At 72.5% G+C, this 55,956-nt stretch carries 53 protein-coding genes and 1 pseudogene (1 of these 54 only partly in view); 29 read left to right on the top strand and 25 right to left on the bottom strand.

Features of this window, described 5'->3' with window-relative positions; all coding sequences use genetic code 11:
- Positions 1–105: 105 nt before the first annotated feature.
- From ACWD0Y_RS19150 to ACWD0Y_RS19160, 3 genes are all read right to left on the bottom strand, one after another.
- Positions 106–681: a TerD family protein gene (locus ACWD0Y_RS19150; protein ID WP_450261513.1), complete on the bottom strand. Its 576-nt coding sequence runs from the start codon at positions 679–681 to the stop codon at positions 106–108.
- Positions 682–806: 125 nt separating this feature from the next.
- Positions 807–1,301 (bottom strand): peroxiredoxin, encoded by a 495-nt coding sequence (locus ACWD0Y_RS19155; protein WP_450261514.1) that lies wholly within the window; start codon positions 1,299–1,301, stop codon positions 807–809.
- 138 nt (positions 1,302–1,439) lie between these two features.
- A complete protein-coding gene (locus ACWD0Y_RS19160; protein WP_093801018.1) occupies positions 1,440–1,880 on the bottom strand; it encodes a DUF3052 domain-containing protein in 441 nt (146 codons plus the stop codon).
- 408 nt (positions 1,881–2,288) lie between these two features.
- Here ACWD0Y_RS19160 and aceE point away from each other — a divergent pair, with 408 nt between their 5' ends.
- Together aceE and ACWD0Y_RS19170 are read left to right on the top strand one after the other, a co-directional pair.
- Entirely contained in the window at positions 2,289–5,021 is a 2,733-nt protein-coding gene (aceE, locus tag ACWD0Y_RS19165) for a pyruvate dehydrogenase (acetyl-transferring), homodimeric type (protein WP_450261515.1), read from the top strand.
- A 74-nt stretch (positions 5,022–5,095) separates the two neighbouring features.
- Positions 5,096–5,911, top strand: coding sequence for a potassium channel family protein (locus ACWD0Y_RS19170; RefSeq protein WP_450261516.1), 816 nt, complete (start codon positions 5,096–5,098; stop codon positions 5,909–5,911).
- A 4-nt stretch (positions 5,912–5,915) separates the two neighbouring features.
- Here the strand turns inward: ACWD0Y_RS19170 and ACWD0Y_RS19175 are convergent, their stop codons facing one another.
- The 3 genes from ACWD0Y_RS19175 to ACWD0Y_RS19185 form a co-directional block, all read right to left on the bottom strand.
- On the bottom strand, positions 5,916–6,179 hold the full coding sequence (locus ACWD0Y_RS19175; RefSeq protein WP_141662876.1) for a small hydrophobic protein: 264 nt from the start codon (positions 6,177–6,179) through the stop codon (positions 5,916–5,918).
- Between the two features lie 82 nt (positions 6,180–6,261).
- A complete protein-coding gene (locus tag ACWD0Y_RS19180) occupies positions 6,262–6,624 on the bottom strand; it encodes a peptidase inhibitor family I36 protein (RefSeq protein WP_450261517.1) in 363 nt (120 codons plus the stop codon).
- Between the two features lie 170 nt (positions 6,625–6,794).
- Positions 6,795–8,402: an MFS transporter gene (locus tag ACWD0Y_RS19185; RefSeq protein WP_450261518.1), complete on the bottom strand. Its 1,608-nt coding sequence runs from the start codon at positions 8,400–8,402 to the stop codon at positions 6,795–6,797.
- A 115-nt stretch (positions 8,403–8,517) separates the two neighbouring features.
- Between ACWD0Y_RS19185 and ACWD0Y_RS19190 the strand changes: the two genes are divergently transcribed.
- The 7 genes from ACWD0Y_RS19190 (at position 8,518) to ACWD0Y_RS19220 (ending at position 15,970) form a co-directional block, all read left to right on the top strand.
- Positions 8,518–9,201 (top strand): TetR family transcriptional regulator, encoded by a 684-nt coding sequence (locus tag ACWD0Y_RS19190; protein WP_450261519.1) that lies wholly within the window; start codon positions 8,518–8,520, stop codon positions 9,199–9,201.
- A gap of 86 nt (positions 9,202–9,287) precedes the next feature.
- Positions 9,288–10,499 carry an alpha/beta hydrolase gene (locus tag ACWD0Y_RS19195; protein ID WP_450261520.1) on the top strand — a complete coding sequence of 404 codons (1,212 nt, stop codon included), beginning with the start codon at positions 9,288–9,290 and terminating at the stop codon, positions 10,497–10,499.
- Positions 10,500–10,595: 96 nt separating this feature from the next.
- Positions 10,596–11,489 (top strand): DUF4429 domain-containing protein, encoded by an 894-nt coding sequence (locus ACWD0Y_RS19200; RefSeq protein WP_450261521.1) that lies wholly within the window; start codon positions 10,596–10,598, stop codon positions 11,487–11,489.
- An 86-nt stretch (positions 11,490–11,575) separates the two neighbouring features.
- A complete protein-coding gene (locus ACWD0Y_RS19205) occupies positions 11,576–12,907 on the top strand; it encodes a sensor histidine kinase (RefSeq protein WP_450261522.1) in 1,332 nt (443 codons plus the stop codon).
- Entirely contained in the window at positions 12,904–13,578 is a 675-nt protein-coding gene (locus ACWD0Y_RS19210; RefSeq protein WP_450261523.1) for a response regulator, read from the top strand. The genes ACWD0Y_RS19205 and ACWD0Y_RS19210 overlap by 4 nt, the downstream gene beginning before the upstream one ends.
- A gap of 176 nt (positions 13,579–13,754) precedes the next feature.
- Positions 13,755–14,777, top strand: a complete 1,023-nt coding sequence (locus ACWD0Y_RS19215; protein ID WP_450261524.1) for an alpha/beta hydrolase — start codon at positions 13,755–13,757, stop codon at positions 14,775–14,777.
- Positions 14,777–15,970 (top strand): acyltransferase family protein, encoded by a 1,194-nt coding sequence (locus ACWD0Y_RS19220; protein WP_450261525.1) that lies wholly within the window; start codon positions 14,777–14,779, stop codon positions 15,968–15,970. The genes ACWD0Y_RS19215 and ACWD0Y_RS19220 overlap by 1 nt, the downstream gene beginning before the upstream one ends.
- A 75-nt stretch (positions 15,971–16,045) precedes the next feature.
- Here the strand turns inward: ACWD0Y_RS19220 and ACWD0Y_RS19225 are convergent, their stop codons facing one another.
- Positions 16,046–17,062: an aldo/keto reductase gene (locus tag ACWD0Y_RS19225; protein ID WP_450261526.1), complete on the bottom strand. Its 1,017-nt coding sequence runs from the start codon at positions 17,060–17,062 to the stop codon at positions 16,046–16,048.
- Positions 17,063–17,069: 7 nt separating this feature from the next.
- On the bottom strand, positions 17,070–17,525 hold the full coding sequence (locus ACWD0Y_RS19230) for a MerR family transcriptional regulator (protein WP_450261527.1): 456 nt from the start codon (positions 17,523–17,525) through the stop codon (positions 17,070–17,072).
- A gap of 86 nt (positions 17,526–17,611) precedes the next feature.
- Here ACWD0Y_RS19230 and ACWD0Y_RS19235 point away from each other — a divergent pair, with 86 nt between their 5' ends.
- On the top strand, positions 17,612–18,121 hold the full coding sequence (locus ACWD0Y_RS19235) for a GNAT family N-acetyltransferase (RefSeq protein WP_450261528.1): 510 nt from the start codon (positions 17,612–17,614) through the stop codon (positions 18,119–18,121).
- A 19-nt stretch (positions 18,122–18,140) separates the two neighbouring features.
- Positions 18,141–18,965 carry a serine hydrolase domain-containing protein gene (locus ACWD0Y_RS19240; RefSeq protein WP_450261529.1) on the top strand — a complete coding sequence of 275 codons (825 nt, stop codon included), beginning with the start codon at positions 18,141–18,143 and terminating at the stop codon, positions 18,963–18,965.
- On the opposite strand, the gene ACWD0Y_RS19245 is transcribed toward ACWD0Y_RS19240, so the two are convergent.
- The 5 genes from ACWD0Y_RS19245 to ACWD0Y_RS19265 are packed head-to-tail and all read right to left on the bottom strand — an operon-like array spanning position 18,962 to position 24,574.
- A complete protein-coding gene (locus ACWD0Y_RS19245; RefSeq protein WP_450261530.1) occupies positions 18,962–19,480 on the bottom strand; it encodes a hypothetical protein in 519 nt (172 codons plus the stop codon). The genes ACWD0Y_RS19240 and ACWD0Y_RS19245 overlap by 4 nt on opposite strands.
- Positions 19,477–21,003 (bottom strand): ATP-binding protein, encoded by a 1,527-nt coding sequence (locus tag ACWD0Y_RS19250; RefSeq protein WP_450261531.1) that lies wholly within the window; start codon positions 21,001–21,003, stop codon positions 19,477–19,479. The genes ACWD0Y_RS19245 and ACWD0Y_RS19250 overlap by 4 nt, the downstream gene beginning before the upstream one ends.
- On the bottom strand, positions 20,997–21,683 hold the full coding sequence (locus ACWD0Y_RS19255; protein WP_450261532.1) for a response regulator: 687 nt from the start codon (positions 21,681–21,683) through the stop codon (positions 20,997–20,999). The genes ACWD0Y_RS19250 and ACWD0Y_RS19255 overlap by 7 nt, the downstream gene beginning before the upstream one ends.
- 57 nt (positions 21,684–21,740) lie before the next feature.
- The gene (gene murJ, locus ACWD0Y_RS19260) at positions 21,741–23,372 is read right to left on the bottom strand and encodes a murein biosynthesis integral membrane protein MurJ (protein ID WP_450261533.1); all 1,632 of its coding nucleotides are present in this window, start codon (positions 23,370–23,372) and stop codon (positions 21,741–21,743) included.
- On the bottom strand, positions 23,369–24,574 hold the full coding sequence (locus tag ACWD0Y_RS19265; protein ID WP_450261534.1) for a lipid II:glycine glycyltransferase FemX: 1,206 nt from the start codon (positions 24,572–24,574) through the stop codon (positions 23,369–23,371). Before ACWD0Y_RS19265 ends, murJ begins: the two co-directional genes overlap by 4 nt.
- 197 nt (positions 24,575–24,771) lie before the next feature.
- Between ACWD0Y_RS19265 and ACWD0Y_RS19270 the strand changes: the two genes are divergently transcribed.
- Entirely contained in the window at positions 24,772–25,965 is a 1,194-nt protein-coding gene (locus ACWD0Y_RS19270) for an Ig-like domain-containing protein (RefSeq protein WP_450261535.1), read from the top strand.
- A gap of 7 nt (positions 25,966–25,972) precedes the next feature.
- On the opposite strand, the gene ACWD0Y_RS19275 is transcribed toward ACWD0Y_RS19270, so the two are convergent.
- On the bottom strand, positions 25,973–26,632 hold the full coding sequence (locus tag ACWD0Y_RS19275) for a pirin family protein (RefSeq protein WP_450261536.1): 660 nt from the start codon (positions 26,630–26,632) through the stop codon (positions 25,973–25,975).
- Between the two features lie 58 nt (positions 26,633–26,690).
- Between ACWD0Y_RS19275 and ACWD0Y_RS19280 the strand changes: the two genes are divergently transcribed.
- The 5 genes from ACWD0Y_RS19280 (at position 26,691) to fabF (ending at position 31,591) form a co-directional block, all read left to right on the top strand.
- Positions 26,691–27,896, top strand: coding sequence for a PucR family transcriptional regulator (locus ACWD0Y_RS19280; RefSeq protein ID WP_450261537.1), 1,206 nt, complete (start codon positions 26,691–26,693; stop codon positions 27,894–27,896).
- An 89-nt stretch (positions 27,897–27,985) separates the two neighbouring features.
- Positions 27,986–28,906 carry an ACP S-malonyltransferase gene (locus tag ACWD0Y_RS19285; protein ID WP_450261538.1) on the top strand — a complete coding sequence of 307 codons (921 nt, stop codon included), beginning with the start codon at positions 27,986–27,988 and terminating at the stop codon, positions 28,904–28,906.
- Positions 28,907–28,918: 12 nt separating this feature from the next.
- On the top strand, positions 28,919–29,923 hold the full coding sequence (locus ACWD0Y_RS19290; protein WP_450261539.1) for a beta-ketoacyl-ACP synthase 3: 1,005 nt from the start codon (positions 28,919–28,921) through the stop codon (positions 29,921–29,923).
- Positions 29,924–29,992: 69 nt separating this feature from the next.
- Positions 29,993–30,250: an acyl carrier protein gene (locus ACWD0Y_RS19295; RefSeq protein WP_093800999.1), complete on the top strand. Its 258-nt coding sequence runs from the start codon at positions 29,993–29,995 to the stop codon at positions 30,248–30,250.
- Between the two features lie 78 nt (positions 30,251–30,328).
- Positions 30,329–31,591, top strand: coding sequence for a beta-ketoacyl-ACP synthase II (gene fabF / locus ACWD0Y_RS19300; protein WP_450261540.1), 1,263 nt, complete (start codon positions 30,329–30,331; stop codon positions 31,589–31,591).
- 97 nt (positions 31,592–31,688) lie between these two features.
- On the opposite strand, the gene ACWD0Y_RS19305 is transcribed toward fabF, so the two are convergent.
- Positions 31,689–32,183 carry a DUF3145 domain-containing protein gene (locus ACWD0Y_RS19305; RefSeq protein ID WP_093800997.1) on the bottom strand — a complete coding sequence of 165 codons (495 nt, stop codon included), beginning with the start codon at positions 32,181–32,183 and terminating at the stop codon, positions 31,689–31,691.
- Between the two features lie 306 nt (positions 32,184–32,489).
- Here ACWD0Y_RS19305 and ACWD0Y_RS19310 point away from each other — a divergent pair, with 306 nt between their 5' ends.
- A complete protein-coding gene (locus tag ACWD0Y_RS19310; RefSeq protein ID WP_450261541.1) occupies positions 32,490–33,407 on the top strand; it encodes an SGNH/GDSL hydrolase family protein in 918 nt (305 codons plus the stop codon).
- 24 nt (positions 33,408–33,431) lie between these two features.
- Positions 33,432–34,385, top strand: a complete 954-nt coding sequence (locus ACWD0Y_RS19315; protein ID WP_450261542.1) for an aldose epimerase family protein — start codon at positions 33,432–33,434, stop codon at positions 34,383–34,385.
- Positions 34,386–34,509: 124 nt separating this feature from the next.
- Here the strand turns inward: ACWD0Y_RS19315 and ACWD0Y_RS19320 are convergent, their stop codons facing one another.
- Positions 34,510–36,936 carry a beta-glucosidase gene (locus tag ACWD0Y_RS19320; protein WP_450261563.1) on the bottom strand — a complete coding sequence of 809 codons (2,427 nt, stop codon included), beginning with the start codon at positions 36,934–36,936 and terminating at the stop codon, positions 34,510–34,512.
- A 179-nt stretch (positions 36,937–37,115) separates the two neighbouring features.
- Here ACWD0Y_RS19320 and ACWD0Y_RS19325 point away from each other — a divergent pair, with 179 nt between their 5' ends.
- Both ACWD0Y_RS19325 and ACWD0Y_RS19330 read left to right on the top strand, forming a co-directional pair.
- Positions 37,116–37,691 (top strand): TetR/AcrR family transcriptional regulator, encoded by a 576-nt coding sequence (locus tag ACWD0Y_RS19325; RefSeq protein WP_450261543.1) that lies wholly within the window; start codon positions 37,116–37,118, stop codon positions 37,689–37,691.
- Between the two features lie 53 nt (positions 37,692–37,744).
- Positions 37,745–39,061: a pyroglutamyl-peptidase I family protein gene (locus ACWD0Y_RS19330; protein ID WP_450261544.1), complete on the top strand. Its 1,317-nt coding sequence runs from the start codon at positions 37,745–37,747 to the stop codon at positions 39,059–39,061.
- 66 nt (positions 39,062–39,127) lie between these two features.
- Here ACWD0Y_RS19330 and ACWD0Y_RS19335 read toward each other — a convergent pair whose 3' ends face one another.
- Positions 39,128–39,736: a LysE family translocator gene (locus ACWD0Y_RS19335; RefSeq protein WP_450261545.1), complete on the bottom strand. Its 609-nt coding sequence runs from the start codon at positions 39,734–39,736 to the stop codon at positions 39,128–39,130.
- 58 nt (positions 39,737–39,794) lie between these two features.
- Between ACWD0Y_RS19335 and ACWD0Y_RS19340 the strand changes: the two genes are divergently transcribed.
- Positions 39,795–40,526, top strand: coding sequence for a carbon-nitrogen hydrolase family protein (locus ACWD0Y_RS19340; RefSeq protein WP_450261546.1), 732 nt, complete (start codon positions 39,795–39,797; stop codon positions 40,524–40,526).
- Positions 40,527–40,530: 4 nt separating this feature from the next.
- On the opposite strand, the gene ACWD0Y_RS19345 is transcribed toward ACWD0Y_RS19340, so the two are convergent.
- Together ACWD0Y_RS19345 and ACWD0Y_RS19350 are read right to left on the bottom strand one after the other, a co-directional pair.
- Positions 40,531–41,325, bottom strand: coding sequence for an EI24 domain-containing protein (locus ACWD0Y_RS19345; protein WP_450261547.1), 795 nt, complete (start codon positions 41,323–41,325; stop codon positions 40,531–40,533).
- Complete coding sequence (locus ACWD0Y_RS19350; protein WP_450261564.1) at positions 41,318–41,821, bottom strand: GNAT family N-acetyltransferase; 504 nt, start codon at positions 41,819–41,821, stop codon at positions 41,318–41,320. The genes ACWD0Y_RS19345 and ACWD0Y_RS19350 overlap by 8 nt, the downstream gene beginning before the upstream one ends.
- A gap of 329 nt (positions 41,822–42,150) precedes the next feature.
- On the opposite strand from ACWD0Y_RS19350, the gene ACWD0Y_RS19355 reads away from it, so the two are divergent.
- Complete coding sequence (locus ACWD0Y_RS19355; protein ID WP_450261548.1) at positions 42,151–44,733, top strand: M14 family zinc carboxypeptidase; 2,583 nt, start codon at positions 42,151–42,153, stop codon at positions 44,731–44,733.
- Positions 44,734–44,822: 89 nt separating this feature from the next.
- A complete protein-coding gene (locus tag ACWD0Y_RS19360) occupies positions 44,823–46,001 on the top strand; it encodes a serine hydrolase domain-containing protein (RefSeq protein ID WP_450261549.1) in 1,179 nt (392 codons plus the stop codon).
- A gap of 113 nt (positions 46,002–46,114) precedes the next feature.
- On the opposite strand, the gene ACWD0Y_RS19365 is transcribed toward ACWD0Y_RS19360, so the two are convergent.
- On the bottom strand, positions 46,115–46,543 hold the full coding sequence (locus tag ACWD0Y_RS19365; RefSeq protein WP_450261550.1) for an organic hydroperoxide resistance protein: 429 nt from the start codon (positions 46,541–46,543) through the stop codon (positions 46,115–46,117).
- 67 nt (positions 46,544–46,610) lie between these two features.
- Positions 46,611–47,630 (bottom strand): NADP-dependent oxidoreductase, encoded by a 1,020-nt coding sequence (locus tag ACWD0Y_RS19370; RefSeq protein WP_450261551.1) that lies wholly within the window; start codon positions 47,628–47,630, stop codon positions 46,611–46,613.
- A 91-nt stretch (positions 47,631–47,721) separates the two neighbouring features.
- On the opposite strand from ACWD0Y_RS19370, the gene ACWD0Y_RS19375 reads away from it, so the two are divergent.
- Positions 47,722–48,144, top strand: a complete 423-nt coding sequence (locus ACWD0Y_RS19375) for a MarR family winged helix-turn-helix transcriptional regulator (RefSeq protein WP_450261552.1) — start codon at positions 47,722–47,724, stop codon at positions 48,142–48,144.
- Between the two features lie 73 nt (positions 48,145–48,217).
- Here the strand turns inward: ACWD0Y_RS19375 and ACWD0Y_RS19380 are convergent, their stop codons facing one another.
- Positions 48,218–49,072 carry an SCO2400 family protein gene (locus ACWD0Y_RS19380; protein WP_450261553.1) on the bottom strand — a complete coding sequence of 285 codons (855 nt, stop codon included), beginning with the start codon at positions 49,070–49,072 and terminating at the stop codon, positions 48,218–48,220.
- A 112-nt stretch (positions 49,073–49,184) separates the two neighbouring features.
- On the opposite strand from ACWD0Y_RS19380, the gene ACWD0Y_RS19385 reads away from it, so the two are divergent.
- From ACWD0Y_RS19385 to ACWD0Y_RS19400, 4 genes are all read left to right on the top strand, one after another.
- Positions 49,185–49,793 (top strand): hypothetical protein, encoded by a 609-nt coding sequence (locus ACWD0Y_RS19385; protein WP_450261554.1) that lies wholly within the window; start codon positions 49,185–49,187, stop codon positions 49,791–49,793.
- Positions 49,794–49,939: 146 nt separating this feature from the next.
- Positions 49,940–50,977 (top strand): rod shape-determining protein, encoded by a 1,038-nt coding sequence (locus ACWD0Y_RS19390; protein ID WP_450261555.1) that lies wholly within the window; start codon positions 49,940–49,942, stop codon positions 50,975–50,977.
- Positions 50,978–51,018: 41 nt separating this feature from the next.
- Complete coding sequence (locus ACWD0Y_RS19395; protein ID WP_450261556.1) at positions 51,019–52,599, top strand: sensor histidine kinase; 1,581 nt, start codon at positions 51,019–51,021, stop codon at positions 52,597–52,599.
- Positions 52,600–52,644: 45 nt separating this feature from the next.
- Positions 52,645–54,075 carry an acyl-CoA synthetase gene (locus tag ACWD0Y_RS19400; RefSeq protein ID WP_450261557.1) on the top strand — a complete coding sequence of 477 codons (1,431 nt, stop codon included), beginning with the start codon at positions 52,645–52,647 and terminating at the stop codon, positions 54,073–54,075.
- Here the strand turns inward: ACWD0Y_RS19400 and ACWD0Y_RS19405 are convergent.
- The 3 genes and pseudogenes from ACWD0Y_RS19405 to ACWD0Y_RS19415 all read right to left on the bottom strand — a co-directional run.
- Entirely contained in the window at positions 54,072–54,986 is a 915-nt protein-coding gene (locus tag ACWD0Y_RS19405; RefSeq protein ID WP_450261558.1) for an amidohydrolase family protein, read from the bottom strand. The genes ACWD0Y_RS19400 and ACWD0Y_RS19405 overlap by 4 nt on opposite strands.
- Before the next feature lie 5 nt (positions 54,987–54,991).
- Positions 54,992–55,120, bottom strand: a pseudogene (locus tag ACWD0Y_RS19410) (L-rhamnose mutarotase); the annotation flags it as partial.
- Between the two features lie 74 nt (positions 55,121–55,194).
- A protein-coding gene (locus ACWD0Y_RS19415) for an aldo/keto reductase (RefSeq protein ID WP_450261559.1) crosses the window boundary here: on the bottom strand, positions 55,195–55,956 show its 3' portion. 258 nt of this gene lie beyond the right edge of the window; the window shows 762 of its 1,020 coding nt (coding positions 259–1,020); its start codon lies beyond the right edge, outside the window — the gene reads right to left on this strand; its stop codon occupies positions 55,195–55,197.

Raw genomic sequence — 55,956 nt, forward strand, 5'->3', positions numbered from 1 at the left:
CGTCCCGCAGCGCGCCCGGGTACGCGCCGGGGTGCACGGCGTCGTGCTCGTCGACGATGCCGGAGACACGTGCACGTGCGACGCCGGACGTGAAGGGGGTCCCGCTCAGACGTTGACGCCGAAGTCCTGCGCGATGCCGCGCAGGCCCGAGGCATACCCCTGACCGATGGCCCGGAACTTCCACTCCGCCCCGTTGCGGTACAGCTCGCCGAAGACCATCGCGGTCTCCGTCGAGGCGTCCTCGCTCAGGTCGTAGCGCGCCAGCTCGGTGTTGTCGGCCTGGTTCACGACGCGGATGTACGCGTTGCGCACCTGGCCGAAGCTCTGCTGCCTGGCCTCGGCCTCGTAGATCGAGACCGGGAAAACGATCTTGGCGACGTCGGCCGGCACGCCGGCCAGGTTCACCTTGATGACCTCGTCGTCGCCCTCGCCCTCACCGGTGGTGTTGTCACCGAGGTGCTCGACCGAGCCGTCGGGGCTCTTGAGGTTGTTGAAGAAGACGAAGTTCGAGTCGTTGGTGACCTTGCCCTCCGCGTTGGTCAGCAGAGCGCTGGCGTCGAGGTCGAAGTCACCCCCGGTGGTGGTACGAGCGTCCCAGCCCAGACCGACGATGACCGCGGTCAGGTTGGGGGCGGCCTTGGTCAGCGAGACGTTGCCGCCCTTGCTGAGGCTGACTCCCACGAGTCCTCCCATATGTGTCGAGGGGCCGAGGGACCCCCGTAATGCGCTGGTATCGGATCAACGAGTCGATCCTAGTGACCGGTTCCCCCGCGCAGCATGCCCGGAACCCCGATTTCTCGGGTACGTCAGAGAGCGTCGAGGGCCTTGAGGTAGTCGTTCAGGTCGCGCGCGTCGGGCAGGCCGTTCACCACGGTCCAGCGCACCACGCCCCGCTTGTCGATGACGAAGGTGCCGCGCACCGCGCAGCCCTTGTCCTCGTCGAAGACGCCGTACGCGCGCGAGACCTCGCCGTGCGGCCAGAAGTCCGACAGGAGCGGGTACTCGATGTCCTCCTGCTCGGCGTAGACCCGCAGGGTGTGGATGGAGTCGGTGGACACGGCGAGCAGCTGTACGTCGTCGTTGACGAACTTCGGCAGCTCGTCGCGGAGCGCGCGCAGCTCGCCCGTGCAGACGCCGGTGAAGGCGAACGGGTAGAAGAGCAGCACCACGTTCCTGGCCCCGCCGTCGTCACCCGGACCGTCCGGGCCGTCCGGGACCCAGAAGCCGGAGAGCCTCACGGTCCGGCCGTGGTTGTCCTTCAGCTCGAAATCCGGGGCCTTGGTGCCCACCTCTGCCGCCATGGAAGCGTCGCCCCCTCAGTCCGTCCCTCAGCCCGTTCCGGGGCTCCACCCTACGCAAAGGGCCCCCGCCGACCGAGGTCGGCGGGGGCCCTGGCTGCGTCCGGTGACGGTGGCCGGTCGTCTGCGTCGGTTCTTCGCTCAGCGCTTGCCGGACTTCGCCGCCTTCGGGGTAACCAGCCTGCTGCCGGTCCAGTCCTTGCCCGCGTTGACGCTCTTGGTCTGAGACAGACCCGCGGTCTGCGCGGCTTCATTGATGTCGCTCGGCTCGACATAGCCTTCGCGGCCTGTCTTCGGCGTCATCAGCCAGACGGGGGCGCCTTCGTCGATCAGCTGCGTAGCGTCGACCAGCGCGTCCGTCAGATCCCCGTCCTCGTCTCGGAACCACAGCACGACGGCGTCAGCCACATCGTCGTAGTCCTCGTCGACGAGTTCGGTGCCAATGAGTTCCTCGATGGCCTCGCGGAGCTCCTGATCGACATCGTCGTCGAAGCCGATCTCCTGGACCACCTGCTCGGGCTGGAAACCCAGCCTCGCGGCAAGGTTGGTCCGCTCCTCCGCGTGGTCCGCGGTCGCGCTCACGGATTGCCTCCTGATCATGTTTTGGAAAATGCTTCGGGCCCGCGCGTGCGCGGGGCATTGGCCGTAGTCCACACGTGCAGGACGAATCTCGCAAGTACCCCGCCCCCGATCCCGCCCAAAGGATGGGCCTGGGGACACCTCCTGAGCCCTCTTCGTGATTCATCCCACACCATTCGACCACGTTTGACGGCTTCCGTGGCTTCGGTAGGCCAATCGGTCCCGAACGGCCTTACGGAATGCATCAACGTGTCGGGCGTAGGGTTGCGATTCGGCCGGATCCGTCCTCGGCCGGTGCCGCACTTCTCGCCGAGCGATGGTTACCCCTCGGTAAAGATGACGTTTGCGATTCCGGGGTACACGATGGATGCGGCGCGACACCTCTCAAGACCCAACCAGCGAAGGAACAGCGTGGCTTCCGGATCCGATCGCAATCCGATCATCATTGGCGGCCTTCCGAGCCAGGTCCCGGACTTCGATCCTGAAGAGACCCAGGAATGGCTGGACTCCCTCGACGCCGCCGTCGACGAGCGGGGCCGTGAGCGCGCCCGCTACCTGATGCTCCGTCTGATCGAGCGCGCGCGGGAGAAGCGCGTGGCGGTCCCCGAGATGCGCAGCACGGACTACGTCAACACCATCGCCACCAAGGACGAGCCGTTCTTCCCCGGCAACGAGGAGATCGAGCGCAAGGTCCTCAACGCGACCCGCTGGAACGCGGCCGTGATGGTGTCCCGTGCGCAGCGCCCCGGTATCGGCGTGGGCGGTCACATCGCCACGTTCGCCTCCTCCGCCTCGCTCTACGACGTGGGCTTCAACCACTTCTTCCGCGGCAAGGACGAGGGCGACGGCGGCGACCAGATCTTCTTCCAGGGGCACGCGTCGCCCGGCATCTACGCCCGCGCGTTCCTGCTCGACCGGCTGAGCGAGGCACAGCTCGACGCCTTCCGCCAGGAGAAGTCGAAGGCCCCGAACGGTCTGTCGTCGTACCCCCACCCGCGGCTCATGCCGGACTTCTGGGAGTTCCCGACCGTGTCGATGGGCCTCGGCCCCCTCGGCGCGATCTACCAGGCGCGGATGAACCGCTACATGGAGGCGCGCGGCATCGCCGACACCTCCAAGTCGCACGTCTGGGCGTACCTCGGCGACGGCGAGATGGACGAGCCCGAGTCGCTCGGCCAGCTGTCCATCGCCGCCCGCGAGGGCCTGGACAACCTGACCTTCGTCGTCAACTGCAACCTCCAGCGCCTCGACGGCCCGGTGCGCGGCAACGGCAAGGTCATCCAGGAGCTGGAGTCGCAGTTCCGGGGCGCCGGCTGGAACGTCATCAAGCTGGTCTGGGACCGGAGCTGGGACCCGCTGCTCGCGCAGGACCGCGACGGCGTGCTGGTCAACAAGCTGAACACGACCCCCGACGGCCAGTTCCAGACGTACGCGACGGAGACCGGCGCGTACATCCGCAACCACTTCTTCGGTGACGACCACCGCCTGCGGGCCATGGTCGAGAACATGACCGACGACCAGATCCTGCACCTGGGACGCGGCGGTCACGACCACAAGAAGGTGTACGCGGCGTACGCGGCGGCCAAGGCCCACAAGGGCCAGCCGACCGTCATCCTCGCCCAGACCGTCAAGGGCTGGACCCTGGGGCCGAACTTCGAGGGCCGCAACGCGACCCACCAGATGAAGAAGCTGACGGTCGAGGACCTGAAGCGCTTCCGCGACCGGCTGCACATCCCGATCACGGACAAGCAGCTGGACGAGGGCTACCCGCCGTACTACCACCCGGGCCGCGACTCGGAGGAGATCCAGTACATGCACGACCGGCGCAACGCGCTGGGCGGGTACGTACCGACCCGTGTCGTCCGGGCCAAGCCGCTGCCGCTGCCGGCCGAGAAGACGTACGCGGCCGCGAAGAAGGGGTCGGGTCAGCAGTCGATCGCCACGACGATGGCGTTCGTGCGCGTCCTGAAGGACCTCATGCGGGACAAGGAGATCGGCAAGCGTTTCGTGCTGATCGCGCCCGACGAGTACCGCACCTTCGGCATGGACGCGTTCTTCCCGAGCGCGAAGATCTACAACCCGCTGGGCCAGCAGTACGAGGCGGTCGACCGTGAGCTGCTGCTCGCGTACAAGGAGTCGCCCACCGGGCAGATGCTGCACGACGGCATCTCCGAGGCCGGCTGCACCGCGTCGCTGATCGCCGCGGGTTCGGCGTACGCCACGCACGGCGAGCCGCTGATCCCGGTCTACGTCTTCTACTCGATGTTCGGTTTCCAGCGGACCGGCGACCAGTTCTGGCAGATGGCCGACCAGCTCGCGCGCGGATTCGTCCTGGGCGCGACCGCCGGTCGTACGACTCTGACCGGTGAGGGCCTCCAGCACGCGGACGGCCACTCGCAGCTGCTCGCCTCGACGAACCCGGCCTGTGTCGCGTACGACCCGGCGTTCGGGTACGAGATCGCGCACATCGTCCAGGACGGCCTGAAGCGGATGTACGGCGAGAACGCCGAGGACGTCTTCTACTACCTGACCGTCTACAACGAGCCGATCCAGCACCCGGCGGAGCCCGAGAACGTCGACACCGACGGCATCCTCAAGGGCATCTACCGCTTCAAGGAGGGCGAGAAGGGCGAGCTTCCGGCCCAGATCATGGCCTCCGGTGTGGCGGTGCCGTGGGCGGTCGAGGCCCAGCGGATCCTCGCCGAGGAGTGGAACGTCAGGGCCGACGTCTGGTCCGCGACCTCCTGGAACGAGCTGCGCCGCGACGCGGTCTCGGTGGAGGAGCACAACCTGCTCCACCCCGAGGAGGAGCAGCGCGTGCCGTACGTGACGGAGAAGCTCTCCGGCGCGCAGGGCCCGTTCGTGGCCGTCTCGGACTGGATGCGTTCGGTTCCGGACCAGATCTCGCGCTGGGTCCCGGGCACGTACTCCTCGCTCGGCGCGGACGGCTTCGGCTTCGCCGACACACGGGGTGCGGCGCGCCGCTACTTCCACATCGACGCGCAGTCGATCGTCCTGGCGGTGCTCACCGAGCTCGCCAAGGAGGGCAGGATCGACCGCTCCGCGCTGAAGCAGGCGGTCGACCGCTACCAGCTGCTCGACGTGACCGCGGCCGACCCCGGTGCGGCCGGCGGCGACGCGTAACGTCCACAGGGCACGAACGGGCGGCGGGGCCTGCGGGCTCCGCCGCCCGTTCGTCGTTCCCTACCATTCGGGGCATGAAGGTGCAGACAGCGCAGACCCGGTGGGAAGAGCGCACACAGGGGCCCCTGCTGGGGCTGGCGGTGGCTTTCGCCCTCGCGTACGCGGTACCGATCGTCGCGCCGGACGCGGGCGACGCGGTGCGCCGGATCTGTCTGGTGACCGAGTGGACGGTCTGGGGCGCGTTCGCCCTGGACTACGTCGTGCGGCTGTCGCTGTCGCCCGGCAAGTGGTCGTTCGTCCGCCGCCACCCGCTGGACCTGCTCGCGGTGGTGCTGCCGCTGCTGCGCCCGCTCCAGTTGCTCCGGCTCGTCTCCACGCTGCTGCTGGTCGGCCGGCGGGCCAGGACGGCTCCCCAGGTCCAGCTCACGACGTACGTCGGGGGCGCGGTGATCGGCCTGCTGATGTTCGGCTCGCTGGCCGTGCTGGAGGTCGAGCGGGACGCCCCCGGCGGGAACATCAAGACACTGGGTGACGCGGTGTGGTGGTCGTTCACGACGATGACGACCGTCGGATACGGCGACCACTCCCCCACGACAGGACTCGGCCGGGTGCTGGCGGTGGGCCTGATGCTCTCGGGCATCGCGCTGCTCGGTGTCGTCACCGCGAACATCGCGGCGTGGTTCATCTCCCGCTTCGACCGGGACGACGCCGAGGAGCGCCGTCAGACGGCCGCGATCGAGCTGCTCACGGAGGAGGTGCGGGCGCTGCGGGCGCAGGTCTCGGAGCTGACGTCGGGGGCCGCGGGGGCGGCAGGGCCGGCGGTCCCGGCCCCCGGCATGCGCGAGGGGCCGTCCGTGGGGACGGCCCCGGCGCCACGGCGTCCGGCGTAGCGCGTCAGATCGACATGCCGTAGACGGCCGCACCGCCTATCAGCGCGATGACCGCGAGGACGGTGATGACCGCACCGAGAATGAAGCCGATCATGGCCGGCACATTGCCGCTGTTGAAGCGCTTGCCCATCGCGATCCAGCCGGTGATCAGCGCGATCGGGCCGAGGATGATGCCGAGGGTGAAGAAGCCGATGATGCCGCAGATGAGCGAGACCCAGCTGAGGGCGCTGGTGTTGGACGGGCTGTGCGTACGGCTGTTGCTCGCCATGGTCACTCCCTGAGTCGTGCCCTGGAATTCGTGTGATCCGGGCTTGACGACCAGTTGCCCCGCTTTCCGGCGGGCATCCCCCTCAGTTCTCCCAGACCTTGAAGGCCCGCACCCGGTACGGCGACTGCGGCACCCAGGTCCCGCCCCCCGGATAGGTCTCGAACTCCCCCGTCTCCTCGCACTCCCCGGACTGGTACGTCGTGACGGGCCGGCCGGTGCGGTTGGCGAGGGCCTGGGCGTCGGTGCCGGCCGGCAGGGGGACGCAGCTCTCGATGTCGATGCCGGACAGTTCGTGGGCCTGGCGCCCGCCCTTGAAGTCCGGCTTCGCCCAGAGGCAGAGCTCCCCGGTCGCACAGGCCCCGAGGCGGGGCGGCGCGGCGTGGGTGGTCTGCGGCAGCAGTGCGGTGGCGGCCAGGACTCCGGCCGCGAGGACGGTCGTACGCATGTGGAACATCGGAATCGGCCCCCCGTGTGGTGTGGATCAGTCGCTCCCACCCTGAGCTGCGGGAACGGGGTGGCGGAAGGTGCCGGGGGCTGTTCCACCCGGATAGGCGACAGCCCCGCCGGACCCGTCCGGCGGGGCTGTCGTACGTACCGGGTTGACGTCGGAGGACGTCAGATGTGGGCGCTGCCCGCGGCCGCGTCCGCGTTCTCGCCGCGCTTGGTCAGGGTGGCGACGAGCGCCGCCACGACCGCGACGACGCCCGCGACGGTGAAGGCGAGGTGCATGCCCGACACGAACGTGTCATGGATGACGGCGCCGATCTTGTCGATGACGGGCGGTTCCAGGCCCGCCTTGGCCAGCTCCTTGGTCGGCACGGAGGCGAACTCGGCCGCTTCCTCCAGCTTGGGGTCGGCCGGAATCGGGATGCCCGCCTCCTTCCAGTTGCCCGCGAAGTCGGCGCTGACCTTCGAGGACATGATCGCGCCGAGGACCGCGGTGCCGAGCGCGCCACCGACCTGCATGGCGGCCTGCTGGAGGCCGCCGGCGACGCCGGAGAGCTCCATCGGGGCGTTGCCGACGATGACCTCGGTGGCTCCGACCATGACCGGCGCGAGACCGAGGCCGAGGAGACCGAACCAGAGGGACATCATGAACGTGCTCGTGTCGGCCGAGAGCGTCGTCATGCCGAACATGGCGGCCGCGGTGGCGACCATGCCTCCGACCAGCGGGACCCGCGGGCCGAACTTGGTGATGAGCACGCCCGCGAGCGGCGAGGAGACGATCATCATGCCGGTCAGCGGCAGCAGGTGCAGACCGCTGTCGACCGGGCTCATGCCGTGCACGCCCTGGAGGAAGAACGTCACGAAGAAGAGGCCGCCCATGAAGGCGATGGCCATGAGGACCATGAGGACGACGCCCGCCGAGAGCGGGACGGACCGGAACATGGCGAGCGGGATGAGCGGTTCGGCGACCTTCGTCTCCCAGACGGCGAAGACCGCGAAGAGGACGACGGAAGCTCCCAGCCAGGCCCAGGTGCTGGGGCTGTCCCAGCCCCACTCGCCGGCCTTGATGATGCCCCAGACGACGGCGAACATCGCGCCCGAGAGCAGCACGATGCCGGGGATGTCGAAGGAGCGCGGGGCGTTGGCCGCGCGGTGGTCCTTGAGGATCACCAGGCCGAAGACCAGCGCGACGATCCCGACGGGGACGTTGATGAAGAAGACGGACTGCCAGTTGACGTGCTCGACGAGCAGGCCGCCGACGATCGGGCCGCCCGCGGTGGAAGCACCGATGACCATGCCCCAGATGCCGATGGCCATGTTCAGCTTCTCGGCGGGGAAGGTGGCGCGGAGCAGGCCGAGCGCGGCCGGCATGAGGAGCGCGCCGAACAGGCCCTGGAGCACCCGGAAGGTGATGACCAGGGCGATCTCGGTGGAAAGACCGATGGCCCCGGAGGCGAGGGCGAAACCGGCGATGCCTATCAGGAAGGTCTGGCGGTGACCGAAGCGGTCGCCGAGCTTGCCCGCGGTGATGAGGGCGACGGCGAGGGCGAGCAGGTAGCCATTGGTGATCCACTGGACGTCGGCGAGCGTGGCGCCGAGGTCCTTCTGAATGGCCGGGTTGGCGATCGCGACGATCGTGCCGTCGAGCGCGACCATCATCACGCCGATCGCCACGGAGAAGAGCGTCAGCCAAGGGTGTCCCCGGAGCCCCTTGGCCGGCCCCGCCGCGGGTTCCTGCGGCGGCGGAGCCTTGTCGATGGTCGTCTGACTAGTCATACCGCCCAAGCTAATGTCAGTCACTGACAGTTGACAAACGAATTCACTCGCCGGTAACTGTCAGGTAGCTCACAGGTATCCTGAGCTGGACAAAGGCGAAAGAGGCTACCTTCGAATGACCGAGCGGCAGGCGACGATCGAGTCGACGACGGGGCTGCGCGAGCGCAAGAAACAGCGCACCCGCGACGCCCTGCTGCGGGTCGCGCTGGAGCTCTTCACCACACAGGGGTACGAGCACACGACCGTCGACGAGATCGCCGACGCCGTCGAGGTCTCCCAGCGCACCTTCTTCCGCTACTTCGCCAGCAAGGAGGAAGTCGCTTTCGCCGTTCAGGAGATGGTGGAGTCGCACTTCGTGGCGGAACTGCTCACGCGCCCCCCGGAGGAGGGCCCGTTCGCCGCCATGCGCAATGCCGTCCTCGGCTCCTGGAACACCATCGGCGAGGCGATCGAGGCCGTCGTCCCGGTCGAGCTGCACATGCGCACCTACCGGATGATCGAATCGACGCCCGCCCTCCTCGCCGCCCATCTGCGCCGCTCCACCGATCTGGAGGAGCGGATAGCCGGGATCGTCGCCGAGCGCGAGGAGCTCGACCTGGACGCCGATCCGCGGCCGCGCGTCGCCGTGGCGGCGTTCACCGGCGTCATGCGGGTGGCGGGGCGGCTGTGGGGGCAGGGCGAGGACGCCAGCATGGAGTCGATCAGGACGCTGACCGAGCTCTACCTGGACCACCTCGGGCCGGCGCTCGCCGCGGAGTGGCGCGCGCCGGCGCGTACGCCGGGCGCACACACAGCGTGATGGCGCCCCCGCCATTTCCGTCTTGAAACGTGATCCGTGTCACTGATTTCCCAGCGGGCCTCGTGCTTCTCCTAGGGTGGCCGGCAGTGACTTCCTTCGACACCTCCCCCACCCTCAACGCATGGCGCGCGCTGCTCGCTCTCGCCGTGGTGTTCGTGCTGCTGGCCACCACGGGGTGGACCGCGATACGCCGTCACCAGGGCGACTCCGACCTCCGTACGGCATCGCTCGCCGCCTGGGCGCGGGACGGCATCGACGGCATCGACCTCCCGGAGGCCGGATCCGCGCCCGGCCTGCTGGCCCGTTTCTTCGCCGGTCTCACCGCCTCCCAGCGCGCCCGGCTGGTCGACCGCTACCCGTTCGTCGTCGGCAACCTGAACGGCGTCCCGCTCACCCTGCGCTACCGGGCCAACCGCCTGGCGCTCGTCCAGGCCCGCGCGGTCGAGCTGGAGCGCATGCGCGACAAGCGGCTCACCCTGGCGGGCCGTCAGACGGCGGACCGCAGGATGCACCGCTTCCAGTCGCTGATGGGCGAGGGGCGGCAGATCCTCGCCTTCGACCCCGACGGTTCCGGCCGGGTCGCCGAGGTCTTCGGTGACCTCGGACGCGCCGAGCGGGTCTCGGTCGTCGTCCCCGGCGTCGACACCAATGTGGTGAATTTCGAGCGGACGCGCCGCAAGTACACCGCGCCCGTCGGCATGGCGAAGTCCTTGTACGCCGCCGAGCGCGCCGCGGCGCCCCGTACCCGTACCGCCGTCATCGCCTGGGCCGACTACACCTCGCCCGTCGGTGTCGGCATGGACGCCGCCATCGGCAAGCACGCCCGGGACGGCTCCAGGCGGCTCGACTCCCTCGTGCGGGCCCTGCCCGGCGACTCGGAGGTGTCGCTCTTCTGCCACAGCTACGGCTCGGTGGTGTGCGGCGTGGCCGCCCCCGCCCTGCCGTCCCGGGTCGCCGACATCGCGGTCGCGGGCAGCCCCGGCATGCGGGCCGAGAGCGCGAAGCAGCTCGGCACCGGGGCCCGCGTGTGGGCCACCCGGGACCGCGACGACTGGATCCAGGACGTGCCGTACCTGGAGGTCGGCGGGCTCGGCCACGGCGCGGACCCGGTGAGGCCGGAGTTCGGGGCGCGGGTCTTCTCCGCGTCCGGCGCGATCGGGCACACCGGCTATTTCGAGCCGGGGACGGAAAGTCTCAGCAACTTCGCCGGGATAGGTGTCGGCTCGTACTCCACCATCAGCTGCGCGGACGGTGACGGGGCCTGCCGGAGCGGAATTTCCGGTGCGGAAGCGAACTGACGCGCGTAGAACCTCGTATCGACCGGAGCACGGCCCCGACATTGCGTCCGGCGCCGAGGGGCGACGCGCGGGCGCGCGCCGCATACGATGAGCCGCATGGGTGATGTGCTGGCCGGAATTCATGCCACCTGGGAGTTCGAGGACGACTCCGTGCTCATCCGCTTCGAACGGGGGATCCGCACGCCGAAGCTGTTCCAGGCGCTGGGCGAACGACGCATCCCGCACGAGGCGCTGGCGTCGGTGACCCTGACGCCGGGCAAGCGCGGCACAGTCGTCCTGCACGCGATCCCGAGACCGGGTGCCGACCCGCTGATGGAGGCCGCCGCCGGACAACTGCGGGACGGCGCCGACCCGTACCGGCTGGTGCTGCCGGCCGAGCGCGAGACCCTCGCCGAGTACTACGCCGACGAACTGCGCGCCCTGCTCGGGTCCGACGCGAAGCTGCCCGCCGAGAAGTTCCTGGTGGCCGCCCCGCAGGCCCCGCTGCACTTCAAGGCGTACGACGGAAAGGCGTCCTTCGACGGGTCGCAGGTGTCGTTCCGCTGGTTCTGGACGGGCGCGTCCTCCGCCAAATGGAAGGCCGGCGACCAGAGCTTCCACGTCCAGGGGCTGAACGGCGTCGAGTGGCGCTCCCCCGACGTCTTCGACGGCTACCTGCGGCTCCTGCGGCGCGCCGGCTCCATGACCACGGCCTCGCCGCAGCCGGCCCAGGCCGACCAGGACCCGGCGGCCGTCGTCTTCGGCCTCGGCTACGGACCGGTGCACGAGTCCCTGCCGTTCGCGGCGGCGGTGCTCGGCGCGGTACGCAGCGGAAGCGCGGCCGCCCTGGACGCGGTACCGGCCGAACCCGTGCCCGCCCACGTCTCCGGGCGGCGCGACCCCGCCGACATCGCCGAGCGGATACGGCACCTCGGCGACCTGCACCAAGCCGGCCTGGTCACCGACGAGGAGTTCACCGCGAAGAAGGCGGAGCTGCTCGCGGAGCTGTAGACGGGCGTCATACCGGGGTACGAGACCGCTTCGCACCCCCCGGTATGACGCCCGTACGCGGGCCGCCTGCCTACGCTGGCCGGGCCATGACCGAACCTTCCCCGCACCGGCCCCCGTCCCCGCCCCCCACCGACGGCCTGATCAGCGCCGGGCGCCGCAACCTGCGCGCCCTCGCCCACGCCGTGTCCCATCCCTCGCACCCGCCGACGCCCCTGTTCGCCGACGCCCCGCGGCGGTGGCAACGGCTGCTGCCGTACGCCGTGGCGCTCGCCCTCGTCGCCACGTTCCTCCCCGTCACCGTCACCGTCCTCACCCACGACTACGCCGTGTCCGGCGGTCTCGCCGGGGCCATCGCCGCCGCCCAGACCGTTCCGCTGCTGATGGTCGCGCACCGGCCGCTCCAGGCGTGGTGGATCATCCTGCCCGCCGATGTCGTCGGCGGGCTGTTCGCCCTGGGCGGTCCGGACGGCAGCGGCATCTGGCCGTGGACGCCGCCCGTCATCGTCGCGTACCTCTTCCTGATGCTCGCGCTGGCGCTGCGCGAGACGCGCCGGACCCTCATCGGTGTCTGGATCGTCACCGGCGCGGCCGGCCTCGTCCTCGGCCAGTTCTTCCCCGAAGAGAGCGACGGCACGAACGTCCTGCTGGTCGTGCTCAGCGCGGTCGTCCTGGTGATCGGCGGCGCGCTGCGCGAGCGCGGGGACGCGCAGCGGCGGCTCGTCGAGCAGGAGACCATCAGCGAGGCGGAGCGGTCCCGGCGCACGCTGCTGGAGGAACGCACCCGTATCGCCCGCGAGTTGCACGACGTCGTGGCCCACCACATGTCGGTGATCACCGTACAGGCGGACTCCGCGCCGTACCGCGTCGGCGGCCTCTCCCCCGAGGCACGGGAGGAGTTCGCCTCGATCGCCGCGAGCGCGCGGGAGTCGCTGACCGAGATGCGGCGGCTCCTGTCGGTGCTGCGCAGCGAGGACACGACGGGCGAGCGGGGGCCGCAGCCCGGCCTCGACCGGCTCCAGCAGCTCGTCGAGGCGACGGTGCGGGCCGGGGTGCCCGCCGAGTTGTCGCTCACCGCGGACCTCGCCGGCACGCGTCGGCTGCCGCAGTCCGTCGACCTTTCGGCGTACCGCATCGTGCAGGAGGCCCTGGCGAACGTCGTACGGCACGCGCCGGGCGCCACGACCCGGGTCTCGGTCTCCTCGGACGGCACGGACCTGACCGTCCTCGTCGTCAACGGGCCGCCCGCCGGGCCGACTTCGCCCGTGGAGGCGGGCGGAGCGGGCGGACACGGCCTCGTCGGGATGCGTGAACGCGTACGGTTGACCGGCGGCACGCTCGACACGGGCCCGCTGCCCGACGGCGGCTTCCGGGTCGCCGCCCGGCTTCCTCTCGGCGCGAAGGATCCCACCGCCCCATGACCATCCGCGTGATCATCGTCGACGACCAGGCCATGGTGCGGGCGGGGTTCGCCGCGCTGCTGTCGGCGCAGAGCGACATCGACGTGGTGGGCGAGGCGCCGGACGGACGGCAGGGGATCGAGGTCAGCCGGAGCACGCACCCCGACGTGGTCCTCATGGACGTCCGGATGCCGGAGATGGACGGGCTGGCGGCGGCGCGCGAACTGCTGGATCCGCCGGCCGGGGTCGTCCACCGGCCGAAGGTCCTGATGCTCACCACGTTCGACGTGGACGACTACGTGTACGAGGCGCTGCGCGCCGGGGCATCCGGATTCCTGCTGAAGGACGCGCCCCCGGCGGACCTGATCTCGGCGGTACGGGTGGTGGCGGCCGGAGAGGCGCTGCTGGCGCCGTCGGTGACGCGGCGCCTGATCGCGGACTTCGCGCGGCTGCGGCCCGCGCCCCGGAAGGACCCGTCGCTGCGGCTCAACGGGCTCACGCCGCGCGAGACGGAGGTCCTGGAGCTGATCGCCCGGGGCCTCTCGAACCGGGAGATCGCGGCCCACCTGATCCTGGCCGAACAGACGGTCAAGACGCACATCGGCCGCGTCCTGGCCAAACTGGACCTGCGCGACCGCGCGCAGGCGGTGATCTTCGCGTACGAGTCGGGGCTGGTCTCGCCGGGGGCGTGACGGTGCCCCGGTGAGGGCTTCGCGCCGGGTGCCGGGGCCTGCGGGAGCGGCACGCCGCCGGCACCCCCCGTACCCCGGTAGTACCCCCGACTTGGCTCTCCGGTGTGACGCCCCCGCAGGCGTCGTCTTCCTACCTTCCTCTCCGTCACCCGCCGGAAGAGGAAGAAGAGGCACCCATGCGCCGCTGCAAGAGGACCCTGATCGCGGTCGTTCTCGCGACAACCGTCGTTTCGGGCACGGCCGGCTGGGCCTCCGGCACCGCGCAGAAGCCCGTCACCGGCCCGCCCCCCGGCAGCGCCGCCTGGCAGCGCGAGGGGCTGCCCGACCCGGTCGCGACCACCCCCGCCCGGATCGCCCGGTTCTTCGCGGCCCTCTCCCCCGGCCGGCAGCGGGACCTCGTCCGCCGTCACCCCACCGTCGTCGGCAACCTGGACGGCGCCCCCGTGAAGCTCCGTTACGCCGCCAACTCCCGTACCGCGCAAGCCCACGGCTTCGGCCGCCTCGCGGACCCCGGCCGCCAGATCCTCGCCCTCGACCCGCGCGGCCGCGGCCAGGCCGCCGAGGTGTACGGCGATCTGGACACGGCGGAGCACGTGGCCGTCGTCGTCCCCGGGTCGGACATGGACGCCCGTACCTTCGACCGTACGAAGGACCCCTACGGCACTCCGGCCGGCATGGCCAAGTCGCTGCGCGACGCGACGAAGGGCCACCGCACCGCCGTGATCGCGTGGGCCGGGTACACCACCCCCGTCGGCCTGGGCCCGGACGCCGCCACCGGTGACCTCGCCGAGGCCGGCGCCGGCCGTCTCGCACGGCTGGCGGACGGGCTCGACGCGACCGGCGCCCCGGATCCGGCCCTCTTCTGCCACAGCTACGGCTCGGTGGTGTGCGGCCTGGCCGCCCCGCGCCTCGACGCCTCCGACGTCGTGGCCCTCGGCTCCCCCGGCATGCGCGCGAAGAACGTCGGCGACCTGCGCACGGACGCCCGCGTGTGGGCCGCCAAGAGCCCGTCCGACTGGATCGACGACATCCCGAACGTCGAGTTCGCCGGTCTCGGCCACGGCGCCGACCCCACCGCCCCCGCCTTCGGCGCCCGCCGCGTCCCGGCCGGTGACGCCGAAGGACACACCGGCTACTTCGCCCCCGGCACCCGGTCCCTCCGTGCCTTCGCCGCGATCACCCTCGGGAGGGAACTGTGATGAGCGCCCTCGCAGCGAAGATCGAGGCGCGGACCCCCGCCCACCGCGACCGCGCGGTCGACGGCCTGCGCGCGCTCGCCCTCCTCGCCGTCCCCACCGGCCACTGGATGCTCGGCGGTTTCACCCTGGACGGCGACGGCGCCCTGCACAACGCCAGCCCGCTCTCCTCCTTCGGCTTCTTCGCGCCGGTGAGCTGGGTGCTCCAGATGCTGGGCATCTTCTTCCTGGTCGGCGGCTACGCCTCGGCCCTGTCGTACCGCCGCCACCGGGGCTCCACCGGCGCGTGGCTGCGCGGCCGGATCGCGCGGCTCGGCCGGCCCGTGCTCGGTGTGACCGCCGTGTGGGCGGTGATGATCCCGGTGCTGTACGCGCTGGGGGTGCCGGGCGCGACGCTGCGGACCGGGTCGACGCTGGTGATCCAGCCGCTGTGGTTCGTGGGCGTGTATGTGGTGGTGACCGCCCTGACCCCGTACTGCGTCCGCGCCGCCCGCGCGGCGGGCGCCTGGGCCGCCGCGCCCCTCATCGGCTCCGTCGCCGTCGTCGACTTCCTGCGCTACGGCCCGTACGCCGACGCCGTGCCGTCCTGGCTGAGCCTGCTGAACCTGCTCCCCGGCTGGCTCTTCGCGTACCAGCTCGGCGTCTGCTGGGGCGAGAAGCGCATCGGCAGGCGCGGCGGCGCCCTGCTGCTGGCGGGCGGTGCGGCCCTGTTCGCCGTGCTGCTGCTGGTCTTCCACTACCCGGCGTCGATGGTCGGCGTACCGGGTGAGGCCCGCACCAACTCGCACCCGCCGTCCCTGCTGGTCCTCGCCCTCGCCGCGGCCCAGAGCGGTGCCGCGATCCTGCTGCGCGAGCGCATCGGCAGGCTGCTGCGCAGGCCGGCGCTGTGGGCCCCGGTCGTGGTGATCAACCTGTCGGCGATGACGGTGCTGTGCTGGCACCAGACGGCGATGCTCGCCGCGGCCGTCCCGGCTTCGTTCCTCGGTACGGTCGCGGGCCTGACGGCGGCGCCCGATTCGCTGGGCTGGGTCCTGGCGAGGGCCGCGTGGCTGCCGGTGTTCGCGGGGCTGCTGATCCTGATCGGGCGTTACGCGCGCGGGTTCGAGACGCCGTGGACGAGGACGACGAAGGCCCGCCGCGCGGCAGCGGGGCTGCTCGCGGCGGGCTTCGCGGTGTTCGCGCTGGGGCTGGCGTGAGGCTCCGGAGCGGGGGCCGGCGTGAGGCTCCGGAGCGGGGGCCGGTGCGGATCCCGCCGGCCCCTCCCGTCCTTGCTACTCGCGCCCGGCGGAGGTGAACGTCATGTCCGCGTACCGGCCGCCGGCCACCTGGTCCGCGATCGGTTCGAGCAGCTCCATCTCGCTCTCGGTGAGCAGGAGCCGGGTGGCGGCGGCGTTCTCCTCGACACGGGTGCGCCTGCGCGTTCCCGGGATCGGTACGACGGGGAGCCCGTGCACCTGCGCCTGCTGCTGCACCCAGGCGAGCGCGACCTGCCCGAGCGTGGCGTTGCGCCCCTCGGCGAGCTTGCGCACCGGGTCGAGCAGCGAGGCGTTCGCGACGGCGTTGTCGCCGTTGAAGCGCGGCTGGTTGCGGCGGAAGTCGTCTTCGGTCAGGTCCTTCTCGGCGTTGGTGAAGGAGCCGGTGAGGAAGCCGCGGCCGAGCGGGGAGTACGGGACCAGGGCGACGCCGAGTTCGCGTGCCGCCGGTACGACGCCCGCCTCGATGTCGCGGCTGAACAGCGACCACTCGGACTGCACGGCAGCGATCGGGTGCACGGCCTGCGCGGCCCGCAGCTCGTTGCCGGTGACCTCGCTCAGTCCGAGGTGCTTGACCTTGCCCTCGCGCACGAGCTCGGCCATCACGCCGACCGTCTCCTCGATGGGGACGTTCACGTCACGCCGGTGCATGTAGTAGAGGTCGATCTCGTCGACCTCCAGGCGCCGGAGGCTGTTCTCGATGCACTGGCGGATGTAGGCGGGGTCGTTGTTGATGATCCGCTTCGCCGGGTCGTGGGGGTCCATCGCCAGCGCGAACTTCGTCGCGACGACGACCTCGTCCCGGTGCGCCCTGAAGAACGGCGCCAGGAACTTCTCGTTCTCGCCGGCCGCGTACGCGTCCGCCGTGTCGTACAGCGTGATGCCGAGCTCCAGCGCCCGCTCCAGCGTGGCCCGCGCCTCATCGGCGTCCGTGGGCCCGTACGCGAAGCTCATGCCCATGCAGCCCAGGCCCTGTACGCCGACCTCCGGTCCGCCGGTGCCGAGCTGGACTTTTTCGATCCTGCTGTCGCTCATGTGGGTTTCAGGCCCTCTCCGACGCCCGCCGGGCGTCCGCGTAAAAGTCGATCTTGTGGTCCAGTACGGCGAGCGTGCCGTGGAGCTCGGCGATGCGCGTGCGCACGTCCCTGCGGGTGGCCTCCAGCAGCTCCTGGCGCGCTTCGAGGGTGTGCTCGCCCTCCCGTACCAGTTCGGCGTACCTGACCATGTCCGCGACCGGCATCCCGGTCAGCCGCAGCTTGCCGACGAAGGCGAGCCAGTCCAGGTCTCTGTTGCGAAACCGCCGCTGGCCGGTGTGCGAGCGGCCGACGTGCGGCATGAGGCCGATCCGCTCGTACCAGCGCAGGGTGTACGCCGTGAGCCCGGTGTGCGCCGCGACCTCGCTGATCGTGTAGTGGTCCTGGCCTTCGGGGCGGGGGTGCGCCCGGGGCGCCGCGACGCAGATGTCGGTGCGTGCGGGTGCGGTTTCCGTCACGGTCATGGCCTCCACGCTAGGACCTTGGAGTGCGCTCCAAGCAACCGTAAACCTGAAGAAGTTTCCGGCCGTGCACATTAGCCTCCGTCCCCATGAGCCCCGTACGCCGTGCCGACGCCGCCGACGCCGCGGAAGTCCTCCGCCTGCGCCAAGTGATGATCGACTCGGTCTTCCCCACCGGCACTCCCCCCAGCTCCCGACTTCGCCCGGGCGGGGAGGCGCACCCGTCCGACTGGCACACCGATTCCCTCCCCACCCTGCGCGGGAAACTGGCGGACCCGGACGGGAACTTCGCCGCCTTCGTCATCGACCACCCGGACCGGCCGGGGGCCCTGGCCGCGCTCACCGCCGGTACGGTCGAGTACCGCATCGGACGCTCCGGCAATCCGCACGGCGCCGTCGGTCACGTCTTCAGCGTCGCCACCGACCCGGACCAGCGCCGCCGCGGCCACGCCCGCGCGTGCATGGAGGCGCTGCTGGACTGGTTCCGCGAGCGCGGTGTGGTGAGCGTCGACCTCAACGCCTCCGAGGAGGCGGAGCCCCTCTACGCCTCGCTGGGCTTCGTCCGCAAGCCCGACCCCTCGATGCGGCTCAACCTCTAGGGCCTTTACGCTCGTATCCATGCAGAGCCTGGCGATGACCGAGAACTGGCCGGTACCCACCGCGGCGGCCGCCGTCGTACGGGCGGACGGCACCGTCGCCGCCGCGCACGGCCCGACCGCGCACCGCTTCCCGCTGGCGTCGGTCACCAAGCCGCTCGCCTCGTACGCCGCGCTCGTCGCGTACGAGGAGGGTGCCGTCGAGCTCGACGAGCCGGCCGGCCCCGAGGGGTCCACGGTCCGCCACCTCCTCGCCCACACCAGCGGCCTCGCCTTCGACGAGCACCGCGTGATGGCGCCCCCCGGCGAGCGCAGGCTCTACTCCAACGCGGGTTTCGAGGTCCTCGGCGACCACATCGCGAAGGCGACGGACATTCCCTTCGCCGAGTACCTGCGCCAGGCGGTGCTGGAGCCGCTGGGCATGACGGCCACGTCGCTGGACGGCTCGCCCGCCAAGGACGGCGTCTCGACCGTCGACGACCTGGCGCGGTTCGCCGCCGAACTCCAGGCCCCGCGCCTGCTCGACGCGCGCACGGTCGCCGAGGCCACCGCAGTCGTCCACCCGGGTCTGAAGGGCGTACTGCCCGGGTACGGCCACCAGAACCCGAACGACTGGGGCCTCGGTTTCGAGATCCGCGACTCCAAGTCCCCGCACTGGACGGGTGGTTCGTCCTCGCCGCGCACCTTCGGACACTTCGGCCAGTCCGGTACGTTCCTGTGGGTGGACCCGGACGCGGGGATCGCGTGCGTGGCACTGACGGACCGGGCGTTCGGGCCGTGGGCCGTCGAGGTCTGGCCGCAGTTCACGGACGCCGTGCTCGCCGAATTCGGCCCGGCCGCCGCCTAGACGCAGCCGGTGGCCGGCAGCGGGCCGTCGCTGCCGGTGAGAGCCACTTCCACCAGCCCCTCGGGGTCCTCGGCGTGTGCCGTCGTGCAGACCAGCTGCCGGACGGCGGTGGCGTCGAGTGAGCGCACCGCGAACGCGGTCGTGACCTGGACCGCCTCCGGCGCGCCCGGTACGGAGTGCTCCCGGGCCGCCGGCACCACCTCGACCGGCTTCGGGTCGGCGGGCAGCCGGGTGGTGAGCCCGGCGGCCCGCTCCTCCTCCGTGGGGCCGGCGAGCAGCGCGGCGAGTGCCTTGGCGGTCGGCGGGGGGCCGTTCCCCCAGTCGAGGGGCCTGGCCACGGGGACCGGCCTGCCGTCCGGTCCGGCGAAGAAGAGCAGCATCCTCTCCAACTGGTCGGGGACGACGGGGACGACGGCCGGGCCGCCCGCCTCGACCACTTCGCTGGCCTGGATCCCGCACCCGGCGAGCAGCAGCGACGCCGACGCCCACGCCGCGGCGGCGCGCACCCGCCTCACGCGGTCACCTCGCTCGTGGTGAGGGGTATCTCGACGGCGAAGACGGCGCCGCCGTCGGGGCCGTTCGCGGCCCGGACCGTACCGCCGTGCAGCCGTACGTTCTCCAGGGTGATGGCGAGTCCCAGGCCGCTGCCCGCCGAGCGGGTACGGGCCTGGTCGGCCTTGTAGAAGCGGTCGAAGACGTGCGGCAGCACGTCCGCGGGGATGCCGGGGCCCCGGTCGGCCACCTCGGTGACGAGCCAGTGCGTGGCCGCCCCGCCCGGCACGTCCGCCCCGCCCGGCACGTCCGCCCCGGCCGTTCCCGCGGCCGGGTTCCGCTCGCCCGTCCGGGTGCTCAGCCTGACGGTGACGGGCGGCCGGCCGTGCCGCAGGGCGTTGCCGACGAGGTTGGCGACCACGACGTCGAAACGCCGGGGGTCGAGCCGGACGCGGATGCCGTCGGGCAGATCGAGGACGATCTGCGCCGGGTCCGTCCAGTGCCGGTTCTGGAGGGTCCTGCGGATGGTCTCGGCCGCGTCGACCTCGTCGGTGTTCAGCTCGGCCGCGCGGGCGTCGAAGCGGGAGATCTCCATCAAGTCCTCGACCAGTACGGCGAGTTTGTCCGTCTCACTGCTGATCAGACGCACCGCCGCGGCCGTGTCCGGGTCCAAGCCGGCCGCGTCCTCGTCGAGCAGCTCGGTGACGGCGAGCATCCCGGCGAGCGGGGTGCGCAGTTCGTGGGAGACGTCGGAGGCGAAACGGCGGGCGCGGGCCTCGGCGCGCTGGAGTTCGTCCACGGAGCGTTCGAGCGCGGCGGTGGACTCGTTGAACGTACGGGCGAGTTCGGACAGTTCCCCGCCGCCCTTGACCGGGATACGGGTGTCGAGCCGGCCCCGGCCGAGGCTGCGGGCCGCCTGCCGCAGGTCGCGGACCGGGCGCAGCACACTGCGTGCGGCGAGGAGGGCGGGCACCAGGGCGATCGCGAGCGCCGGCAGCGCGCCGTCCCGTGCGGCGACGACCATGGCGTCGATGTTGGCCTGCTCGTCGGTCAGCTGCATGACGGCGTAGAAGGTGAGTCCGGTGGGCCGTACCGTCCGGCCTCCCGTGCCGGTCTGGGCGGTCTTGAAGACGACCGGCACGACCATGGTCAGGTAGGGCTCGCCGTTCTTGACGACCCGCTGGAAGCTGCCGTGCGGGGTGCCCCGGGCCTGGCGGCGCAGCTCGGGCGTGATGACGGTGGAGGTGGGGTTCGTGCCGGAGGAGATCCGGACCGACCCGTACTCGACGTACACCCACCAGTTGCGGGGCTTCCCCTGCCGGGCGAGCCCGCGGACCATTCCCTGCATCTGCTCGCTGTTGGGCGGCAGGTTGACCTGGAGTTCCTGGATCTGGTCGCGGAAGGACGAGACGGCCGTGTCCTGCGCCTGTTCCAGGATGGCGTTGCGCGCCTCGCGGTAGGTGAGGGCGGCGGTGGTGCCGCAGCCGACCGCGGCGACGAGCAGGAAGGCGAGGACGAGCCGCGTCCGCAGCCCGGAGATCAGCACAGCGGTCCGAAGCGGTAGCCGAAGCCGCGCAGGGTCTGGATGTAACGGGGGCTGCCCGGGACGTCCTCGATCTTGTTGCGCAGGCGCCGTACGCACGCGTCGACGAGCCGCGCGTCGCCGTGGTAACTGTGCTCCCAGACGTGTTCCAGCAACTGCTGCCTGCTGAAGACCTGTTCCGGGGAGGCGCAGAGGTGGAGCAGCAGTTTCAGTTCGGAGGGGGCCAGGGCGAGGCGTTCGCCGTTCTTGGCGACGGTGAGCCCGGCCCGGTCGACGGCGAGTTCGCCGTGGAACTCCACGGCGGGCCGGGCGCCGCCCGGGTCCTCGATGCGGCGCAGCACCGCCCGTATGCGGGCCTCGATCACTTCGGTGCGGGCCGGCTTGACGATGTAGTCGTCGGCGCCCGCCTCCAGACCGATGACGACGTCGAAGTCGTCGCCGCGGGCGGTGAGCATGATGATCGGCAGCTGGCTGCTCTCACGCACCCTCCGGCAGACCTGGACGCCGTTCATGCCGGGCAGCATCAGGTCGAGCAGCAGCAGGTCGGGCCGGAACTCGGCGAGGGCGGCGAGTCCGTCCTCGCCGGTGGCGGCGGTCCGTACGTCGTGGCCGCGACGCCGCAGCCCGAGTTCGACCCCTTCCCGTACGGAAGGATCGTCTTCTATCAGGAGCACGCGTGGCATCTGTGGAGTATCCCAAGGGGTCGTCGGATGATCGTCGCGGCGCTCACGGCCGGCCGCTCACCGCTTCGCCGGGCGCAGCCGCCGGGCCGCGCCCGAGAGCAGGGCCTCGACTTCCGTCAGGCGCAGGGGCCTTGCCAGCACGGCGAACACCGCGACGATCGCGGCCACGCCCGCCGCCGTCGCCACCACGGCTCCCGCCCCGGCGGCTCGGCCGGCCGCGAGGTGGCCGAGCGTCGCGGCGGGCAGCGCGGCCGCCAGCAGCCGGGCGTGGGCGGCGAGAGCGGGTGAGCGTCCCGTCGTCCGGGCGGAGGGCAGCCGCCGGTGCAGGGTGTACGCGGTGAGCGCCCAGCCCGCGAAGAGCGCCAGCGAGTACGCCCCGGCCATGCCGGTGACCGCCCAGCGCGCCGGCAGCAGCAGGTACGCGGCCGTGGACAGGCCCGCGTTGAGCCCGGCGATCAGGAGATTGAGGAGGAAGGGGGTGCGGGTGTCGCGCAGCGCGTAGAAGGCGCGGGAGAGGACGTACTGGCCGGAGAAGGCGATCAGGCCCGGTGCGAAGGCCGTCAGGATGCCGGCCATCACCGCGATGTCGTCGGCGCCGGTCCTGCCGTGCTGGAAGACGGCCGCCGTCACCGGCTGCGCCAGGACGAGGAGCGCGCAGGCCGCCGGGACGACGGCGGCGGCGCTGGTGCGCAGCGCGTACGAGACGTCGCGGCGTACGGCGGCCCCGTCCCCTTCGGCCGCCGACCCGCTCATCCGGGGCATCAGCGCGGTGACCAGCGAGACCGTCACGATCCCGTGCGGCACGGCCCACAGGAGGTAGGCGTTGTTGTACGCGCTGAAGCCCGCGCCGTCGATGCCGAGGTCCACCGCCCGCTGCCCCGCCGCCGTGGCCAGCCGGGTCACGACCCAGTACGCGGCCTGGTTGGTGAGGACCAGCAGCACCAGCCAGCCGGCCGCGCGCATCGGCCTCGTCAGCCCGCTGCCCCGCCAGTCGAACCGGGGCCGCCAGCGGAAGCGGGCGGCGCGCAGGGCGGGGAGGAGCGCGAGGGCCTGGACGGCGATGCCGGCCGTGGTGCCCCAGCCGAGCAGGGCGGTCTCGGCCGGGGTGAGGGCGCCCCGGGAGCCCGTCACGAGGTAGAGCGCGAAGACCGCTGTGACCACGACGTTGTTGAGGACCGGCGTCCACATCATCGCGCCGAACCGGCCGCGCGCGTTGAGGATCTGGCCGAGCAGCGTGAACAGACCGAGGAAGAAGATCTGCGGCAGGCAGTAGCGGGCGAAGGCGACCGTCATGGTGGCCTGCGCGCCCGTGTAGTCGGTGTACGCGCCGACGATCGCGGGCGCCGCGAGGACGGCGCCCGCGGTGATCGCGAGCAGCGCCACCACGCAGACGGTGAGCAGCCGGTCGGTGTACGCGGCGCCGCCGTCCTCGTGCTCCTTGGCGGCCTTGACCAGCTCCGGTACGAAGACGGCGTTGAGGGCGCCGCCGAGCAGCAGCATGTAGACGATGGTGGGGACGGAGTTGCCGACCGCGTAGCCGTCGGCGGTCAGGCCGATGCCGAGGGCCGCCGCGACGACGGCGGACCGTATGAAACCGGTGGCGCGCGAGACCACCGAGCCCGCGGCCATGAGGGCTCCGCTGCGCAGCACGGACGAAGGCGCTCGCCCGGCGAGCGACGTGGCGCTCACCGGCGGGCCAGGTATGCCTGGAAGGCCCGGTACAGCGTGTGGTTGGCAGTGCCGCTCATCGGTGTTTCCCACTCCCCCAGTGTTTCGACGACCTGTCCGCCGGTGCCGAGCTTCCAGCGCAGCAGCCCGTGGCCGCGGTCGTCGGGATCGAGGGTGGAGGGTATCCCGCGCATGTCGTAGACGTCGGCGCCGTGTGCGTGGGCGTCCTGGATCATGCGCCACTGCAGGGCGTTGGAGGGGCGCACCTCGCGCCGGTGATCGGCGGAGGCCCCGGTCTGGTACCAGACCCGGCGGCCCACCGTGATCATCGTGTGGGCGGCGAGGACCTCGCCCCGGTGGCGGGCGAGGTAGAGCTTCATCCGGCCCGGCTCCTCGGCGTTGAGGGTCTCGTACTGCTGCCGGTAGTACGCGAGCGAGCGGCCGAGCCGGAACCCGTCGCGCTCCTCGGTGATCCGCAGCAGCCGGTAGAACTCGGGGAGGTCGGCGGCGCCTCCCACGGCCACCTCGACGCCGGACTTCTGCGCGCGGCGGACGTTGCGCCGCCACTCCTGGTTGAGCCCCCGCCAGAGGTCGTCGGTGGTGCGCCCGGCGAGCGGGACGTGGAAGACGAGACGCGGCTGGGCGTCCCCGTCGCCCTCGCCGCCGGGGCCGTCGCCGCCGCAGCGGCGCCAGCCGCGCGCCCGCAGTCGCTCGGACACGGCGGTGCCGAGGGGGTCGACCTCGCAGGCGAGAACGTCCGGGAGGCGCCGGCCGGGGCCGGTGAGCGACTTGAGCCGGGCGGCGTTCCAGCGGCGGAAGACGGGCGAGGGACCGATGCGTACGGCGAAGACTCCGGCCGCCCGCAGATGGTGCAGCAGCGGGGTGAGCCAGCCGTCCAGGTCCGGATCGTCCCAGTTCGCGTACGGCCCTTCGGGCAGGTAGGCGAAGTACTTGCGGGTGCCGGGGAAGGGGCGGAGCAAGGCCAGCGCGACCCCGGTCAGTCCCTGCGCGCCGGGAGCGCCGGGCCCCTCCCCGGGCCCCCAGCCGATCAGCCGGGGCTGCCACCCCTCCTTGACACCGGCCCAGGACGGGCACTGCAGAAAGCTGGGGCCCGAGGGCTCCGCCGCGCGGGACGCGAGGAACGCGCGGTAGGTATCGGCGGTGACGGGCCCCAGCCGTGTTTCCTGGCCTCGACCGGCCGCCGTCACAAGCAGCGCTGACACAACGTGAGCCTCCGTTTTCCGCCCCCGGTGGGTGGGACGGACAGGAGATTCGCAGCCGTCCGTGATCGTGCCGCACGGCGAATGTGACCGGACGACGACCGTTTCCCTGCAACCGCCGTCACATGGCCGCCGAGACGGTTTCCGGCGTTTTCCGCGGCCTAGAGTCCGGGCATCCCACCTTTCTCCGGAGGCTTCCCTTGAGTCATATACGTGCGCGTTCGGCTGCCGTGGCCGTCGTACTGGGCGCCGCACTCTGCGCCTGCTCGGCCGGCGCCGAAAGCGTCTCGCCGCCGGCCGGCGCGAAACCCGGCGGCGGCCAGGACCGCCCGGCCGTCGTCACCGTGACACCGGACGGCAAGGGCGCGGCCGCCGGGAAGCCGGTCGTGGTCAGGGCGGAGGGCGGCACGCTGTCCTCCGTGACGGTCACCGACGCCGCGGGCAAGCGGCTCACCGGCCGGAAGGCGGCCGGGGAGGCGTCCTGGACGTCGGACCGCAAGGCGGTGCCCGGTACGACGTACACGGTGGAGGCGAAGACCCGCTCCGGGGGCGGCCGGAAGGCCACGGCCAGAAGGTCGTTCACCACCGCCGCCGCGGACCGGGTCAACAAGCTCTCGCTGGCGCCGGGCAAGAACACCACGGTCGGCGTCGGCCAGCCGCTGTCGGTCGTCTTCGACCACCCGGTCGCCCACAAGGCCGACGTCGAGAAGCAGCTCAAGGTCACCACCTCGAACGGCACCGAGGGCTCCTGGGGCTGGATCCGCGACCACTCCGGCAAGGACCGCGCCGACTGGCGCCCCCGGGAGTACTGGAAGGCGGGTACGGAGGTCACCCTCGACGCGCAGCTCAACGGCACCGACTCGGGACGGGCCGGCGGCTGGTTCGTCCGCGACTACCGGACCGGCTTCACCGTCGGCGCCCGCCAGGTCGTACGGGTCGACCTCGACCGCAAGCGGCTCACCCTGGAACGGGACGGGAAGAAGCTGCGGGAGATCCCCGTCTCCGGCGGCACCCCCGGCGGCGACAAGCGGTCCTGGAAGGGCACCGCCGTACTCATGGCGAAGGAGGGCACCATCAACATGCGCTCCGAGACCGTGGGCCTGGGCGACGCCTACGACAAGATGGTCGACCACTCGATGCGTCTGACCTGGTCGGGGATGTACGCGCACGCCGCGCCCTGGAACGCCGCCCACTTCGGCAACGCCAACATGAGCTCGGGCTGCATCGGCATGAGCGATTCCGACGCGGCGTACTTCTACGGCCGGGTCCGGGTGGGCGACCCGTTCGAGATCAAGGGCGCGGACACCAAGGGGACGGTCGCCGAGGGCAACGGCTACGGCGCGTGGAACGTGTCCTGGGAGCGGTGGAAGGCCAAGAGCGCACTGCGCGGCTGACGCGCCGTCAGCCGCTCATCTCCCACAGCAGCACCTCGGCGGGGGCGGCGGCCGCCACCAGCTCCAGGCCGTCCGCCCCGGTGATCCGGGCCGCGTCGCCGGGCCCCAGCTCGTGCTCCCCGAGGCCGAAGCGGCCCCGTACGACATGGACGTACACCAGCGGCGCGTCCGGGACCGCCGTCCGCCCGCCGGCCCCGGGGCGCCGCACGTGCAGCAGCGCGCCGGCCGCCGGCAGGGCGTACGGCGTGGCGTCGGCGATGCCGCGCACGACCTCGTACGAGGGTTCGCCGCCGGGGCCCCGCGGCGCCAGCCACATCTGCACGAAGACCAGCGGTCCCTCGCCGTCGTTGCGCTCCACGTGCCGGACCCCGGCGCCCGAGCTGAGCCGCTGCACGTCCCCGGGGCGTACGACGGTGGAGTGCCCGGCCGAGTCGCGGTGGGTCAGCTCGCCCTCCACCACCCACGTCACGATCTCGGTGTGGCTGTGCGGGTGCTCGTCGAATCCGGCGCCGGGCGCGAGACGCTCCTCGTTGCAGGCGAGGACCGCGCCGAAGCGGAGGTGGTCGGGGTCGTAGAAGTGCCCGAAGGAGAAGGCGTGGAGGGACTCGATGCCGGCGGGGGCGTCGCCCCCGCGGAAGCGGTCCGCGGAGCGCCGTACAGAAATCACAGGGACCACCGTAGCCCCGGCCCGCCGGGCCGCGGTTCCGATAAGGCAGTCTTGTCCCGTGCCCCAACCCGAACCCGATCCTGAGCAGCCCGCCGCGAACGCCGCCCACCCGCACACCGCGACCCTGCGCCGGCTGGAGAAGTCCTCCGGCCGCCTCGCCGCGAACGCGATCGCCCGCATGGACGAGACACTGCCGTGGTACCGGGCCATGCCGCCGGAGAACCGGTCGTGGATCGGCCTGGTCGCCCAGGCCGGCATCGCCGCGTTCACCGAGTGGTTCCGGCATCCCGAGACCCCGCAGGCCATCTCCACCGACGTCTTCGGCACCGCGCCCCGTGAGCTGACCCGGGCGATCACCCTGCGCCAGACCGTCGAGATGGTGCGTACGACGATCGAGGTCATGGAGACCGCGATCGAGGAGGTCGCGGCGCCGGGCGACGAGTCGGTCCTGCGCGAGGCCCTGCTCGTGTACGCCCGCGAGATCGCCTTCGCGACCGCCCAGGTGTACGCGCAGGCCGCCGAGGCCCGTGGCGCCTGGGACGCCCGCCTGGAATCCCTCGTCGTGAACGCGGTGCTGTCCGGCGAGGCCGACGAGGGCGCGGTCTCCCGCGCGGCGGCGCTGGGCTGGAACTCCCCGGAGCACGTCTGCGTCGTCCTCGGCACCGCGCCCGACGGCGACTCCGAGCTGACGGTCGAGGCGATCCGGCGGGCCGCCCGGCACGCCAAGCTCCAGGTCCTGACCGGGGTGCTCGGCAGCCGTCTGGTCGTCATCGCGGGCGGCAGCGACAACCCGCTCCAGGTCGCGAAGGGCCTGATCGGCCCGTACGCGGCGGGCCCCGTGGTCGCCGGGCCCGTGGTCCCGGACCTGCTCGCCGCCACCCGGTCCGCGCAGGCCGCCGCCGCCGGGCTCAAGGCGTGCCAGGCCTGGCAGGACGCCCCGCGTCCGGTCCTCGCGGACGATCTCCTCCCCGAGCGGGCCATCGCGTCGGATCCTGCCGCGCGGGAGCAGCTGGTGGAGGAGATCTACAGACCGCTGGAGGAGGCGGGGTCGGCGCTGCTGGAGACACTGAGCGTGTACCTGGAGCAGGCGAGCAGTCTCGAAGGCGCGGCGCGGATGCTCTTCGTGCACCCCAACACCGTGCGCTACCGGCTCCGACGTGTGACGGACGTCACCGGTTGGTCACCCTCCGACGTCCGTTCCGCGTTCACGCTGCGGATCGCCCTCATCCTGGGGCGCCTGGCCGACGGAGATTCACAGCCCTAGACTTTTGTCGCAATCCAACAATTCCCCCGACGGTTCTTGGTCCCTGTCCCCACGGGCCCGCACAGCCGTCCACAAGAGAGAGTGTGAGGGTGCTCGTACTCGTCGCTCCCGGCCAAGGCGCCCAGACGCCCGGCTTCCTGACTCCCTGGCTCGACCTCCCCGGCGCCGCCGACCGGCTCGCCGCGTGGTCCGACGCCATCGGGCTCGACCTTGTCCACTACGGCACGCAGGCCGACGCGGACGCGATCCGCGACACGGCCGTCGCACAGCCTCTGCTGGTCGCCGCCGGCCTGCTGTCGGCCGCCGCGCTGGACGCCCGTACCGACGTCTCGGCGGTCGCCGGCCACAGCGTCGGTGAGATCACCGCCGCCGCGTACGCCGGCGTGCTCACCGAAGAGGCCGCGCTCGGCTTCGTACGCACCCGCGGCCTGGGCATGGCCGAGGCCGCGGCCGTCACCGAGACCGGTATGTCGGCGCTCCTCGGCGGTGACCCCGAGGTCGTCGCCCCGCACCTGGAGAGGCTCGGCCTGACCCCGGCGAACGTGAACGGCGCGGGCCAGATCGTGGCCGCCGGCACGCTGGAGCAGCTCGCCGCGCTGGAGGCGGACAAGCCCGAGGGCGTACGCCGCGTCGTACCGCTCAAGGTCGCCGGCGCGTTCCACACGCACCACATGGCTCCCGCGGTCACCGAGCTGGGCAAGGCGGCGCAGGACCTGGCCGTCTCCGACCCGGCCGTCACGTACGTCTCGAACGCCGACGGCAAGGCCGTCTCCACCGGCTCCGAGGTCGTCGCACGTCTGGTCAGCCAGGTCTCCAACCCGGTCCGCTGGGACCTGTGCATGGAGACCCTCAAGGAGCTGGGCACCACCGCGCTCATCGAGGTCTGCCCCGGCGGAACGCTGACGGGGCTCGCCAAGCGCGCACTGCCCGGTGTGAAGACGCTCGCGCTCAAGTCCCCCGACGACCTCGACGCGGCCCGCGCGCTCATCGCTGAGCACGCGGCGCGATAGGAGCCCGAGAGCATGTCGAAGATCAAGCCCAGCCAGGGCGCCCCGTACGCGCGGATCATGGGTGTCGGCGGTTACCGTCCGACCCGTGTCGTGCCCAACGAGGTGATCCTCGAGACGATCGACTCCTCCGACGAGTGGATCCGCTCCCGCTCCGGCATCGTGACCCGCCACTGGGCCTCCGACGAGGAGACCGTGGCCACGATGTCGATCGAGGCCGCGGGCAAGGCACTGGCCGACGCCGGGATCACCGCCGAGCAGGTCGACGGCGTCATCGTCTCCACCGTCTCGCACTTCAAGCAGACCCCGGCCGTCGCGACCGAGATCGCGGACAGGATCGGCGCGAACAAGCCCGCCGCCTTCGACATCTCGGCCGGATGCGCCGGCTTCGGCTACGGCCTGACCCTCGCCAAGGGAATGGTTGTCGAAGGCAGTGCGCAGTACGTCCTCGTCATCGGCGTGGAACGGCTCTCGGACCTGACCGACCTGGAGGACCGCGCGACGGCCTTCCTGTTCGGCGACGGTGCGGGCGCGGTCGTCGTCGGCCCCGCGCAGGAACCGGCCATAGGCCCGACCGTGTGGGGTTCCGAGGGCGACAAGTCCGAAACCATCAAGCAGACCGTTCCGTGGTCGGACTACCGCAACGGCGGTGAGGTCGCGAAGTTCCCGGCCATCACGCAGGAGGGCCAGGCGGTCTTCCGCTGGGCCGTCTTCGAGATGGCGAAGGTCGCCCAGCAGGCGCTGGACGCGGCCGGGATCACCGCGGACGACCTGGACGTCTTCATTCCGCACCAGGCGAACATGCGGATCATCGACTCGATGGTGAAGACTCTGAAGCTGCCGGAGCACGTCACGGTCGCCCGTGACGTCGAAACCACCGGCAATACCTCGGCCGCCTCGATTCCGCTCGCGATGGAGCGGCTCCTGGCGACCGGGCAGGCGAAGAGCGGCGACACCGCGCTGGTCATCGGCTTCGGGGCGGGTCTCGTCTACGCCGCGACGGTCGTTACCCTCCCCTAGGCACGTCCGGACCGTTCCGGGCCTGCCGCTTCACCCCATTCCCTCAGCCCAACACGAAGGAGCGCCACAATGGCCTTCACCCAGGAAGAGATCGTCGACGGCCTCGCCGAGATCGTCAACGAGATCGCCGGTATCCCCACCGAGGACGTCCAGCTGGACAAGTCCTTCACCGACGACCTGGACGTCGACTCGCTGTCCATGGTCGAGGTCGTCGTCGCCGCCGAAGAGCGCTTCGACGTCAAGATCCCGGACGAGGACGTCAAGAACCTCAAGACGGTCGGCGACGCCGCCGACTACATCGCGCAGCACCAGGTCTCCAAGGCCTGAGCCTGACATGCGTCTGTCGCCGCCCGGCGGTGGCGCCGTGAAAATTCAGCACCCTCTACACGTGGAGAAAGAATTCCTGTGAGCCCGACCAATCGCACCGTGGTCGTCACCGGTATCGGCGCAACAACACCGCTGGGTGGCGACGCCGCATCGACCTGGGAAGGTCTGATGGCAGGGCGCTCCGGCGTCAAGCCCCTGGAAGGCGAGCGCTTCGCCGAACTTCCCGTCCGTATCGCGGCCCCCGCGGCCGTCGACCCGGGCGACGTACTGCCCCGGCCCCTGGCCCGCAAGCTGGACCGTTCGGCGCAGTTCGCGCTGATCGCGGCCCGCGAGGCGTGGGCCGACGCCGGTTACACCGGCAAGGCGGGCGAGGACGACAAGATCCAGCCCAACCGTCTCGGTGCGGTCATCGCCTCCGGCATCGGCGGCGTCACCACCCTGCTCGACCAGTACGACGTGCTGAAGGAGAAGGGCGTACGCCGCGTCTCCCCGCACACCGTTCCCATGCTCATGCCGAACGGCCCCTCCGCCAACGTCGGCCTGGAGGTCAACGCCCAGGCGGGCGTGCACACCCCGGTCTCCGCGTGCGCTTCCGGCGCCGAAGCCATCGGCTACGCCGTCGAGATGATCCGTACCGGCCGCGCCGACGTGGTCGTCGCCGGCGGCACGGAGGCGGCGATCCACCCGCTGCCCATCGCCGCCTTCGCCAACATGATGGCGATGTCCAAGAGCAACGACGAGCCCCAGAAGGCGTCGCGTCCGTACGACACGGGCCGGGACGGCTTCGTCCTCGGCGAGGGCGCGGGTGTCGTCGTCCTGGAGTCGGCCGAACACGCGGCCGCGCGTGGCGCCCGGGCGTACTGCGAGGTGGTGGGCCAGGGTCTGTCCGCGGACGCCCACCACATCGCGCAGCCCGAGCCGACCGGCCGCGGCATCGCCGTCGCCATGCAGAACCTGATCGACGACAGCGGGCTCAAGCCGTCCGAGATCGTGCACCTCAACGCGCACGCCACCTCGACCCCGCAGGGCGACGTCGCGGAGATCAAGGCCCTGCGCCGGGTCCTCGGTGACGACCTCGACCACGTGGCGATCTCCGCCACGAAGTCGATGACCGGTCACCTGCTCGGTGGCGCCGGCGGCATCGAGACCGTCGCGACGGTCCTGGCGCTGCACCACCGGACGGCTCCGCCGACCATCAACGTCGACGACCTGGACGCCGACGTGGACGCGGACATCGTGCGGGACAAGCCGCGCGCACTGCCCGAGGGAACGATCGCCGCGATCAACAACTCGTTCGGCTTCGGCGGCCACAACGTGGTGCTGGCCTTCCGTACGGTCTGATCCGCACACAGCGGCACGGCGGCACGGACGAAGGTCCTGCCGGGAGCTCGCAGGCTCCCGGCAGGGCCTTCGTCCCGTATGCGGCCCTGTCGCCCCGTCAGACGACCTGGTGGAGCCAGCGGACGGGAGCGCCCTCGCCCGCGTACCTGAAGGGCTCCAGTTCGTCGTCCCACGGCTTGCCGAGCAGCTTGGCGACCTCGGCCTCCAGATCGGTCTCGCCGCCGACCGAACGGGCGAGGGCGGCGCGCAGCCGGTCCTCGGGGATCAGGATGTCGCCGTGCATGCCGGTGACGGCGTGGAAGATGCCGAGTCCGGGCGTGGAGCTGTAGCGCTCGCCCTCCGCCGTGGGGGACGGTTCGGCCGTCACTTCGAAGCGCAGCAGATGCCAGCCGCGCAGGGCGGAGGCGAGTCTGGAGGCGGTGCCCGGCTGGGCCTGCCAGGAGAACTCGGCTCTCCAGGTGCCGGGCGAGGCCGGCTGTCTGATCCAGTCGAGATTGACCCGCACACCGAGTACGCCCGCTACTGCCCATTCGACGTGCGGGCACAGCGCGCGCGGTGCGGAGTGAACGTACAGAACTCCACGTGTCGTCACCGGGACCTCCAGTGTGGGACGAGGTTCGCCTTCCCCAGCGGCCTCGCGCCCGTACCGCCTCTTCCCGGTCGGCTCCCGAGGTTGTCAACAGTAAACAGCATCGGGAGTGAATCTCCTGAAAAGGGACAGTATGTGACGTGATGTAATTTACCGGTGCCCCGGATGGGCGAAGCGCTGCTGGTTCGACGGGGAAAAACTACCGTGCGGCGGCGCCCGGCGGGTGACGTACTGTCGGTCCGGGGTGCCGTGAACACGAAGCTTTCACTCGCCAGGGCGCCCGCACGACGCCACGGAGGGGACCACGGGATGCGGGAGAGCCGTCACAGCCGCCGGCCGCGCGCCGCCGTCGCCACCGCGACAGCGGCACTGCTCGTCCTCCTGGGCGGGCTCGCGGGGTGCGACGCGGGGAACAACGACGCGGACGGGGGCGGCTCGCCGGCGGGGCCGCGGCCCGCTCCCCGGCCCACTCCGGTGTGGGACCGCAGCCCGGCGTCCATCGCCGCCGTCGGGGATTCGATCACGCGCGGTTTCGACGCGTGCGCGGTGCTCGCGGACTGCCCCGAGGTGTCCTGGGCGACGGGTACGGACGCCACGGTGCGCAGCGTGGCGCTGCGGCTGCTCGGCAAGGCGGGTGTGGCCGCGCGTACCTGGAACCACGCGAAGTCGGGGGCGCGGATCGCCGAGCTGCCGGAGCAGATGACGCGGGCTGTCGCGGACGAACCGGAGCTGGTGACGGTCATGGTGGGCGCGAACGACGCCTGCCGCGACGACGTGTCGCACATGACATCGGTGGCTGACTTCCGTACGCACTTCGAGACCTCGGTGAAGAAGCTGCGCAAGGAACTGCCCACGTCGCAGCTGTACGTGTCGAGCGTGCCGGACCTGAAGCGGCTGTGGTCCCAGGGGCGCGGGAACCCGCTCGGAAAGCAGATCTGGGAGCTGGGCCTCTGCCAGTCGATGCTGGGCTCGCCGGACGCGATGGACGCGGCGGCGGTGGCGCGGCGGGAGTCGGTGCGGGACCGGGTCGTCGCGTACAACGAGGTGCTGAAGGACGTGTGCGGGAAGGACGCGCGCTGCCGGTACGACGGCGGGGCGGTCTTCGAGTACCGGTTCACCGGCGCGCAGTTGAGCCCCTGGGACTGGTTCCACCCGAGCAGGAACGGGCAGGAACGGCTGGCGGAGATCGCGTACCGCAACATCACGGCCGAGGAACCCCCGGCGTAGACCGTTCGCATAGGGTTTCGGGTCATGAATGCGGAACTCTTCGGCACGCTCGACGACGGCACGCCCGTCCACCGCTGGGTCCTGGAACGGGACGGGGTGGTGGTGCGCGTCCTGACGTACGGCGGGATCGTCCAGTCGGTGGAAGTACCGGACCGGGACGGGCGGGTGGGCGCTGTCGCGGTCGGGTTCGACCGTCTCGCCGGCTACCTGGAGCGCCCGGAGCCGTACTTCGGGGCGCTGGTCGGCCGGTACGCGAACCGGATCGCGGGCGCGGCTTTCGAGCTGGACGGGCGGACGTACGCCCTGGCGCGCAACAGCGCGCCGGACAACAGCCTGCACGGCGGCGAGCGCGGTTTCGACAAGCGGGTGTGGGACGCGGAGGCGGTGGCCCCGCACGGGGTACGGCTCTCGCGGGTCAGCCCCGACGGCGAAGAGGGCTTTCCGGGGCGGGTCGAGGTCTCGGCGACGTACACACTGGAGGAGGGCGGGGCGCTGCGGATCGCCTACCGGGCGGTGACGGACGCGCCGACCGTGGTGAACCTGACGAACCACACGTACTGGAGCCTCGGGAGCGGCGGCCCGTACGAACTGCGGCTCGCGGCCGGGGCGGTGACTCCGGTGGACGGGGGCGGGATACCGACCGGGGAGATCCGGCCGGTGGCCGGGTCGCGGTTCGACTTCCGTGAGGCGCGGGTGCTCGGGGACGGGTACGACCACAACTTCGTGCTGGACAAGGGTGTGACGGACGAGGCCGAGGTGGTGGGTGAGCTGTACGACCCGGGGTCGGGGCGCGTGGTGACCGTCGCGACGACCGAGCCGGGGGTGCAGGTGTACACGCCGGACGGGTTCGACGGGGTCGCGCTGGAGACCCAGCACTTCCCCGATTCACCGAACCGGCCGGAGTTCCCGGCGGTGGTCCTGCGGCCGGGTGAGGTCTTCGCCTCGGCGACGGTCTACGGGTTCGGGGTGCGGGGGTAGGCGGCGGGTACGGGTCCGGGGCCCCGCGGGGGCTTGTTCCCCGCCCGTCCCTTCCCGAGGCCGGGCCGTCCTGCCCTCCGGTCACGGGAAGAGGCGGGGTGGGGGAACAAGCCCCCGCGGCGGTTCAGTCCTCGATGTCCAGGGTCGCGGTCAGGCGGATGTCGGCGAGGGAACGGCCGGTCCGGACCTCGTACGTGCCGGGGACGAAGGACCAGGAGCCGGTCTCCTCGTCCCAGACCTCGAACGCGCGGCCCGGCAGCGCGATCCGCGCCTCCGCCCACTCGCCCGGCCCCGCCTCGACGCCCGCGAACCCCGCCAGCCAGCGCACCGGGCGCTCCACCGGGTCCGCCTGCGGCGCCAGGTAGACCTGGACGACCTCCCGGCCGGTGCGTGACCCGGTGTTGCGGACCCGGATCCTGGCCGTCGTGGGGGTCACCTCCAGGGACTCGTACTCCCAGGTGGTGTAGCCCAGGCCGTGGCCGAACGCGTACGCCGGGACGGCGCCGGCCCTGTCCCAGGCGCGGTAGCCGATGAACAGGCCCTCGTCGTAGCGCAGTTCGCCCCCCGTCGGCACGACCTGCGTCACCGGTGCGTCGGTGAGGGCGGCCGGCCAGGTGGTGGGCAGCCGCCCGCCCGGCTCGGCGGCGCCGAGCAGCACGTCGGCGAGCGCGGCGCCGCCCTCCTGACCGGGGAACCAGCTGAGCAGTACCGCCGCCACGTCCTCGCGCCACGGCATCTCCACCGGGGAGCCGGAGTTGACGACCACGACGGTGTTCGGGTTGGCGGCGGCCACCGCGCGGACCAGGTCGTCCTGGCGGCCCGGCAGGCGCAGGTCCGTACGGTCGAAGCCCTCCGACTCGACGCGCTCGGTCGTGGCGACCACGACGACCGCCACATCGGCGTCGCGGGCCGCTTCGACGGCCTCGGCGATCAGTTCGTCGGCGTCGCGCCGCGGCGCCCCGTGCAGGAACGAGAACATGACCGCCGGGAGCGGGGCGCCGGCCGTTCCCGTGACGGGGTGGACGAGGGAGACCTCGACCGGCTCGCCCGCGGTGAGGCGGACGCGGCCGCGCTCGGCCGGGGCGCCGAAGAACGCCTCGAAGGGGTCGCCCTCGTCGCCCATTTCCTGGACGCCGTCGTAGAGCACCTCGCCGGCGACGGTCAGCGTGAACGCGCCGAGGCCGCGGGTGCCGAAGGCGTGCTCGCCGCTCTCGCGCGGGGTGAAGGTGCCCCTGACCTCGACGCTGTGGAGTGTCTCGTGGGTGACGCCGTCCGGCAGGTCGTCGCCGATCCACTGCACCTGCCCGCCGGGAAGCGGGCGCGTACCGATGATGCCGCCGGCGGCGTCGCGGCAGACGGCCCGGAGGGCGAACCCCTTGCCGGCGGGGCCGAGTTCGTCGCTGGGGTCGGCCCCGACGGCGTAGGCCGGGGCGGAGTCCGCGAGGGCGGCGGTGAGGCCGTCGAGAGGGGCGACGACCCGCTCGGGGAAGACGGTGGCGGAGCCGCCGCCCAGGATGCGCGCGTCGCGGGCCGCCGCGCCGATGAGGGCGAGCTTGCGGAGCTTGGAGGGGTCGATGGGGAGGGCGTGGTTCTCGTTGCGCAGGAGGACGAACGCGCGGCGGGCCACCTCGCGGGCCAGCGCCTGCCCGTCGATCGCGGCCGGCGGTTCGGTGACGACGGGCGGGGCGCCTTCCAGGGCGCCGACGCGGGCGGCGAGCCGCAGGACGTTGCGTACGGCGCCGTCGACGGCGGACTCGTCGACCTCGCCCGACCTGACCGCGCCGGCGAGCGCCTCGCCGTAGACCGTGGCGGGGCCCGGCATGGCGACGTCGAGGCCGCCTTCGATACCGCCGGTGGTGGAGCGGGCCGCCGTCCAGTCGGAGACGACGAAGCCGTCGAAGCCCCACTCGCCGCGCAGCACCTCGTTCTGGAGGTGGCGGTGCTCGGTCATGGTGACGCCGTTGACCTGGTTGTACGCCGCCATGACGCCCCAGGGGCGGGCGTTCTTGACGATGGCCTCGAAGGGCGCCAGGTACAGCTCGCGCAGGGGGCGGGGGTCGATGACGTTGTCGACGGTGAAGCGGTCGGTCTCGGCGTCGTTGGCGACGAAGTGCTTGACGGTCGTGCCGACGCCGCCGTCCTGGACGCCCTTCACGTAACCCGAGCCGATCTCGCCGGTGAGGTACGGGTCCTCGGAGCAGCACTCGAAGTGCCGGCCGCCGAGCGGCGAGCGGTGCAGGTTCACGGTCGGCGCGAGGAGGACGTGCACACCCTTGCGGCGGGCCTCCTGGGCGAGCAGGCGGCCGACGCGGCGCGCGAGCTCCGGGTCCCAGGTCGCGGCGAGCGCGGTCGGCGACGGCAGCGCGACCGACGGGTCGTCGGCGGTCCAGCGGACACCGCGGACGCCGACCGGGCCGTCGGACATGACCAGGGACTTCAGGCCGATCTCGGGGAGCGCGGGAAGCGACCACATGTCCTGGCCGGCGAGCAGGCGGGTCTTGGCGTCCAGGCCGAGCCTGCCGAGGGCCGCTTCGACGGCCTCCTCGCGCATCCGGCCGGCGTCCTGGGTGGGGGGTTCGACTGCCACGGCGGTACCTCCTCGTCGAAGTCCTGCTGGTGCCTCCATCGTCACGCGTCCACTTGTAGGCCGGTAGGGTTCGTTACCCTTCCGAGATTTACGGGGATGGCGTACCGTCCTGCCAGCACGTACGAGGGGAAGGAACCGGGGCGATGGCCAGGGCCAGGAGCCAGGAGCGGCGGGCGGAGATCCTCCGCGCGGCCCGCGAAGTGATCGCCGAACGCGGCTACCGGGGAGCGTCGGTGAGCGCGGTCGCCGAGCGCGTGGGCCTGACCCAGCAGGGGCTGCTCCACTACTTCCCCACCAAGGAGGCCCTGCTCGTCGCCGTCCTGGAGGAGCGCGACCAGTGGGACACCGGCGGCCCGGGGCGCGGTACCGGGGTCTGGCGGCCGGACCTGCTCGACTCGCTGGTGGAGTACAACGCGATGCGCCCCGGCGTCGTACAGACCTTCTCCGCGCTGCTCGGCGAGAGCGTGACCGATGACCACCCGGCGCGGGAGTTCTTCACTCACCGCTACGCCCAGGTCCGCGGGGACATGGCGGCCGCCCTGCGCGCCGAGTACGGTGACCGGCTGCCCGGCGGGCTGACGCCGGAACGGGCGGCGCCGCTTCTGGTGGCGGTCATGGACGGGCTCCAGTACCAGTGGCTGCTCGATCCGCAGGAGGTGGACATGCCGGCCGCCTTCCGCGACTTCCTCTCCCTCCTGCGGCGCGAGCCCGCCCCGTAGCGCACGGCGCAGGTGTACCGGGATACTTCCGCCACCCGACGGAAGGATCACCCGTGTCCCCGATACGCCCGGCACGTCTCCGGCGCCACGCACTCGGCGTCGCGTTCCTCACGCTCGTCCCCCTCCTCGGGGCGCTGCCCGCCACGGCGGCGGAGCCGGTGTCGGTGGATCCGGCCACCGTCGAGGAGCAGCGGCTGGAACGGGCCGCGCCGCAGGAGATCCTGCGGCGCAGCGGATTCGACACCGTGGCGGCGGACTTCGGGAGGACGCTGAGCGGTGCGCGGTCGTACGCCGCGGCCGAGCGGACCGTCGTACGGCACGGATCGCGGCTGTGGCAGCGCGCCGTGGACCGGGCGCAGGGGCGGGGCCCGGCGGAACACGGAGGGCGCGAAGCGCTTTCCCGGAAGGACGGTGGCGGGCGACGGGCGGACCTGAGCCGGGACGACGACCGGCCGCTGTACTGGGCGCGGCTGGGCATGACCCGCGAACTGCGGCAGTGGCAGGCGCCGTTCGGGCTCTCCGGTGCGGCGCGGGCGAAACTGCTGGACCGGCTGGAGCGGTCGTCGCGCGGCCAGGACACGATCCGCTTCCCGGCGACGCAGACGGCGGCAGCGGGCAAGGGCATGAAGCGGGTGCTCGTCACCGGCTTCGACCCGTTCACGCTGGACCGGGACGTGCGGATCAGCAACCCGTCGGGTGCGACAGCGCTCGCGCTGGACGGCACGGTGGTACGGACCGCCGCCGGCCCCGCGCGGATCGAGACGGCCGTCTTCCCGGTCCGCTGGCAGGACTTCGCGGACGGCACGGTCGAGCGCGCCCTGCGCCCGCACCTGCCGCACCTCGACCTCTTCACCACCGTCAGCCAGGGGCGGGCCGGCCGGATCGACGTCGAACGCTTCAACGGGGCCTGGCGCGGCGGCTTCCCGGACAACGAGAACGTCTCGCGCACGGAGACCGTTCCGATGGCCGATCCCGCCTCGCAGCCGCAGTGGACGGCGACCACGCTCCCGTACCAGGAGATCGTGGCCGCGGACACCGGCCGCTTCCCGGTGTACGACAACACGTCGGTGACCGAGATCCCGGCGGGCGCGACCGCCCCCGTGGTCCGCCCGGACGGCCCGACCGCGGGCTCGGCCGCCCGCGCGGGCGGGGGCGGCGACTACCTCTCCAACGAGATCGCGTACCGGGCGACGCTGCTGCGCGACCGCCTCGGGCTGAAGGAACTGCCCGGCGGGCATGTGCACACGCCGGTGCTGCAGTTCGGTGCGGGCAACACGACCGAGGTGACCGACCCCGCGTTCGTACGCAACCGGCTGGACATCGTCGCGCAGGTGCGGGCGATCGTGACGGTGGCGGCGGGCACGCCGTAGCGGAGGCGGCCGGCGCGCCGTGGCGGAGGCCCGCGGGCGGGCTTCCGCCGGGCGGCGGGGCCGGGTTCAGCGGGCGAAGCCCAGGGTGACTCCGAGCCCGACCAGCGCCGATCCGATCGCGCGGTTGAGGGCCTTCTGGCGGCGCAGCAGGGCCGCGCGCAGCCGGGAGTCGGAGAAGAAGAGCGCGACCGCACCGAACCACCCGAGGTGGGCGGCCGACATGAACACGCCGTAGCCGGCCTGCTGCCACACGGGCGTCCCCGGCCCGACCACCTGGGTGAAGGTCGACACGACGAAGAGTGTCGTCTTCGGGTTGAGGACGTTGGTGAGGAAGCCGGAGCGCAGCGCGCCGAGCGGGCCCGGCTCCGGCTTCGACTCCAGGTCGACGGTGAGGTCGGCGCGGGCGGTGAAGGTACGGACGCCGACGTAGACGAGGTAGGCCGCGCCCGCCAGCTTGATCGCGGTGAAGAGCTCGGCCGACGAGGCGATCAGCAGTCCGACGCCGAGCATCGTGTACGTGACGTGGACGAGGACGCCCGCGGCGACTCCGCCGGCGGCGAACAGGCCGGTCGTACGCCCGTAGAGGCAGCTGTTGCGGACGACCATCGCGAAGTCGGCGCCCGGGCTGACGACGGCGAGGAGGGTGATGACGGCTACGGCGGTCACTTCGGTCATGGGGTGATGCTGGCGCCCGGGCGTCCGGCCATCAAGCGCTTCGCGGATACTGGACCGCATGATCGTGGCCACCGCGCAGTTCACGTCCGAGCCCGGTTCCGTCGACGCGAACGCGCGGCGGATGGCGGCGTACGTCCGGGAGGCGGCCGGGCGCGGAGCCCGTGTCACCGGCTTCGCCGAACTGGCCCTGACCGGGTACGAACTGGAACTGCTCGCCCGGGATCCGTCGCTGCTCGTCACGCCCGGCGACCCGCGCCTGGAACCGGTCAGGGCGGCCTGCCGCGAGACGGCCACGGCGGCCGTGGTCAACTGCGCGGCCCCGGCCACGGACGGCGGCGGCCGGCCCGCCATCGCGTCGTTCGTCCTGGGACCGGACGGCGCACTGCTCACCCGTTACGACAAGCAGCATCTGTACGAGAACGAACGCGACGTCTTCGCACCGGGCACGGGCGACGGGCGGTTCGCGCTGGACGGTGTGCGGTTCGCGCTGGCGACGTGTTTCGACAGCCACTTCCCGGACGTCGCGGAGCGGGCCGCCGCCGACGCCTGCCGTGTCTACATGGCGAGTTCGCTGTACGGGAGGGGGAACGGCGAGCGGGAGCGCCTCGCGGTCTATCCGGCGCGGGCGAGGGACCACGGGCTGTACGTCGTCCTCGCCAATCACGTGGGGCGGGCGGGGCCGTACGACGCCTGCGGGCTGAGCGCGGTGTGGGGCCCCGACGGTACGGCGCTCGCCGAGGCGGCGCCGTACGGGGCGGGTCTCGTCCTGGCGGAGGTGCCTGCGCGGTAGCCGTCTACGCGGTGGCGGGAGGCAGGGCCGCGCCGGCGTGGTCCGCGTCGGCCGACGGCTCCTCCAGCAGGTCCCGCGCCATCAGCGTCGCACCGGCCACCGCGCCCGGCATCAGGAAGACCGCGACCAGCGGCACGAGGAACGCGAGGGTGAGCGGGACGCCGAAGCCGAGAGTGAGCAGGCGGCGGCCGCGCAGCAGAGTGAGGCGCTGCTTCAGCTCGACGCCGCGCCGCTGGAGCGCCACGGACGTCAGCTCGTGCGCGAGGAAGAAGCCGGAGACGCAGAAGCCGAGCACGGGGACGACGGTCTGGCCGACGACGGGGATGAAACCGCAGGCGAAGAGCAGGACGCCGTACAGCACCACCCGGGCCAGGACGCGCGCGCTGTCGCGGGCGGAGATCCACAGCTCGCGGACCAGCGGGAGATCCGACTCGGGGGCGGTGCCGTCGGGGGACACGGAGCGGTCGACGCGCTCGGACAGCTCCTCGTAGAAGGGCTGGCCGACGAGCAGTGTCACGGCGGTGAAGGTGATCACCGCGAGGAACAGCGCGAGGGCGAAGAGCAGGGCGGTCAGCGCGCCGCGGAAGAGGCCGAGCCAGGGCGAGCCCCAGCCGTCGGCGAAGGGCGTGGCCCAGGCCGCGAGGTCGTCGGCGCCGTAGACGAGCCCGATGAGGGCGCCGGCGTACAGCACGAAGGTCACCAGGCCGGGCAGCAGTCCGAAGCCGTAGGACTTGCCGTGGCGGCCGACCCACCGCTGGCCCTTCATCAAGTAGCCGAAGCCCACCCCGAGATCACGCATGCGAACAGCCTATCCACTGCCCGAGGCGGACCTGGTACCGCGTACCCGGCCGGCCGTCCAGGTCGGTGTCGCCGACCGGGACGAAGCCGTTGCGGGTGAGGACGGCACGCGAGGCGGGGTTGTCGGCGGTGGTGGCCGCGGTGAGGACTTCGAGGCCGTAGTCGGTCGCGGCGCGCGTGCGGATCTCCCGCACGGCCGCGACCGCCAGGCCCCGGCCCGTGGCCCGCTCGGCGACGCGGTAGCCCAGGTCGGCGGTCGCGTCCGTGACGTCGACCAGGTTGACGCGTCCGAGGACGGCGCCCCGCTCGTCCACGAGGAGGTGGAAGTGGCACAGGCCGGCTTCCTGCTCGGCGAGGAGGGCCGCGTGGCGGGCCTCGAAGCGGGCGAAGTAGTCGTCGCCCCGGTCGGGCACCGACCGCGCGAAGTAGGCGCGGTTCTCCCGCTCGAAGGCGAGAAGGGCCGGGGCGTGGTCGTCACGCAGTCGTGTCAGGCGCAGGGAGGGGGCAGGAGCGGCATGGGTGGACCGTACAAGGCGTGAGCACGCTCGTCACTCGCGTTCCGCCCCGCAGGCGGGTGCGGGGCGGAGCGGACCGTGCGCGGCGCCACCGTGACGGCCGGTGGTGACCGGATCCGCCGGGCGGAATTCCCCGGGCGGGGGCCGTCCCGCGCCTGCCCGCACGGGCCGGGGGCCGCTCCGGCCGCCGGCTCAGCCGAGGCCCCCTCCCCGGCACCGGCGTGCAACGCCCTCTTGTTGCGGGGGGATTCACCAGGTAGACCCTGCGTAACGATCATCCCTGATCGCTTCCGACGCATCCGGAGATACGCATGGGCACAGGCATACCGAGACCTCTCCTCATCACCACCGCCGCCGTGGCAGGCGCACTTCTGCTCTCCTCCGTCCCCGCCGCCGCCCGGCCCGGTCCTCCCGCCGACGGCGGCGGGAACGGGAACGGCGTTCACCGGGAACGGGCCGCCGCCGGCCAGGAGAAGGCGGCGCGCACGCCGGCGGGCGCCGCCGCCGCGGCGCTCGACGGCCGGGCGTCCTTTGGGCCGCGGCACGACGGCGGATATCCGCGCCGTACCCGCCTCGTCCCGCCCGCACCGGATCCGGCCGACAAGTCCATCAAGCTGGGGCTCACGCCGTACCACTCCATCGCCCCGAAACTCAACGAGCTGCAGAAGCTGGGCGACCGGGTCAGCGTCGAGGTCGCCGGGCGGTCCGCCGGCGGCCACCAGCTGTACCTGGTGACCGTGACCGCGCCGGAGAGCGACCGTGAGGCCCGCGAGCAGGAGCGGATGCGGGAGCTGATCGAGAACGCGCCGGCCGCCGCCGCCAAGGACCGGCGCGTCAAGGCGGACTACAAGGCGCCGGTGTTCATCAACAACAACATCCACGGCAACGAGTGGGAGGGCACGGACGCCGCCCTGAGGCTCATCGAGGAGCTCGCGAAGGCGAAGGACCGCAAGACCGCCGATCTGCTGGCGAAGACCCGCGTCTACCTCAACGTGACCGCCAACCCCGACGGGCGGATCGCCGGCACCCGCGCCAACTCCAACGGCTTCGACCTCAACCGGGACTTCATCACCGCCACCCAGCCCGAGGCGCGCGCGATCCGGCGGATCGCCATCGACAAGCAGCCGGCCGTCATGATCGACCTGCACGGGTACGTCAACGGCACGCTCATCGAGCCGACGACCCCGCCGCACGGCGAGAACTACGAGTACGACCTCTTCCTCAAGAACTCCTACGCCAACGCGCTGGGGATGGAGCGGGCCGTCAACGGCCTCGGCTACACGGCGGAGAAGGACGGCGTCGAGCCCGCCGTCATCCCCTTCCGCGACCAGGAGGAGGGCTGGGACGACTGGCCGCCGATCTTCACGCCGCAGTACATGCCGTTCCAGGGCGCGGTCGCGGCGCACACCATCGAGTTCCCGATGCAGGTCAACAACCGGTCGTACGACACGCTGCCGGTCGCCGAGCTGCGCCGCAGGGCCGCCATCAACACGGACATCGCGGGCGCGGCGATGCGCGCGACCCTCGACTACACGGCCCAGAAGCGCTCTTCGGTCGTCGCCGACCAGATCGAGACGTTCCGGCGCGGCGCGGCGGGTGCCGCGCAGGTGCCGGTGTCGGAGGAGACCGTTCCGGGCGTGCCGGGGATCGGCCCCGAGGACGTCTACACGACGGACTTCCCCCGGGCGTACGTCGTCCCGGCGGGCCGGGGACAGCGGTCCGCGACGGCCGCGGCCCGGCTCGTCGACCACCTCGTCGCCAATGACGTGAAGGTGGAGCGCGCCCGGCGGGACTTCCGGCTCGGCGGCCGGTCGTACGAGGCGGGGTCGTACGTCGTCGACATGCGCCAGCCCAAGCGCGGGCTGGCCAACGTGATCCTGCACGAGGGGCGGGACATCAGCGCGGACGTCTCGACGATGTACGACATCTCGGGCTGGAGCCTCGGCCTGCTGTGGGGCGCGAGCGTCGAGAAGGTGCAGAAGGCTCCCGGCGGGGTGGATGTTCCGGGGCGTGCGGTGCGTGCCGCGTCGCCGACCGGTTACGTCGCTGCGCGCGGCGACCTCCAGCTGCGGCTCGGCGACCCCAGGGAGCTGGCCGCGCTCAACTCCCTGCTGAGGGACGGGGTGAAGGTGCGGCGTACGGCCGACGGCAGCGCGCTCGTGCCCGCCTCGGCCCGCAAGAAGGCCGCCGCTCTCGCCGTGCGGTACGGCGTCGCCTTCCACGCCACCAAGGCCAGGGGCGTCGCCCCGCTGCACCGCACCCGGGTCGCCGCGGCCGTCACGCCCGGCGAGCTGTTCGCGCTGCGCGAGATGGGCTTCGAGGTGCTGCCGGTCTCGACGGCCGCGCTCAACGCGGGCTTCGACTGGTCGGGGGCCGATGTGCTGTTCGTGTCGTCCGGGCTGGAGTACGGGAAGCTGGACGCGGCCGCGCGCGGCGCACTCGACGCGTTCCTCTCCGACGGTGGCGGCCTGGTCGGCCGCGGCGCCGCGGGCGCGGCGCTCAACGCCGGAGCCGGTCTGCTGGCGGCGGAGCCGGTCGAGGGCAACGGGGACGCCAACGGCGTCGTCCGGGTCTCCAACGCGGGCGGCGCGGTGTCCGGCGGCGCGCCGGAGCACACCTTCGTCTACTCGCCGATGTGGTTCACCGGCCTCGGCCCCGGTGTGCGGGTCGAGCAGTCGTACGGCACGGGGAACCCGCTCGTGTCCGGCCACTGGCGCGCGGCCGGGGACGGCAGCGGCGGCCCCGGGGACGCGGCCGGCCGGGCGGCCGTCGTCAGCGGTACGTCGGCGAAGGGCGCGCAAGTCGTGCTCTTCGGTACGGAGCCGCTGTTCCGCGCGCACCCGAAGGGCGCCTTCGCGCAGGTCGGGCGGGCGTTGATCCACTCGGCGGGCTGAGCCCGGAATAATCCCCCGGCGGCCGTTGCTTGATCACCCGGTCACTCACCCGTGACACACGTACACGCAGCTTCGAGGGGGAGCACACGATGCCGGAGAAGGTCACGGTGCAGGGCACGGTCGCCGAGGGATTCGAGGGTGTACGGGAGGAGTTCGCCGCCGTACTGGCCGAGGAGCGGCCGGGTCACGCCGACGCCCAGCTGGCCGTTTTCGCGGGAGGCCGGCAGGTCGTCGACCTGTGGGGCGGGGACGAGGTCACGGGCACCACGCTGCTCAACGTCTTCTCCTCCACCAAGGGCGCGGCGTACCTGGTCGTCGCGCTCCTGGCGCAGGACGGCGTACTGGACCTGGACCGGGAAGTGGCGCACTACTGGCCGGAGTTCGGGGCGGAGGGCAAGGCGGATCTCACGCTGCGCGAACTGCTCGCGCACCGGGCGGGGGTCGTCGGCGCCGACACCGGGTTCACGGACGAGGAGCTGACGGACGACCGCGTCATCGCGGAACGGCTGGCGGGGCAGCGGCCGTACTGGCGGGCGGGCACCGCCTTCGGCTATCACGGGCTGGTCATCGGCGCGCTGGCCGGTGAGGTCGTGTACCGGGCCACGGGGAAGACCCTCCAGGAGGTCTTCGAGGAGCGGGTCCGGGCGCCGTACGGCCTGGACTTCTACCTCGGGCTGCCCGAGGAGCTGGAACCGCGGGTCCTGGACATCCAGCCCATGGACCCGACACCGGCGCAGCAGGCGGAGCTCGACGCCGGCGCGGTCTCGCGGCACAGCCTGGGCGGCATCGCGTTCAACCTCCACGGGGAGAGGCCGACGGACCTGGTGGAGTGGGCCAACACACGGCTCGCGCGCGCCCGGGGCAACGCCTCCGCCGCCGGCCTGGCCCATGCGACCGCCATGGCGAAGATGTACGCGGCGGCCGTCGGTGAGGTGGACGGGCGTCCTCCGCTGCTGAAGCCGGACATGATCGCCGAGGTCGGGCAGATCCACTCGGAGGGCTACGACCTGGTGAGCCGCTCGCGCGGCGCCTTCGGTCTCGGCTTCCTGGCCCTTTCGGACGACTACCCCGCCCTGGGGGCGGGCGCGTTCGGGCACAGCGGGGCCGCCGGCTCCCTGGCGTTCGCCGACCCGCGCAGCGGTGTCACGTACGGCTACACGCGCCGCAGGTTCGCCTTCCCCGGCGGCGCGGCGCCCGAGAACGGCCGGCTGTCGGCTGCGGTCATGCGGGCGGCGACGGAGGCCGCGGGCGCGGGCGTCGTGGGTTAGGCCGTCCGTCCCCGCGAAGCCGTTCCCGCCGGCCGGAGCGACGGCGAAAGGCCGCACCCCGTGGACGGGGTGCGGCCTTTCGGCTCACGCGGTGCTTCGCGTTCCGGCAGACGTCAGACGACGGCCAGCTCGACCTTGATGTTGCCGCGGGTCGCGTTCGAGTACGGGCACACCTGGTGCGCCTTCTCCAGCAGATCCAGCGCGGTGACCTCGTCCACGGTCGGGATGTGCGCGGAGAGCGCGACCTCGAGGCCGAAGCCGCCGTTCCCGTTCGAGCCGATGCCGACCTTCGCGGTCACGGTCGAACCGGAGATGTCCACGTTCTCCTTGCGCGCGACGACGCCCAGCGCACCCTGGAAGCAGGCGCTGTAGCCGGCGGCGAAGAGCTGCTCCGGGTTGGTGCCTGCGCCGCTGCCGCCCATCTCCTTGGGCGGGTTGACGACGACGTCGAGCTTGCCGTCGTCCGACGCCACGCGGCCGTCACGGCCGTTCTCGGCGGTGGCGACAGCGGTGTACTTCACGTCTATGTCGAGAATGGTCATGCTGAAGCATTCCTCCTGCTGTGTACGCCGCGGCTCGCGCCCACGACCGCGACGGCTGGGGGTGAGCTTATCGGGTGAGCGAAACGATCATCTTGCCGGTGTTCTCGCCCCGGAGAAGACCGACGAACGCGTCATAGCCGTTCTCGATGCCCTCGACGACCGTCTCGCTGTACTTGAGCTCGCCCGAGCGGATGTACGCCGAGACGTCCTGGACGAACTGCGGCTGGAGCGCGGCGTGGTCGCCGACCAGCACGCCCTGGAGGCGCAGCCGCTTGCCGATGATCAGCGCCATGTTGCGCGGCCCCGGCGTGGACTCCGTGTTGTTGTACTGCGCGATCATGCCGCAGATCGTCGCGCGGCCGTGCACGTTGAGGGAGCCGATGGCCGCTTCGAGGTGGTCGCCGCCGACGTTGTCGAAGTAGACGTCGATGCCGTCGGGCGCGGCCTCGCGCAGCTGCTGCGCGACGGGGCCGTTCTTGTAGTTGAAGGCGGCGTCGAAGCCGAGGTCCTCGACCAGGTGCTTGACCTTCTCGTCGGAGCCCGCCGAGCCGATGACGCGCGAGGCGCCCCGCAGCTTCGCCAGCTGGCCGACCTGGCTGCCGACGGCGCCGGCCGCGCCGGAGACGAAGACCGCGTCGCCCTCCTTGAAGGAGGCGACCTCGAAGAGGCCCGCGTAGGCGGTGAGGCCCGGCATGCCCAGGACGCCGAGGTAGGCGGAGAGCGGGGCGAGCGAGGCGTCGACCTTGGTCGCGTGCTGCGCGGGGACGTCGGCGTACTCGCGCCAGCCGAGACCGTGCAGGACGTGGTCGCCGACGGCGAAGCGCTCGTCGGCGGAGGCGATGACCTCGCCGACCGCGCCGCCGTCCATCGGCTGGTCCAGCTTGAACGGCGGGACGTACGACTTCACGTCGTTCATGCGGCCGCGCATGTAGGGGTCGACCGAGAAGTGGAGATTGCGGACCAGGATGCGGCCCTCGCCCGGCTCGGTCACCGGGGCTTCACGCAGTGCGAAGTCCTCGGGCTTGGGCCAGCCGTGCGGGCGGGCGACGAGGTGCCAGGAACGGCCGGTCGTGGGCAGTGCGGTCATGCGGTGCGACCTCCTAGAAAAGCTTCAGGTGATGAAACAACCATGCTCCTGGATATTTAAGATTGTCAAGTAAGTGGGTACGATGAAGCACATGTCCCCTCGTGCAGACCATCTGACCCGCGAAGTCGTCGAGCTCATCGGCGAGGTCGTGGCCCGCTACTACGAGGAGTACGACGAAGCGGCGGCCAAGCACTCACTCACCGGCGCCCAGGCGCGCGTACTGAGTCTGCTCTCCGGTGAAGCGTTGCCCATGCGGCGCATCGCGAAAAAGTTGAAGTGCGAGCCGTCGAACGTCACCGGGATCATCGACCGGCTGGAGACGCGCGGCCTGGTGGAACGGAAGCCGGACCCCGCCGACCGGCGCGTCAAGCTCGCCGCCGTCACCGCGGACGGGCGCCGGACCGCGGACCTGCTGCGCGACTCGCTGGACTTCGCGCGCGAGCCGCTCGGTGAACTGTCGGACGACGAGCGCACCGCACTGCGGGACCTGCTGAAGCGGATGCTCGGGGGCTGACCCCGGGGCCCTCAGCCCCTCCGCCCGCCCTCTCCGCGCCCCGCCCCTCTGCCTCACCCGCCGTCCGGCCGGATCAGGTGCACCACCACAGGAACCGGTCGCAGGTCTCGGTCGGCGTGGGTTCCGGTGTCGGCTGGGGGGCGGGGCCGGTGCCGGGGCCCGGGTCCGCGGACGACGCCGGCGGCGGGGCCGGCGACGCGGGCGGTGCGGGCGCGGACGACGCGCCGCTCCCGGTCTCCGCCGGTGCGCCACCGGTCTCCGCGTCCAGAACCGTCGCGGCGCCGGTGCCGGTGGCGGTGTCACTGGCACGGGGGCTGCCGGCGTCCGTGGCTTTCGCCGAGGGGGACTTCGACGCCTCGGCGGACGGCGAGCCGCTTTCCGAAGCCGAGGCCGAGGCCGAGGCGGTACGCGCCGCCGCCGACGGCTCCGCCCCCGTGTTCCCCACGCCGCCGTCGCCGGTCCGGGCCGGCTGCCCGTCCGGGCCTGCCCCGTTCGCGTCCCCGCCCTCGCCGTCGCCCTGCGCGGTCCCGGACGCCAGGCCCTCGCCCACGGACTCCGTGGCGAGCTCGGCCAGGCTCAGCGCGCCCCCGGCCAGCACCAGGCCCATGCAGACGAGGACCATCTTGCGGCCCCGGCGCCGGTGCGCCCTGCGGGCACGCTGGGAACCGGTACGCCGGGCGGCACGGCCGGGACCCGCAGGACCCCCGGAATCCTCGGGGGCCTCGGGACCTTCGGGGCCAGACGGCGCCGCGGGCCCGGCAGGCCCGGCCGGCCCGGCGAATCCTTGGTGGCCGTCGTCACCGTGACGGGCGTCGTGCTCCGACGGCGTCCAGGGCGCGGCGTGACCGAATCCACCGGCGGGAGCTCCGCATCCGGCACAGGCCAGAGCGCCGTTGAGGTGCCTGCGGCAGGAGTAGCAGTAATCCATGGCGCCCGCAGGCTACGCGTCCCGGGGGCAACATCGGGGACCACGCCTGTGAGGATCTTGTGTGGAATTTCGTGTTCCGCAGCGTGTCGGCGGGGCAGGGCAGGATGGGCGTATGCATACGGGCACGCACCCCTTCGGACCGCTCGACTTCCAGCTGGTGCTGTTGCGCCGGATGGCCGACCATCAGCCGGGCCTGGTCGAGGACGCCCGCCGGGAGCTCGGAGCGACGGCGGCGGAGATGCGCGAGGCCAATCGCCGCTGGCAGAGCGGGAGCCGCTCCCCCGCCCCCAGAACCGCGGGGGAAAACCGTCCGGGGCGGACGCGCGGCGCGGTGGCGCGCTATCGCTCGGTGCTCGGGCCGCCCGAGACGTCCGTACGCCGCAGGGCCGGCGACCTGGAGTGCGTCGCCCTGGCCTGGCCGGTGCCGCTCTGGCCCGGCCTGCGCTTCGAGGTGCTGACCGCGCCGGGCGGCGCCGTATGGAACGAATGGCTGGTCCGCGCCCCCGGCGCCCCGGCGCCCGAGCTGCGCACGGCCGGTGATCTGCGCCCCTGGTCGTGCACCGTCGACGAGGTGGCCCGCGCCTTCCCGCCGGCTCGCCCGATGGAGGGAACGGCGCCCACGCGGTGGCGGCTCCGACTGACGCTGCCCGACGGGAAGGCGTGCGTCGCGGAGTTCACCTGGGGTTTGTTGCAGCGTGTGGAGTTTCCTGACGCCTCGTGACACCGGGCCGCCCGGCTCCTGGCACGGCGTCAGCTCGTACGCCCGACCGGCTCATCCCAGCGCGCGCACGGCCACCGGCCCCCGCACGATGCGAAGCAGGACCGGCGCCCGCCGGTCCGTCAGTGCTCTCGGGAGAAGACCCTGCCGTGACCGTCCGTCTTGAGCAGTTGCGCCGTTGCCATATCGCCGTCGACCTCGGGGCCGCCAGGACCCGCGTGTACGTCAAGGGCTGCGGGCTCGTCGTCGACGAGCCGAGTGTGGCCGCCGTGAACACCCGCAGCGGCGCCCTCATCGCCGTCGGTGCCTTCGCCGAGCAGATGACGGGCCGCACGCCGGACTACATCCGAGTCGTACGGCCCGTGTCCGGCGGCACCGTCGTCGACATCGAAATGGCCCAGCGCATGCTGCGCCACCTCCTCGGGGACAAGCTCCGGCGTCAGCTCCGCCGCAAGCCGCGGCTGCGCGCCGCCGCCTGCACCCCGCACGACAGCGACCCGCTCGCCAAGCGCGCGGCCGTCGAAACCCTGATCGGGCTCGGTGCGCGCCGCGTCGAGCTGGTCGACACCCTCATCGCAGCCGCCGTCGGCTGCGGGCTGCCCGTGGAGAAGCCGTCAGCCACCATGATCATGGTGTGCGGGGCGGCCGCCACCCAGGTCGCGGTGCTCTCGCTCGGCTCGATCGTCACCGCCGAGCGCATGCCGGTCGGCGGCAACGCCATCGACCACGCCGTGCTCCAGTACCTGCGTCAGAACCACCAACTGATGGTGCCGAGCCAGTCCGTACGCCCCCTCCACCTGGCCCTCCGGGGCAACGGTCTGACCTCGGAGGGTCCCGTGTCCACCGAGATCCACGGCCGGGACGTGGTCACGGGCCTCGCCCGCTCCGTGCAGGTCGACACCGCCGCCGTGCGCCAGGCCATCCACGCCCCCCTCACCACCGTGCTCGACGGGCTCGGGAAGGTGTTGCGCGACTGCCCGCCCGACCTGGTGGCCGATCTGGTCGAGTGCGGGATCATGATGGTCGGCGGCAGCGCGCTGCTGCCGGGCCTCGACCAGATGCTGCGGGACGCGACGGGCATGCCGGTGCACATCGCGGAACGGCCCGACGTCTGCTCCGTGCTCGGCCTCGGGGCGATGCTCGAAGGAAAGATCCAGCCGATGACCCTCCAGCCGATCAGGCGCTGAGCGCGTACGGGGCTACGGGGCTACGGGGCTACGGGACACCCATGGACCCGGAGAGCGGCGCACGCGTGGTGCCCCGGCTGCCGGTGCTGCTGGAGGCCGTGCTGAGCGTCGGCTCCGACCTCGATCTGCGCGCCACGCTCCAGCACATCGTGGACACCGCCACGGAGCTGGCCGGGGCGCGGTACGGCGCGCTCGGAGTGGTCGGTCCCGAGCGCGGCACCATCACGGAGCTCTACACCTCGGGCGCCGACGACGAGGCACGGGAGCGCATCGGCCGGCTGCCGGACGGACACACCGGCCTGCTCGGCCACCTCGTCCAGGACCCGCGGCCGCTGCTCGTCCCCGACCTGTCCGCCGACCCGCGCGCGGCGGGTCTGCCACCGGGGCATCCCGCCATGCGTTCCTTCGTCGGGGTCCCGGTCCGGGTCGGCACCGAGGTCTTCGGCAACCTCTACCTGACCGAGAAGCAGGGGACGGCCGGTTTCACCACGGACGACCTGGCACTGCTGCGGGTGCTCGCCTCGCAGGCGGGCATCGCGATCGGCAACGCGCGGCTGTACGAGACGGCCCGCCGGCGGGAGCGCTGGATCGAGGGCGCCGCCGCCTGCACCACCGCCCTGCTCACCGGCGAGAGCCCCGAGGACGCCCTGACGACCGTGGCCGAGCAGGCCCGTGTCCTCGCCGACGCCTCGGCGGGCGTGGTCCTCCAGCCCACCGCCGAGGGCGGCATGGAGATCGTCGCGGCCTCGACGCCCGACGACCCCGCCGACCTGCTCGGCGCCGTCATCGGGCCCGGCAGTCCCGTCCTGGAGCAACTGCTCGGCGGGGAGCCGGTGTTCATCGACGACTCGGCGACCGACGAGCGCATGACCACGCGCGTACGGGGCCGCTTCGGACCGAGCATGATGCTGCCGCTCCAGAGCGGTGGCAGGCTGATCGGCACACTCGCCCTGCCGAGGCGGCGCGGCGGTCCTCCGTACACGGCCGCCGACCGGCTGCTCGCCTCGCAGTTCGCCTCGCAGGCGTCGCTCGCGCTCGTCCTGGCGGACAGCGGGCACGACCGGGAGCGGCTGGCGGTGTTCGAGGACCGCGACCGGATCGCGCGCGACCTGCACGACCTCGTCGTACAGCGGCTGTTCGCCACCGAGATGATGCTGGAGTCCACCCGGCGGCGGGCCTCCGCCGCGACGGACACACCGACGGACCTGGACGGACTGCTCGGCGCGGCCGTCGACGAGCTGGACTCCACCATCCAGGAGGTACGGACCGCCATCTTCGCTCTCCAGCAGCCCCCGGCGGACGCGCCCGCCGGTTTCCGGGGCCGGGTCCTGCGCGAGACGGCCGGCGCCGCCACGCTGCTGGGTTTCCAGCCGTCGGTGCACTTCACGGGCGCGGTGGACACCCTGGTGCACGAACCGGTGGACCGGCAGCTGCTGACGGCGCTGCGCGGCGCGCTCGCGGCGGCGCACCGGCGGGCGGGGGTCACGGAGGTCGGGGTGACGGTCGACGCGAAGGCGCGGATGCCGGACGGGCGGGACGGCGTACGGCTGACGGTGACCGACGACGGGACGGCCGGGAACGGGCGGCGCGGTACGACGGTCACCTGGCAGGCACCGCTGTGACGCACGGGCTGCGGTCGCCGGAGAGGGAGCCGTAAGGTCGGCCGCATGGCTGCCTCTCCTCCCTCCTCCCCGCTGTTCCCCGCCCTGCACCTGCGTTCGGACCGGCCCGCGCTGCGGTTCGGCGACCGTACGCTGACGTACGCCGGACTCGCCCGTGCCGCCGGCGGACTGGCCGCCCGGATCGCGGGCGCCGGGCGGGTGGCCGTCTGGGCCACGCCGAGTCCGGAGACGGCGGTGGGCGTGGTCGCGGCGCTGCTGGCGGGGGTGCCCGCGGTGCCGCTCAACCCGAAGACCGGGGAGCGGGAGCTGGCGCACATCGTGGCGGACAGCGCGCCGACGGTGGTGCTGGCCGCGCCCGGCGCCGGGCTCCCCCCGGCGCTGGGGAAGCTGGAGCGTATCGACGTCCCGGTGACGGGCGGTGCGCCGGGGCCGCTGCCCGACGAGCCGCCGCCTGGCTCCCCCGCGCTGGTCGTCTACACGTCGGGGACGACCGGGCCGCCCAAGGGCGCCGTCCTGCCGCGCCGCGCGATCGCCGCGACGCTGGACGCGCTGGAGGACGCGTGGGAGTGGACGGCCGACGACGTGCTGGTGCACGGGCTGCCGCTGTTCCACGTGCACGGGCTGATCCTGGGCGTCCTCGGGCCGCTGCGGCGCGGCGGCGAGGTGCGGCACCTGGGCAGGTTCGACGTACGGGGCGTCGCACGGGAGCTTTCGGCGGGCGCGACGATGTTCTTCGGCGTACCGACGATGTACCACCGGCTGGCCGAAGCGCTCGACGGCGACCGGGAGCTGGCGAAGGCCCTGGCCGGGGCCCGGCTGCTGGTGTCGGGGTCGGCGCCGCTGCCGGAGCGCGACCACCGGCGGATCACGGCGGCGACGGGGCGTGCGGTGATCGAGCGGTACGGCATGACCGAGACCCTGATGAACACGTCGGTACGGGCCGACGGCGAGGCCCGCCCCGGCACGGTCGGACTGCCGCTGGCCGGTGTCGAACTGCGGCTGGTGGACGAGGCGGACGGCATCGGCGAGATCCAGGTGCGCGGGCCGAACCTCTTCACGGAGTACCTGAACCGCCCGGACGCGACGGCCGCCGCCTTCGACGGGCCCTGGTTCCGTACGGGCGACATGGCGAGCAGGGACCCCGACGGTTACGTGCGCATCGTCGGACGCAAGGCCACCGACCTCATCAAGAGCGGCGGCTACAAGATCGGCGCGGGCGAGATCGAGAACGCGCTGCTGGAGCACCCGGGGGTGGCGGAGGCCGCCGTCACGGGTGAGCCGGACGAGGATCTGGGCGAGCGGATCGTGGCGTGGATCGTGCCGGCGGATCCGCAGTCGCCGCCGTCCGGGGCGGAGCTGGCCTCCCATGTGGCGGGGCTGCTGGCCCCGCACAAGCGGCCGCGCGCGGTCCGGCTGCTGGAGTCCCTGCCGCGCAACGACATGGGCAAGATCATGAAGCGGGCGCTCGGCGGCTAGGGCGCGCCGCGCCCCGCCCTGCCGTCCGAGCCCGTACGTCCGCTCGGCCGTCCGAGCCCGTACGTCCGCTCGGCCGTCCCGGCGAAGACGTCGGCCCGCTCCCCCTCCCCCAGCCCGGCGGTCAGCTCCCGCGCCGCCGCGAGGACACCGGCGTACGGCGACGCCAGCTCGCACACCGGCCAGTCGGAGCCGAACATCAGCCGGTCCGGGCCGAACGCGTCGAGCACCGTGTCACCGTACGGGCGCAGGTCCTCCACGGTCCAGGCCGCCCGGTCCGCCTCGGTGACCAGGCCCGACAGCTTGCACACGGTGTTGGGCAGCGCGGCGAGGCGCCGCACCTCCGAGGCCCACGGCTCCAGCTCGCCGGACGCGACCGGCGGCTTGCCCGCGTGGTCGAGGACGAAGCGGAGTCCGGGGTGCGCCGCCGCGGCCTTCGCGGCGGCGGGGAGCTGGCCCGGCAGGACCACCAGGTCGTAGACGAGCCCGGCGGCGGCGACCGCTTCGAGACCGCGGTGCACGTCGTGGCGCAGCAGCCACTCGGGGTCCGGTTCGCCCTGCACCTGGTGGCGGATGCCCACCAGGCGGTCGCCGCCCGGCAGTTCGCGGAGCCCGGCGAGCGCGTCGGCGACCCCGGGCGCGGTGAGGTCGGTCCAGCCGACGACGCCCGCCACCAGGTCGCTCGTGGCGGCGAGCGCCAGGAACTCCGGGGTCTCCTCGGCCGCCGTGACCGTCTGGACGAGTACGGTCGCCCGGACTCCGGCGGCGGCGGCCTGCGGGGCGAGGTCGCCGATGAGGAAGTCGCGGCGCAGCGGGGCCAGTTCGGGGCCGGTGATCCAGTCCTGGTCGCGTACGGACAGGTCCCAGACGTGGTGGTGGGCGTCGACGATGCGCACAGCGGTCACAGCGGTCACAGCTCCCAGGCGACCGGGAGGCCGGCCCCGGCGGCGCGGACGGCCGCCGTCAGTTCGGCCGGGGCCTCGCGGTGGGCCTGCTCGTACTCCTCGACGCGGTCGGCGCGGACCCGTGTGCGCAGGGCGACTCTCATTCAAGGCTCCTCGGAGACGGCGGGCACTGCGGGCACTGCGGGGGTGTGCGGGCCGCGTGCGGCGAGGCCGGCCCTCACGGCCGCCCGGCTTCCGCCGGGACCGGTACGCCCGCCCCCAGCAGGCCCTCTGCGCGCAGTTCCTCCCACATCCGCGCGGGCACCCCTCTCACGAACAGGGCGGCCGCGTCCGCCACCTCGGCCGCCGACCGCATCCCGACCAGCACACTCGCCACCGCCGCCCCGCCGAAGGGGAAGCGCAGGGCGGCGGCGCGCAGCGGGACGCCGTGGCGCTCGGCGACGGTCTTGGCGCGCAGGGCGCGGTCGAGGAGGTTCATCGGCGCGGGGGCGTAGTCGTACGTCGCGCCGGGGCGCGGGTCGGCCAGCAGACCGGAGTTGAAGACGCCGCCGACGACGACGCTCTTGCCGCGGGCGGCGGCCTCGGGGAGCAGCTCACCGGCCGCACGCTGGTCGAGGAGGGTGTAGCGCCCCGCGCACAGCACGGCGTCGACATCGGTGTCGCGGAGGAAGCGGGTGAGCATCCCGGTCTGGTTCATGCCGGCGCCGATCGCCCGTACGGTCCCTTCGGCGCGCAGCCGCTCCAGGGCCGGGTAACCCTCGCGGAACGCCTGCTCGGCGTGGTCGTCGGGGTCGTGGAGGTAGACGACGTCGATCCGGTCCAGGCCGAGCCGGCGAAGGCTGTCCTCGACGGAGCGCCGGACGCCGTCACCGCTGAAGTCCCAGACGCGGCGGTGCGTGGCGGGTACGGCGAAGCCCGCGTCCGGGCCGACGGACCCGCCGGAGCCGTCGGCCCCGCCCGCCTCCTCCAGCAACCGCCC

The organism is Streptomyces altiplanensis (genome assembly GCF_053591575.1).

Coding starts and splice junctions, on each gene's coding strand:
- ACWD0Y_RS19230 (WP_450261527.1), bottom strand. CDS start 17,525: ATGACCGTGACGGAAACCGCACCCGCACGCACCGACATCTGCGTCGCG.
- ACWD0Y_RS19320 (WP_450261563.1), bottom strand. CDS start 36,936: ATGCGCGAGGAGGCCGTCGAAGCGGCCCTCGGCAGGCTCGGCCTGGAC.
- ACWD0Y_RS19290 (WP_450261539.1), top strand. CDS start 28,919: ATGTCGAAGATCAAGCCCAGCCAGGGCGCCCCGTACGCGCGGATCATG.
- ACWD0Y_RS19340 (WP_450261546.1), top strand. CDS start 39,795: ATGATCGTGGCCACCGCGCAGTTCACGTCCGAGCCCGGTTCCGTCGAC.
- ACWD0Y_RS19365 (WP_450261550.1), bottom strand. CDS start 46,543: ATGACCATTCTCGACATAGACGTGAAGTACACCGCTGTCGCCACCGCC.
- ACWD0Y_RS19345 (WP_450261547.1), bottom strand. CDS start 41,325: ATGCGTGATCTCGGGGTGGGCTTCGGCTACTTGATGAAGGGCCAGCGG.
- ACWD0Y_RS19380 (WP_450261553.1), bottom strand. CDS start 49,072: ATGGATTACTGCTACTCCTGCCGCAGGCACCTCAACGGCGCTCTGGCC.
- ACWD0Y_RS19240 (WP_450261529.1), top strand. CDS start 18,141: ATGCAGAGCCTGGCGATGACCGAGAACTGGCCGGTACCCACCGCGGCG.
- ACWD0Y_RS19325 (WP_450261543.1), top strand. CDS start 37,116: ATGGCCAGGGCCAGGAGCCAGGAGCGGCGGGCGGAGATCCTCCGCGCG.
- ACWD0Y_RS19200 (WP_450261521.1), top strand. CDS start 10,596: ATGGGTGATGTGCTGGCCGGAATTCATGCCACCTGGGAGTTCGAGGAC.
- ACWD0Y_RS19235 (WP_450261528.1), top strand. CDS start 17,612: ATGAGCCCCGTACGCCGTGCCGACGCCGCCGACGCCGCGGAAGTCCTC.
- ACWD0Y_RS19185 (WP_450261518.1), bottom strand. CDS start 8,402: ATGACTAGTCAGACGACCATCGACAAGGCTCCGCCGCCGCAGGAACCC.
- ACWD0Y_RS19170 (WP_450261516.1), top strand. CDS start 5,096: ATGAAGGTGCAGACAGCGCAGACCCGGTGGGAAGAGCGCACACAGGGG.
- ACWD0Y_RS19180 (WP_450261517.1), bottom strand. CDS start 6,624: ATGCGTACGACCGTCCTCGCGGCCGGAGTCCTGGCCGCCACCGCACTG.
- ACWD0Y_RS19400 (WP_450261557.1), top strand. CDS start 52,645: ATGGCTGCCTCTCCTCCCTCCTCCCCGCTGTTCCCCGCCCTGCACCTG.
- ACWD0Y_RS19205 (WP_450261522.1), top strand. CDS start 11,576: ATGACCGAACCTTCCCCGCACCGGCCCCCGTCCCCGCCCCCCACCGAC.
- ACWD0Y_RS19225 (WP_450261526.1), bottom strand. CDS start 17,062: ATGAGCGACAGCAGGATCGAAAAAGTCCAGCTCGGCACCGGCGGACCG.
- ACWD0Y_RS19385 (WP_450261554.1), top strand. CDS start 49,185: ATGCATACGGGCACGCACCCCTTCGGACCGCTCGACTTCCAGCTGGTG.
- ACWD0Y_RS19255 (WP_450261532.1), bottom strand. CDS start 21,683: ATGCCACGCGTGCTCCTGATAGAAGACGATCCTTCCGTACGGGAAGGG.
- ACWD0Y_RS19315 (WP_450261542.1), top strand. CDS start 33,432: ATGAATGCGGAACTCTTCGGCACGCTCGACGACGGCACGCCCGTCCAC.
- ACWD0Y_RS19335 (WP_450261545.1), bottom strand. CDS start 39,736: ATGACCGAAGTGACCGCCGTAGCCGTCATCACCCTCCTCGCCGTCGTC.
- ACWD0Y_RS19395 (WP_450261556.1), top strand. CDS start 51,019: ATGGACCCGGAGAGCGGCGCACGCGTGGTGCCCCGGCTGCCGGTGCTG.
- ACWD0Y_RS19355 (WP_450261548.1), top strand. CDS start 42,151: ATGGGCACAGGCATACCGAGACCTCTCCTCATCACCACCGCCGCCGTG.
- ACWD0Y_RS19360 (WP_450261549.1), top strand. CDS start 44,823: ATGCCGGAGAAGGTCACGGTGCAGGGCACGGTCGCCGAGGGATTCGAG.
- ACWD0Y_RS19175 (WP_141662876.1), bottom strand. CDS start 6,179: ATGGCGAGCAACAGCCGTACGCACAGCCCGTCCAACACCAGCGCCCTC.
- ACWD0Y_RS19370 (WP_450261551.1), bottom strand. CDS start 47,630: ATGACCGCACTGCCCACGACCGGCCGTTCCTGGCACCTCGTCGCCCGC.
- ACWD0Y_RS19295 (WP_093800999.1), top strand. CDS start 29,993: ATGGCCTTCACCCAGGAAGAGATCGTCGACGGCCTCGCCGAGATCGTC.
- ACWD0Y_RS19220 (WP_450261525.1), top strand. CDS start 14,777: ATGAGCGCCCTCGCAGCGAAGATCGAGGCGCGGACCCCCGCCCACCGC.
- ACWD0Y_RS19210 (WP_450261523.1), top strand. CDS start 12,904: ATGACCATCCGCGTGATCATCGTCGACGACCAGGCCATGGTGCGGGCG.
- ACWD0Y_RS19215 (WP_450261524.1), top strand. CDS start 13,755: ATGCGCCGCTGCAAGAGGACCCTGATCGCGGTCGTTCTCGCGACAACC.
- ACWD0Y_RS19375 (WP_450261552.1), top strand. CDS start 47,722: ATGTCCCCTCGTGCAGACCATCTGACCCGCGAAGTCGTCGAGCTCATC.
- ACWD0Y_RS19155 (WP_450261514.1), bottom strand. CDS start 1,301: ATGGCGGCAGAGGTGGGCACCAAGGCCCCGGATTTCGAGCTGAAGGAC.
- ACWD0Y_RS19190 (WP_450261519.1), top strand. CDS start 8,518: ATGACCGAGCGGCAGGCGACGATCGAGTCGACGACGGGGCTGCGCGAG.
- ACWD0Y_RS19310 (WP_450261541.1), top strand. CDS start 32,490: ATGCGGGAGAGCCGTCACAGCCGCCGGCCGCGCGCCGCCGTCGCCACC.